At 66.5% G+C, this 53821-nt stretch carries 49 protein-coding genes and 1 tRNA gene (1 of these 50 running past the window's edge); 12 read left to right on the top strand and 38 right to left on the bottom strand.

Annotation, left to right across the window (positions count from 1 at the left end):
- A partial coding sequence (locus HWX22_RS11615; RefSeq protein WP_175915675.1) for an ATP-binding protein occupies window positions 1-404 on the top strand: 404 nt, incomplete at its 5' end.
- Window positions 405-734: 330 nt separating this feature from the next.
- Here the strand turns inward: HWX22_RS11615 and HWX22_RS11610 are convergent.
- The 7 genes from HWX22_RS11610 to fdnG all read right to left on the bottom strand — a co-directional run bounded on the left by HWX22_RS11610 (window position 735) and on the right by fdnG (window position 9963).
- Window positions 735-830: transfer RNA gene (locus HWX22_RS11610), tRNA-Sec, on the bottom strand.
- 30 nt (window positions 831-860) lie between these two features.
- The gene (gene selB / locus HWX22_RS11605) at window positions 861-2786 is read right to left on the bottom strand and encodes a selenocysteine-specific translation elongation factor (RefSeq protein ID WP_175915674.1); all 1926 of its coding nucleotides are present in this window, start codon (window positions 2784-2786) and stop codon (window positions 861-863) included.
- On the bottom strand, window positions 2783-4222 hold the full coding sequence (selA, locus tag HWX22_RS11600; RefSeq protein ID WP_175915673.1) for an L-seryl-tRNA(Sec) selenium transferase: 1440 nt from the start codon (window positions 4220-4222) through the stop codon (window positions 2783-2785). The genes selB and selA overlap by 4 nt, the downstream gene beginning before the upstream one ends.
- Before the next feature lie 76 nt (window positions 4223-4298).
- Entirely contained in the window at window positions 4299-5234 is a 936-nt protein-coding gene (fdhE, locus tag HWX22_RS11595) for a formate dehydrogenase accessory protein FdhE (RefSeq protein WP_175906405.1), read from the bottom strand.
- Window positions 5235-5343: 109 nt separating this feature from the next.
- Window positions 5344-5970 (bottom strand): formate dehydrogenase subunit gamma, encoded by a 627-nt coding sequence (locus HWX22_RS11590; RefSeq protein ID WP_059524797.1) that lies wholly within the window; start codon window positions 5968-5970, stop codon window positions 5344-5346.
- Window positions 5967-6881, bottom strand: a complete 915-nt coding sequence (fdxH, locus tag HWX22_RS11585; RefSeq protein ID WP_059524795.1) for a formate dehydrogenase subunit beta — start codon at window positions 6879-6881, stop codon at window positions 5967-5969. The genes HWX22_RS11590 and fdxH overlap by 4 nt, the downstream gene beginning before the upstream one ends.
- Window positions 6882-6891: 10 nt before the next feature.
- Window positions 6892-9963, bottom strand: a complete 3072-nt coding sequence (gene fdnG / locus HWX22_RS11580) for a formate dehydrogenase-N subunit alpha (protein ID WP_159085697.1) — start codon at window positions 9961-9963, stop codon at window positions 6892-6894.
- 141 nt (window positions 9964-10104) lie between these two features.
- On the opposite strand from fdnG, the gene HWX22_RS11575 reads away from it, so the two are divergent.
- Together HWX22_RS11575 and HWX22_RS11570 are read left to right on the top strand one after the other, a co-directional pair.
- On the top strand, window positions 10105-11025 hold the full coding sequence (locus tag HWX22_RS11575) for a YihY/virulence factor BrkB family protein (RefSeq protein ID WP_175915672.1): 921 nt from the start codon (window positions 10105-10107) through the stop codon (window positions 11023-11025).
- A 427-nt stretch (window positions 11026-11452) separates the two neighbouring features.
- On the top strand, window positions 11453-12610 hold the full coding sequence (locus HWX22_RS11570; RefSeq protein WP_059524787.1) for a porin: 1158 nt from the start codon (window positions 11453-11455) through the stop codon (window positions 12608-12610).
- Window positions 12611-12670: 60 nt separating this feature from the next.
- Here HWX22_RS11570 and HWX22_RS11565 read toward each other — a convergent pair whose 3' ends face one another.
- Complete coding sequence (locus HWX22_RS11565; protein WP_175915671.1) at window positions 12671-13012, bottom strand: hypothetical protein; 342 nt, start codon at window positions 13010-13012, stop codon at window positions 12671-12673.
- Window positions 13013-13077: 65 nt separating this feature from the next.
- Between HWX22_RS11565 and HWX22_RS11560 the strand changes: the two genes are divergently transcribed.
- Window positions 13078-13551 (top strand): VOC family protein, encoded by a 474-nt coding sequence (locus HWX22_RS11560; protein WP_059689716.1) that lies wholly within the window; start codon window positions 13078-13080, stop codon window positions 13549-13551.
- A 137-nt stretch (window positions 13552-13688) separates the two neighbouring features.
- On the opposite strand, the gene HWX22_RS11555 is transcribed toward HWX22_RS11560, so the two are convergent.
- Together HWX22_RS11555 and HWX22_RS11550 are read right to left on the bottom strand one after the other, a co-directional pair.
- A complete protein-coding gene (locus HWX22_RS11555; RefSeq protein ID WP_175915670.1) occupies window positions 13689-14489 on the bottom strand; it encodes an aminoglycoside adenylyltransferase family protein in 801 nt (266 codons plus the stop codon).
- A gap of 259 nt (window positions 14490-14748) precedes the next feature.
- Window positions 14749-15198: an HU family DNA-binding protein gene (locus HWX22_RS11550; RefSeq protein ID WP_011548077.1), complete on the bottom strand. Its 450-nt coding sequence runs from the start codon at window positions 15196-15198 to the stop codon at window positions 14749-14751.
- A 268-nt stretch (window positions 15199-15466) separates the two neighbouring features.
- Between HWX22_RS11550 and HWX22_RS11545 the strand changes: the two genes are divergently transcribed.
- Window positions 15467-16585: an acyltransferase gene (locus HWX22_RS11545; protein WP_175915669.1), complete on the top strand. Its 1119-nt coding sequence runs from the start codon at window positions 15467-15469 to the stop codon at window positions 16583-16585.
- Between the two features lie 325 nt (window positions 16586-16910).
- On the opposite strand, the gene galU is transcribed toward HWX22_RS11545, so the two are convergent.
- Together galU and HWX22_RS11535 are read right to left on the bottom strand one after the other, a co-directional pair.
- Window positions 16911-17798 carry a UTP--glucose-1-phosphate uridylyltransferase GalU gene (gene galU, locus HWX22_RS11540; RefSeq protein ID WP_034179975.1) on the bottom strand — a complete coding sequence of 296 codons (888 nt, stop codon included), beginning with the start codon at window positions 17796-17798 and terminating at the stop codon, window positions 16911-16913.
- Between the two features lie 228 nt (window positions 17799-18026).
- Entirely contained in the window at window positions 18027-18170 is a 144-nt protein-coding gene (locus HWX22_RS11535; protein ID WP_006479318.1) for a hypothetical protein, read from the bottom strand.
- Between the two features lie 213 nt (window positions 18171-18383).
- On the opposite strand from HWX22_RS11535, the gene HWX22_RS11530 reads away from it, so the two are divergent.
- The gene (locus HWX22_RS11530) at window positions 18384-19559 is read left to right on the top strand and encodes an acyltransferase (RefSeq protein WP_175915668.1); all 1176 of its coding nucleotides are present in this window, start codon (window positions 18384-18386) and stop codon (window positions 19557-19559) included.
- A gap of 206 nt (window positions 19560-19765) precedes the next feature.
- Here the strand turns inward: HWX22_RS11530 and HWX22_RS11525 are convergent, their stop codons facing one another.
- From HWX22_RS11525 to HWX22_RS11510, 4 genes are all read right to left on the bottom strand, one after another.
- The gene (locus HWX22_RS11525) at window positions 19766-22231 is read right to left on the bottom strand and encodes a glycosyltransferase family 4 protein (RefSeq protein WP_175915667.1); all 2466 of its coding nucleotides are present in this window, start codon (window positions 22229-22231) and stop codon (window positions 19766-19768) included.
- Window positions 22228-23694: a flippase gene (locus HWX22_RS11520; protein ID WP_175915666.1), complete on the bottom strand. Its 1467-nt coding sequence runs from the start codon at window positions 23692-23694 to the stop codon at window positions 22228-22230. Before HWX22_RS11520 ends, HWX22_RS11525 begins: the two co-directional genes overlap by 4 nt.
- A gap of 43 nt (window positions 23695-23737) precedes the next feature.
- On the bottom strand, window positions 23738-25930 hold the full coding sequence (locus tag HWX22_RS11515; RefSeq protein ID WP_059818807.1) for a hypothetical protein: 2193 nt from the start codon (window positions 25928-25930) through the stop codon (window positions 23738-23740).
- A 104-nt stretch (window positions 25931-26034) separates the two neighbouring features.
- Window positions 26035-26238 carry a hypothetical protein gene (locus HWX22_RS11510; RefSeq protein ID WP_175915665.1) on the bottom strand — a complete coding sequence of 68 codons (204 nt, stop codon included), beginning with the start codon at window positions 26236-26238 and terminating at the stop codon, window positions 26035-26037.
- Window positions 26239-26423: 185 nt separating this feature from the next.
- On the opposite strand from HWX22_RS11510, the gene HWX22_RS11505 reads away from it, so the two are divergent.
- The 3 genes from HWX22_RS11505 to HWX22_RS11495 are packed head-to-tail and all read left to right on the top strand — an operon-like array spanning window position 26424 to window position 29522.
- Window positions 26424-27488 (top strand): acyltransferase, encoded by a 1065-nt coding sequence (locus HWX22_RS11505; protein WP_175915664.1) that lies wholly within the window; start codon window positions 26424-26426, stop codon window positions 27486-27488.
- 35 nt (window positions 27489-27523) lie between these two features.
- The gene (gene gmd, locus HWX22_RS11500) at window positions 27524-28570 is read left to right on the top strand and encodes a GDP-mannose 4,6-dehydratase (RefSeq protein ID WP_059524769.1); all 1047 of its coding nucleotides are present in this window, start codon (window positions 27524-27526) and stop codon (window positions 28568-28570) included.
- Complete coding sequence (locus HWX22_RS11495) at window positions 28557-29522, top strand: NAD-dependent epimerase/dehydratase family protein (protein WP_175915663.1); 966 nt, start codon at window positions 28557-28559, stop codon at window positions 29520-29522. The genes gmd and HWX22_RS11495 overlap by 14 nt, the downstream gene beginning before the upstream one ends.
- Window positions 29523-29618: 96 nt before the next feature.
- On the opposite strand, the gene HWX22_RS11490 is transcribed toward HWX22_RS11495, so the two are convergent.
- The 12 genes from HWX22_RS11490 to HWX22_RS11435 all read right to left on the bottom strand — a co-directional run bounded on the left by HWX22_RS11490 (window position 29619) and on the right by HWX22_RS11435 (window position 42922).
- Window positions 29619-30809 (bottom strand): O-succinylhomoserine sulfhydrylase, encoded by a 1191-nt coding sequence (locus tag HWX22_RS11490; protein ID WP_059525647.1) that lies wholly within the window; start codon window positions 30807-30809, stop codon window positions 29619-29621.
- A gap of 258 nt (window positions 30810-31067) precedes the next feature.
- A complete protein-coding gene (gene purF / locus HWX22_RS11485) occupies window positions 31068-32600 on the bottom strand; it encodes an amidophosphoribosyltransferase (protein ID WP_059818804.1) in 1533 nt (510 codons plus the stop codon).
- A gap of 51 nt (window positions 32601-32651) precedes the next feature.
- Window positions 32652-33146, bottom strand: coding sequence for a CvpA family protein (locus HWX22_RS11480; RefSeq protein ID WP_059524763.1), 495 nt, complete (start codon window positions 33144-33146; stop codon window positions 32652-32654).
- A 6-nt stretch (window positions 33147-33152) separates the two neighbouring features.
- On the bottom strand, window positions 33153-34001 hold the full coding sequence (locus HWX22_RS11475; protein ID WP_175906425.1) for an SPOR domain-containing protein: 849 nt from the start codon (window positions 33999-34001) through the stop codon (window positions 33153-33155).
- Between the two features lie 29 nt (window positions 34002-34030).
- Complete coding sequence (gene folC / locus HWX22_RS11470; RefSeq protein ID WP_175915662.1) at window positions 34031-35341, bottom strand: bifunctional tetrahydrofolate synthase/dihydrofolate synthase; 1311 nt, start codon at window positions 35339-35341, stop codon at window positions 34031-34033.
- 100 nt (window positions 35342-35441) lie between these two features.
- Window positions 35442-36314: an acetyl-CoA carboxylase, carboxyltransferase subunit beta gene (accD, locus tag HWX22_RS11465; RefSeq protein ID WP_044843820.1), complete on the bottom strand. Its 873-nt coding sequence runs from the start codon at window positions 36312-36314 to the stop codon at window positions 35442-35444.
- A 64-nt stretch (window positions 36315-36378) separates the two neighbouring features.
- Entirely contained in the window at window positions 36379-37197 is an 819-nt protein-coding gene (gene trpA, locus HWX22_RS11460; protein ID WP_175906429.1) for a tryptophan synthase subunit alpha, read from the bottom strand.
- Between the two features lie 41 nt (window positions 37198-37238).
- Entirely contained in the window at window positions 37239-38090 is an 852-nt protein-coding gene (locus HWX22_RS11455; RefSeq protein WP_059524755.1) for a site-specific DNA-methyltransferase, read from the bottom strand.
- A gap of 9 nt (window positions 38091-38099) precedes the next feature.
- Window positions 38100-39293 (bottom strand): tryptophan synthase subunit beta, encoded by a 1194-nt coding sequence (trpB, locus tag HWX22_RS11450; RefSeq protein WP_059524753.1) that lies wholly within the window; start codon window positions 39291-39293, stop codon window positions 38100-38102.
- A gap of 55 nt (window positions 39294-39348) precedes the next feature.
- Window positions 39349-40050: a phosphoribosylanthranilate isomerase gene (locus HWX22_RS11445; RefSeq protein WP_175915684.1), complete on the bottom strand. Its 702-nt coding sequence runs from the start codon at window positions 40048-40050 to the stop codon at window positions 39349-39351.
- Complete coding sequence (gene truA, locus HWX22_RS11440) at window positions 40047-40859, bottom strand: tRNA pseudouridine(38-40) synthase TruA (RefSeq protein WP_059466417.1); 813 nt, start codon at window positions 40857-40859, stop codon at window positions 40047-40049. Before truA ends, HWX22_RS11445 begins: the two co-directional genes overlap by 4 nt.
- Complete coding sequence (locus HWX22_RS11435) at window positions 40859-42922, bottom strand: FimV/HubP family polar landmark protein (protein WP_175915661.1); 2064 nt, start codon at window positions 42920-42922, stop codon at window positions 40859-40861. Before HWX22_RS11435 ends, truA begins: the two co-directional genes overlap by 1 nt.
- 203 nt (window positions 42923-43125) lie before the next feature.
- Between HWX22_RS11435 and HWX22_RS11430 the strand changes: the two genes are divergently transcribed.
- The gene (locus HWX22_RS11430) at window positions 43126-43353 is read left to right on the top strand and encodes a hypothetical protein (RefSeq protein WP_175915660.1); all 228 of its coding nucleotides are present in this window, start codon (window positions 43126-43128) and stop codon (window positions 43351-43353) included.
- A gap of 79 nt (window positions 43354-43432) precedes the next feature.
- Here the strand turns inward: HWX22_RS11430 and asd are convergent, their stop codons facing one another.
- The 6 genes from asd to leuC all read right to left on the bottom strand — a co-directional run bounded on the left by asd (window position 43433) and on the right by leuC (window position 48283).
- Window positions 43433-44554: an aspartate-semialdehyde dehydrogenase gene (gene asd / locus HWX22_RS11425; RefSeq protein ID WP_059466419.1), complete on the bottom strand. Its 1122-nt coding sequence runs from the start codon at window positions 44552-44554 to the stop codon at window positions 43433-43435.
- Window positions 44555-44636: 82 nt separating this feature from the next.
- Window positions 44637-44756 carry a hypothetical protein gene (locus HWX22_RS31975; protein ID WP_039319027.1) on the bottom strand — a complete coding sequence of 40 codons (120 nt, stop codon included), beginning with the start codon at window positions 44754-44756 and terminating at the stop codon, window positions 44637-44639.
- Between the two features lie 108 nt (window positions 44757-44864).
- On the bottom strand, window positions 44865-45932 hold the full coding sequence (gene leuB / locus HWX22_RS11415) for a 3-isopropylmalate dehydrogenase (RefSeq protein ID WP_059524744.1): 1068 nt from the start codon (window positions 45930-45932) through the stop codon (window positions 44865-44867).
- 75 nt (window positions 45933-46007) lie between these two features.
- Window positions 46008-46658 carry a 3-isopropylmalate dehydratase small subunit gene (leuD, locus tag HWX22_RS11410; RefSeq protein WP_059524742.1) on the bottom strand — a complete coding sequence of 217 codons (651 nt, stop codon included), beginning with the start codon at window positions 46656-46658 and terminating at the stop codon, window positions 46008-46010.
- 65 nt (window positions 46659-46723) lie between these two features.
- Window positions 46724-46870 carry an entericidin A/B family lipoprotein gene (locus tag HWX22_RS11405; RefSeq protein WP_059450800.1) on the bottom strand — a complete coding sequence of 49 codons (147 nt, stop codon included), beginning with the start codon at window positions 46868-46870 and terminating at the stop codon, window positions 46724-46726.
- A 3-nt stretch (window positions 46871-46873) separates the two neighbouring features.
- Window positions 46874-48283, bottom strand: coding sequence for a 3-isopropylmalate dehydratase large subunit (gene leuC / locus HWX22_RS11400; protein ID WP_175915659.1), 1410 nt, complete (start codon window positions 48281-48283; stop codon window positions 46874-46876).
- A gap of 275 nt (window positions 48284-48558) precedes the next feature.
- Here leuC and HWX22_RS11395 point away from each other — a divergent pair, with 275 nt between their 5' ends.
- Both HWX22_RS11395 and HWX22_RS11390 read left to right on the top strand, forming a co-directional pair.
- Window positions 48559-48891, top strand: a complete 333-nt coding sequence (locus HWX22_RS11395) for a cupin domain-containing protein (RefSeq protein WP_059818797.1) — start codon at window positions 48559-48561, stop codon at window positions 48889-48891.
- Window positions 48892-49018: 127 nt separating this feature from the next.
- Complete coding sequence (locus HWX22_RS11390) at window positions 49019-49744, top strand: glutathione S-transferase (RefSeq protein WP_175906439.1); 726 nt, start codon at window positions 49019-49021, stop codon at window positions 49742-49744.
- A 14-nt stretch (window positions 49745-49758) separates the two neighbouring features.
- Here HWX22_RS11390 and HWX22_RS11385 read toward each other — a convergent pair whose 3' ends face one another.
- The 4 genes from HWX22_RS11385 to HWX22_RS11370 all read right to left on the bottom strand — a co-directional run.
- Window positions 49759-51456 carry an NAD(P)/FAD-dependent oxidoreductase gene (locus tag HWX22_RS11385; protein ID WP_175915658.1) on the bottom strand — a complete coding sequence of 566 codons (1698 nt, stop codon included), beginning with the start codon at window positions 51454-51456 and terminating at the stop codon, window positions 49759-49761.
- Window positions 51457-51495: 39 nt separating this feature from the next.
- Window positions 51496-51978 carry an aromatic-ring-hydroxylating dioxygenase subunit beta gene (locus HWX22_RS11380; protein WP_059524736.1) on the bottom strand — a complete coding sequence of 161 codons (483 nt, stop codon included), beginning with the start codon at window positions 51976-51978 and terminating at the stop codon, window positions 51496-51498.
- On the bottom strand, window positions 51956-53302 hold the full coding sequence (locus tag HWX22_RS11375) for an aromatic ring-hydroxylating dioxygenase subunit alpha (RefSeq protein ID WP_175915657.1): 1347 nt from the start codon (window positions 53300-53302) through the stop codon (window positions 51956-51958). The genes HWX22_RS11380 and HWX22_RS11375 overlap by 23 nt, the downstream gene beginning before the upstream one ends.
- 156 nt (window positions 53303-53458) lie before the next feature.
- Window positions 53459-53821: the 3' portion of a hypothetical protein gene (locus HWX22_RS11370; RefSeq protein WP_059818794.1), read on the bottom strand. Its footprint extends 36 nt past the window's final position; the window shows 363 of its 399 coding nt (coding positions 37-399); the start codon falls outside the window, past its right edge; it ends in the stop codon at window positions 53459-53461.

Genomic DNA, 53821 nt, shown 5'->3' with positions numbered 1-53821 from the left:
TCTCGACCGTCGAGCTGACCAACGCCCTGGAGCAGGAGAAGTCCATCGGCAAACAAGGCCAGATCGCCCACAAGCTGATGTACGTCGACCTGGTGATCCTCGACGAACTGGGCTATCTGCCGTTCAGCCAGACCGGCGGTGCATTGCTGTTCCATCTGCTCTCAAAGCTATACGAGCACACGAGCGTCGCGATCACGACCAATCTCAGCTTCGGCGAGTGGGCGAGCGTGTTCGGGGACGCAAAGATGACGACGGCGCTGCTGGACCGCGTCACCCATCACTGCCACATCGTCGAAACGGGCAATGAATCGTGGCGCTTCAGGACCAGTTCTGCCAAGGCAAAGACAACAAGAAAAAGAGCGGCAAAACCAGCAGGTAACGAAGAGTTATCCACACCGGAATAGATGTACTACGCTGTCTCGGGGTGGGTCAGATTTAGATGAAATCGGTGGGTTAAGACTCGGTGGAAATCAACACCAGGACTCAAAAAACGTTCAGCTACGATCTACTTAGTCGCGTAATAAAAAGGTCCAAGATTTGGCAAGCACAGGAAGTACAAAATGAAAGTACGGTTAGAAACAGAGTCGCAAATGATCGCAGTCTACATCGAGACTCCGTACCGGAGCAGTCCGTGAATGGACTGGCATCCTTAGCGCGTACAACCAATTCCTGTCGTAAACGACATCGGCAGGTTAATTCCACAGATGGAGCGCCTGGATCGCCGAAAACCCTTGTGGCGGAAGGCAGCCAGAGTCGAACTGACCCGGGAGTGTCTGACACCCCCAACCGGGTTTGAAGCCCGGCCGTACCACCGGATACGAATGCCTTCCGTGGGAAAAAACCAAAAGAACGACGAGCGCCTACGCCTGTACACCCACCCAACCGCTGTCAGGCCGCAGGAAGTGAAGATCGCGGTGGAAGCGAGTATACCCAACCCGATCGAAGAATTCGAGAATCTGGATCGCACGCTTGCGGCCGAGCCCGGTCGCGTCGCGGAACGTCGCCGCATCGAGCCCGCCGCCGCGCGTCGGCGCGAGATTGGCAACCAGCCCGGCCAGTTCGCGCACGACATCCGCGTGATAGAACAGGTCGCGCACGACCTGATGCACGTCGCCGCGCCGCGCGAGCTTGCGCAGCAGCGTGCGCACGGCATCCTCGGCCGCACCCGTGTCGCGCGCCAGATCGCGGACCCACGGCGGATCGAAGCGCCCCGCATGAATCAGCGGCAGCAGTTGCTGCGCCAGCGCTTCCTCGCGCGCATCGAAACTCACCGCATGCGACGGCAGATGCAACCACGGCCCGCTTCGCGCGACCTCCCCGCCATCCACCAGCGCATCGACCAACGCGCGCCACGGCACATCGCCGACGAGCGGCGCCGCCATCCGTCGCAGGCGTGCCGCATCGAGTCCCTGCTCGTCCGGCACGCGCTCGTGATACGCGCGCAGCGTGTCGATCGCCCGCGCTTGCAGCGCATGCCAGTGCGCTCGCGCGATCACCGTGCCGTCGTTCGACGCACGCTCGCGCTGGCCGATCGCCAGGGCGTCGTCCGGCAACGCGAGCGCGTCGGGCGCGAAGCCCGTCAGGTGCGTGAGCATCGTGCGTGCGATACCGAGCGGCGCCTGCGCAAGCAGCGCATCGAGCCGCCCTTCGTCGAGCCATGCCGCGAGTGCGTCGAGCCATGCGCGACGCGCGGGCGTGCGGCGCTTGCGCGCGGGACCGAACGGGTCGAGCACGCGGCCGCCGCCGACGGTGCGCGTCGCCTGCGGATTGCGGACGATGAAGCGATCGCCCGGCAGCGCGAACACGGGTTCGTCGAACACCAGTTGCACGCGCATCTTTTGGCCGGCCGCGAGCGTATCGCCGTCGAGCAGCGCGACGTGCGCGACGCGATGCAGCGTGCCGAGATGCACGTGCAGCGGCGCCCAGTGCGTCAGCGTGAGCCCCGCATCGGCCAGCAGTGTCAGGTCGACGTCGAGACGCGGCGACGTCGCGACGAGCCGCGCGTCCGCGACGGTATCGCCACGCTCGACGTCCGCCTTGTCGACGCCGGCCAGGTTCAGCGCGCAGCGCTCGCCCGCGCGGCCCGCGCCGACCGGCCGGTTCTGCGCATGGATGCTGCGCACGCGCGCGGCGGCGCCAGTGCGCACGACCGCGAGCGTGTCGCCGGTCGCCACGCGGCCGGCGAACGCGGTACCCGTCACGACGGTGCCCTGCCCGGCGAGCGTGAACACGCGATCGACAGCGAGCCGGAACAGGCCGTCGTCGCGACGTGCGCGCCACGCCAGCGCCGCATCGGCGAGATGACGCTTCAATGCGGCGACGCCCGGATCGTCCTCGCGCGTCGCGCAGGTTTCGAAGATCGGCGCGCCATCGAGCGTCGTGCCGTGCAGCCACGCGGCGATCTCGTCGCGCACCGCCGACAGGCGTGCGGTGTCGACGCGATCGCACTTCGTCAGCGCGACCGCGCCATGCGTGACGCCGAGCAGTTGCAGGATCGCGAGATGCTCACGGGTCTGCGGCATCACGCCGTCGTCGGCGGCGACCACGAGCAGCGCGAAGTCGATTCCGCACGCGCCGGCCGCCATCGTATGAATCAGCTTCTCGTGGCCCGGTACGTCGATCAGGCCGAGCACGTCGCCGTTCTCGAGCGGCGTATATGCATAGCCGAGTTCGATCGAAATACCGCGCGCCTTCTCTTCCTTCAAGCGGTCGGTATCGACGCCCGTCAGCGCGCGCACCAGCGTGGTCTTGCCGTGGTCGATGTGCCCCGCGGTACCGACGATCATGCAGCCGGCCCCGCGACCTGCACGCATTGCGCGACGAATGCCGCTTCGTCTGCCGCTTCGAGGCAACGCAGGTCGAGCCGCAGCGCGTTGTCGGCGATGCGGCCGATCACCGGACGCGGCCATTCGCGCAGTTTCTTCTCGAGTTGCGCGAGCGCGCGGCCGCCGCGCTTGCCGTCCGGCGTGCGCACGACGAGTCCGGCGCTCGGCAACTGATCGATCGGCAGCGCACCGCTGCCGATCTGGCTGAACATCGGCTCGACCGTCACGTCGAAACCGCTGCCGAGCGCGGCCTGCAACGCCGGGCGCACGCGCTCGGCGGCCTCGGCGATATCGCGCTGCGGCCGCGTCAGCAAGCGCAACGTGGTGAGCCGCTCGCGCAGGAATTCCGGCGCGCGGTAGAGCCGCAGCACGGGTTCGAGCGCGGCGAGCGTCAGCTTGCCGACGCGCAGCGCGCGCTTGAGCGGATGTTTCTTGATCTTCGCGACGAGCGCGCGATCGCCGACGATCAGGCCGGCCTGCGGCCCACCGAGCAGCTTGTCGCCGCTGAACGTGACCACGTTCGCGCCGGCGGCGACGGTTTCCTGCACGGTCGTTTCGTGCGGCAGGCCCCACTGCGTCAGGTCGGCGAGCGTGCCGCTGCCGAGATCGACGGCGACCGGCAGCCCGTGCTCGCGCGCGAGCGGCGCGAGTTCGGCCAGCGTCACTTCCTTCGTGAAGCCGCTGATCGCGTAGTTGCTGCAGTGCACCTTCATCAGAATCGCCGTGCGCGGGCCGATCGCATCCGCGTAGTCGCGCAGATGGGTGCGGTTGGTCGTGCCGACCTCGCGCAGCTTCGCGCCCGCGCGGCTCATGATGTCGGGAATGCGAAATGCACCGCCGATCTCGACCAGCTCGCCGCGCGACACGATCACTTCGCGTTTCGGCGCAAGCGCGGACAGCGTCAGCAACACGGCCGCGGCATTGTTGTTGACGACGGTCGCGGCTTCCGCGCCGGTCAGTTCGCACAGCAGATCGTCGATCAGGTCGTCGCGATCGCCGCGGCGGCCGGTGGCGAGATCGAATTCGAGGTTGACGGGCTGGGTGAGCGCGTCGACCACCGCACGCACCGCGTCGTCGGGCAACAACGCGCGCCCGAGATTGGTGTGCAGCACGGTGCCCGTCAGATTGAACACCGGGCGCACGGTGCCCGCATTCTGTGCGGCCAGCGTGCTGGCGACGGCCGCGGCGATGCGCGGCTCGTCGAGCGGCTCGGCCGCCGACGGATCTTGCTGAGCGGCGGTGCGCCAGCGTTCGAGTTCGGCACGCACCGCGTTCAGCACGCGGGTGCGGCCATAGTCGGCGAGCAGCGGTTGCAGCGGCGCCGACGACAGCACGCGCTCTACCGACGGCACGCGCGCGAGGACGGCATTCAATTCATTCAAACCCGGTTCGGTCACGTAATAGTGGCTCCATTTCCATGCGCGGCAGGGCAGCCGGCACCGGCGCTCGCGCGCCCGCCCCGGCTGCCTGCCGTCACTCCGCTTCGCGCGACATGTCCGGCCACAGCAGCGGGTTCGGCGAACTGCGCTGGTAGCCGGCTTCGTTCATCAGCAGATCGAGCGTGAGGCTCGCGAGATCGTCCGCCAGCGGCTCGAACTCGTAGTCCTTCTCCTGGTAGCCGATCTTGCGATAGGTCTTGCATTCGTCGCACGACTCGGCCTTGACGGCTTCGCTGCCGCCCTCGATCCCGTGGTAGGCGATGCCCTTGGTCGAGTCGCAGTGCGAACATTTCGTGCGCACCATGTGCCACTCGGTCGTGCACAGCCCACACTGAAGGAAACGGTAGCCCTGGAACTGGCCGCCGACGCGCACGACGCTCGCGACCGGATGCGAGCCGCACACGGGGCACAGCCCCGGCTGGTCGAGATACGGGATGTCGGCCGGTGCGACGCGGCTCGCGAGATCGGTCCAGACGACCTGCAACGCGGCCATCAGGAACGGCGCGGTGGCCGGATCGACTTCGGCGAAGCGCAGCGCGAGGATCGCGTCGGCCTGTGCGTCGAGTTCGGCGGGCGCCATCAGGCGCAGCCGGTCGAGCAGCTTCGCGAGCGACGGATTGACGAGCCCGGCGCTTTCGACGCGGTCGAGCAGTTCGTACAGCACGGCCCGCCACTGCGGGTTGCGCTCGCCGTCGAGCGCCGGCACGAGCGGCATCGAATGCTGCTGCGCACGCGCGATCGCTTCGGGCGACGGCATCGGCAGGTTCAGCGCCTGCAGCGTCGCGTGCTGCGCATCGGCGACGGTCGCCATCAGCCGCAGGTAGCCGCTGATCGGGTTCAGGTCGGCGAGCTTGCGCAGCCGTGCGGCACGCGCGGCAAACACGGTGTCGCGCTCCGGCAGGCGAAAGCGCGGAATGGCCGAATGATCGAGCGTCGAGATCTCGGTCGGTTCGAGAATGCGTTGTGTCACGAAAATGTCATCCAAAAAAACAAGCGCCGACGGATCGGCGCTCTTCAGGCAGTCCCGGCGGCAGGCGGGACGGCGCGCCGCAATCGGCGTACCGCCCCGCTCCCGTGCGTTATTTCACGCTTTCACGGAACCACTTCGGGTGATGCTTGCGGGCCCAGCCCAGCGTGACGGTGCCGCGCACCATCGCCCCGATCGAGCCCTTCACCCACAACGCCGCGTAAATGTGCACGATGATGCTCGCGATCAGCACGAAGGCCGCCACGGCATGCACGACGGCCGCCGCGCGGATCATCCCGATCGGGAAGTAGAACGAGAAGTAGCGTCGCCAGATCACGATCCCCGACAGCAGGAGCAACAGCAGGCACGCCACCAACGTGAAGAATAGCAGCTTCTGTCCGGCGTTATAGCGCCCGACGGGCGGCAGCTTGTCTTCCTGGTTGGTCAGCACGTCATCGATCTGCTTCAGCCATTGCCGGTCATCCGCGTCGAGCACGTTGTGGTGCCAGAAGCGCACCACGAGAATCGCGAACGACACGAACATCACGAGACCGACGAACGGATGCAGGATCCGAGTCCACTGGCCGCCGCCGAACAGCGCGGTGAGCCAGAACATCGACGGATGGAACAGCGCGAGCCCGGACAGCGCGAGCAACACGAACGTGATCGCGGTGATCCAGTGGTTCGTGCGCTCGTTCGGCGTGTAGCGGACGATCAGGTTGGGGTCGTCGTGCTTCATTTTGCGTCCTCCTTGATGCGTCGCGCCTCGTCGCGGGCGGCGGCTTCCTCGTCCTCGCTGACCTCGTTCGGACCGACCCGGGTGTAGTGGAAGAACCCGGCCAGCGCGGTCAGCGCGAGCCCGGCGACCGCGAGCGGCTTCGCGATGCCCTTCCACAGCTTCACCATCGGGCTGATCGACGGATTGTCGGGCAGCCCGTGGTACAGCGACGGCTTGTCCGCGTGGTGCAGCACGTACATCACGTGCGTGCCGCCGACGCCCTGCGGGTCGTACAGCCCCGCATGCTCGAAGCCGCGTTCCTTCAGGTCCTCGATCCGCTCGGCCGCGTGCTGCTTCATGTCCTCCTTGGTACCGAACACGATCGCGCCCGTCGGGCAGGTCTTCACGCAAGCCGGTTCCTGGCCGACCGCGACACGGTCGGAACAGAGCGTGCATTTGTATGCGCGATGATCCTTCTTCGAGATCCGCGGAACGTTGAACGGGCAGCCGGTCACGCAATAGCCGCAACCGATGCAGTTCTCCTCGTGGAAATCGACGATCCCGTTGTTGTACTGCACGATCGCACCCGGCGACGGACACGCCTTCAGGCAGCCCGGATCCTCGCAATGCATGCAGCCGTCCTTGCGGATCAGCCACTCGAGGTCGCCTGCCGGGTTCTCGTATTCGGAGAACCGCATCACCGTCCACGAGTGCTCGGACAGGTCGGACGGATTGTCGTACACGCCGACGTTGGTGCCGACTTCGTCGCGCAGGTCGTTCCACTCCATGCATGCCGTCTGGCATGCCTTGCAGCCGATGCACTTCGATACGTCGATCAGCTTCGCGACGCTCCCGGTCACCGGTTCGCGCACTGTGGGCGGTGGCGTCGTGGTGGCCGAGACGCGCTTGATATCCAGCGATTGCAATGCCATCTCTTCCCCCTTACGCCTTTTCGACCTTCACCAGGAACGACTTGAATTCCGGTGTGTACGAGTTGCCGTCGCCTACGGACGGAGTCAGGGTATTGGCGAGATAGCCGGGCTTCGTCAGACCCTTGAAGCCCCAGTGCAACGGGACGCCGACCGTCTGGACCTTCTTGCCCTCGATCGTCAGCGGCTTGATCCGCTTCGTGACGAGCGCCACCGCGACAATGTAGCCGCGCTTGGACGACACCTTCACGCGATCGCCGTGCGCGACGCCGACTTCCTTCGCGAGATCTTCGCCGATCTCGACGAATTGCTCGGGCTGGATGATCGCGTTCAGCCGTGCATGCTTGGTCCAGTAGTGGAAATGCTCAGTCAGCCGGTAAGTCGTCGCGACGTGCGGGAACTCCGACACCTTGCCGAACGACGCGCGGTCGTCCGGGAACACGCGGGCGGCCGGGTTATTCAGCGCCTGCGGGTTGTCGGGGTGCAGCGGATTCGCCGCGAGCGGCGTCTCGAACGGCTCGTAGTGCTCGGGGAACGGACCTTCGTTCATCCCCGCGCGGGCGAAAAAGCGCGCGACGCCTTCCGGGTTCATGATGAACGGACCCATCCCGTTCTCGGGCGATTCGTCGGCCTTGAAGTCCGGCACGTCGGCGCCCTTCCACGCGCTGCCGTTCCAGCCGATCAGCTTGCGGGTCGGGTCGAACGGCTTGCCGCTCACGTCGCACGACGCGCGGTTGTACAGGATCCGCCGGTTGGCCGGCCAGGCCCACGCCCAGTTCAGCGTCTGGCCGATGCCGGTCGGGTCCGAGTTGTCGCGCCGCCCCATCTGGTTGCCGGCCTGCGTCCAGGCACCGCAGAAGATCCAGCAGCCGCTCGCGGTCGTGCCGTCGTCCTTCAGCTGCGCGAACGCGGCGAGCTGCTCGCCCTTCTTCACGAGCGTCTTGGCCGGATCCTTCGGGTCGGGCAAGTCGGCAAGCGCACGGCCGTTGAACTCCATCGCGAGCTCTTCGGGCGTCGGGCTTTCCGGGTTCGCGTACGGCCAGGTCAGGTTCACGATCGGATCCGGATACTTGCCGCCGTCCGCCTGGTACATCTTGCGCATGCGCAGGAACAGCCCCGACATGATCTCGAGGTCGCTGCGCGCCTGGCCCGGCGGCTCCGCGCCCTTCCAGTGCCATTGCAGCACGCGGCTCGAACTGACGAGCGAACCGTTTTCCTCCGCGAAGCACGTGGTCGGCAGACGGAACACCTCGGTCTGGATCTTCGACGCATCGACGTCGTTGTAGTCGCCGTGATGCTTCCAGAACTCGGACGTCTCGGTTGCGAGCGGATCCATGATCACGAGCCACTTCAGCTTCGCGAGGCCTGCCGCCGTCTTCACCTTCGACGGCGCCGCCGCGAGCGGGTTGAAGCCCTGGCAGATGTAGCCGTTCATCTTGCCGGCATTCATCAGCTCGATCGCCTGCAGCAGGTCGTACTGCTTGTCCAGCTTCGGCAGGTAGTCGTAGGCCCAGTTGTTCTCGGCGGTCGCCGCATCGCCCCACCACGACTTCATGAAGCTGACGTGGAAGGCCTTGTAGTTCTTCCAGTAACTCAGCTGGTTCGGTCGCAGCGGCAGCTGTGTGCGCTTCTTGATGTAGCCGTCGAAATCCTGCTCGGCCTGCATCGGCAGCGTCATGTAGCCGGGCAGCAGGTTCGACATCAGCCCGAGGTCGGTCAACCCCTGGATGTTCGAGTGGCCGCGCAGCGCGTTCATGCCGCCGCCGGCGATGCCGATGTTGCCGAGCAGCAACTGCACCATCGCACCGGTGCGGATGATCTGCGCGCCGATCGAATGGTGGGTCCAGCCGAGCGCGTACAGCACCGTGCCGGCGCGGCCGGGAACGGCCGTCGTCGCGAGCATTTCGCACACCTTCAGGAATTTCTCCTTCGGCGTGCCGCACGTCTGCTGCACCATGTCCGGCGTATAGCGTGCGTAGTGCTGCTTCAGCAGGTTGTACACGCAGCGCGGATGTTGCAGCGTCGGGTCGACCTTCACGAAGCCGTCGTCGCCGCGTTCGTAGTCCCAGCTCGATTTGTCCGGGTACGCGTGCTTCTCCGCGTCGTAGCCGGAATAGATGCCGTCGTTGAACGCGAAATCCTCGCGCACGATGAACGAGAAGTCCGTGTAGTTCTTCACGTACTCATGCTGGATCTTGTCGTTCGTCAGCAGATAGTTGATCACACCGCCCAGGAAGACGATGTCGGTGCCGGTGCGGATCGGCGCGTAGTAGTCGGCCACCGAGGCCGTACGCGTGAAGCGCGGGTCGACGACGATCAGCCGCGCCTTGCGGTGCGCCTTCGCCTCCGTTACCCACTTGAAACCGCACGGATGGGCCTCGGCTGCATTGCCGCCCATCACGAGAATCACGTCCGCGTTCTTGATGTCGACCCAATGGTTCGTCATCGCTCCACGGCCAAACGTCGGGGCAAGACCTGCCACCGTCGGGCCATGTCAGACACGCGCCTGATTGTCGAATGCGAGCATCCCCAGACTACGGATAGTCTTGTGGGTCAGGTAGCCGACTTCGTTGCTGCCCGCCGACGCGGCCAACATGCCGGTGGTCAGCCAGCGGTTGACCTTCGCGCCGTCTTCGGCCGTCTCGACGAAGTTCGCGTCGCGGTCCGCTTTCATCAGCTTCGCGATCCGGTCGAGCGCGTCGTTCCACGAGATCGGTTCCCACTTGTCCGAGCCGGGCGCGCGGTATTCGGGATGCGTCAGTCGGTTCGGGCTGTGGATGAAATCGATCAGGCTCGCGCCCTTCGGGCACAGCGTGCCGCGATTGACGGGATGGTCGGGATCGCCTTCGATATGGATGATGCTCGGCTGTGCGTTCTTCGCGCCGTCACCGAGGCTATACATCAGGATGCCGCAACCCACCGAGCAATAAGGGCAGGTGTTGCGCGTTTCGACTGTGCGCGCCAGCTTGTACTGTCGGACCTCGGCGAGCGCTTCCGTCGGAGAAAAGCCCATCAGGGCAAGACTCGATCCGGCAAGCGACGTGGCCGTCACCTTCAGGAACTGGCGCCGGGACATTTGTAGCATGATGGTCTCGGCGTTTTTGTGGGGTGAGGTGAAACTGAAAGGAATTATAGACAGTTCAGGCAACTATGATCGAATCCTCGGATCAATACCAATTTGTCTGATCCGCCGATGTCCTTGCGTACAACGCCCAACCGAACCGTCATGAAACGACCGATCACGTCCGAAGCCACCCGTCTCGCGCAACAGCAGGCCAACTGGGCACTCAATGCGTTCAAGCGCTTCTCGTCCGACCGCTGCTCGGCGATGGCCGCGAGCATCGCGTTCTTCTCCGCGTTCTCGCTCGCGCCGACGCTCGTGATGGTGATCGCCGTGGCCGGCTGGTTCTACGGTGACGACGCCGCACGCGGCCAGGTGTTCGAGCAGGCGCATCAGTTGATCGGCGACGACGCGGCGGCCAGCATCCAGACGATCGTGCAGAACGCGCATCGCGCGGGCGAGCGCGGCGGAATCGCGACGCTGATCTCGTTCGCCGCGCTCGCGGTCGGCGCGTCGGCGACGTTCGCGTCGCTGAACACCGCACTGAGCGTGATCTGGCCCAGCACGGAAAGCCGCTGGTCGAGCATGCTCGGGCTCGTGCGCGTGCGGCTGGTTTCGTTCGGGCTCGTGCTCGGCGTCGCGTTCCTGTTGATCGTGTCGCTGGTGCTCGATACCGCGATCACGTTCGTCGGCACCTGGCTGCTCGGTGATTCGCCGTACGTCGTGATCACCAATCTGCTGCAGTTCTTCGTCGGCATCGCGGTGCTCGCGGGCGCGTTCGCCGCGCTGATGAAGTTCCTGCCCGATGCGCGCGTCGCATGGCGCGACGCGACGATCGGCGGAATCGTGTCCGCGATCCTGTTCTCGGGCGGCAAGAAGCTGTTCGCGCTGTACCTCGCGCGCGCGGGCACGGCCAGCGCGTTCGGCGCGGCCGGATCGTTCGCGGTCCTGCTGATGTGGCTGTACTTCTCGGCGGCCGTGCTGCTGCTCGGCGCGGAATTCGCGGCCGCGCGCGGCGATGCGCATCGCCGCACCGGCAACGCCGCGGCCGCGTCCGCGCCGACCGATCGCGCAAGCGGCGACTGATTCCCCACGTATTGCTTCCCGCGGTCGCGCCGCGCGCGTCGTATCGCCGCCCTACGCGACCGCCTCCCTTTCCGCAACCGCCCCGCCCGCCGCGCATTCGCGCACGTTGACGCGTTCTTTGCGTCGGCAGGCGATGCGTGCTGCAACGGCAAACGTTTGCATGCCTCGATTTCCGCGCACGAACCGGCGAAATCCGCCCTTCTCCTGCCGAACGCATCAACAGTTGCAACAATCGCAGCGCACCAAATGTCAACTATTTCAAAAAGAGGAACAGTCGTTGATGTCCTTGATATATATGGATTTTTTTCCGCTGTTACCTTTTCGAGACACTTTATTTTTTAAGCTTTCTTGCACGTATGGCACTGAGCTATTCTCCAATCCGCAACAAATAACGAATGACGATTCATTTGCGTGGAGATACTCAACGATGAAGAAACTCGCACTCTCGACCCTCTCGCTCGCCCTGCTGGGCGCCGCTGGCGCTGCTCACGCTCAGTCGAGCGTCACGCTGTACGGCGTGATCGATACGTCGATCGCATGGGTTCACGGCAACAACGGCCAAGCCAACAACTCGTGGCAAATGCTGTCGGGCAACCTGCAAGGCAGCCGTTGGGGCCTGAAAGGCGCTGAAGACCTCGGCGGTGGCCTGAAGGCGATCTTCCAGTTGGAAAACGGTTTTGATCCGGGCACCGGCCACCTGAACCAGGGCGGTCGCATGTTCGGTCGTCAGGCATACGTCGGCCTCGAGAGCGCCCAGTACGGTACGCTGACGCTCGGCCGCCAGTATGACCCGCTGGTCGATCTGGTCCAGGCAGTCACGGCTGACAACTACTTCGGCAGCGTGATGGCAACGCCGGGCGACGTCGACAACAACGACAACTCGCTGCGCGTCAGCAACGCAATCAAGTACACGTCGCCGGTCTGGGCAGGCTTCCAGGTCGAAGGCATGTACGCTCTCGGCGGCGTTGCAGGCAAGACGGGTTCGGGCCAGACGTGGTCGGTCGCGGCTGCCTACAACAACGGCCCGGTCGGCGTTGCAGCAGGCTACTTCTACGCAGCCAACCCGTCGCCGACGACGGCTGTCGGCCGCGCAGGCTGGGGTTCGACGACGTCCGACGCGATCTTCGACGGCCCGATCAACTCGGGTTACGCAACGGCGAAGTCGATCGCCATCGCGCAAGTCGCAGGCCAGTATGCCCTCGGCCCGGTGACGTTCGGCGTCGGCTACAGCAACGCACAGTACAAGCCGGATGCGTTCTCGGGCTTCGGCTCGACCGAGAAGTACAACACGATCCGCGGCTTCGCAACGTACCAGGTCACGCCGCCGCTGCTGCTGGGCCTCGGCTACTCGTACACGAAGGCTAGCGGCGACACGTCGGCTAAGTACCACCAAGTCGGTGTCGGCGCGGACTACTCGCTGTCGAAGCGCACGGACGTCTACCTGGTTGGCGCATACCAGCACGCAAGCGGCACGCAGCTCGTCGACGGCGTGCAGCAAAGCGCGCAAGCGTCGATCGCTTCGTACGGCTTCGCTGGCAAGAGCTCGGCCGAGCTGGTCGCGGTCGGCATTCGCCACAAGTTCTAAGAAGTACGTTTCCGGTGTGCATGGCGTCTCCGACGCCATGTCGCCGAACTGCAAAACCAGTCACCGGTTTCGGCCGTGGCTGGTTTTTTTTCGTCCGTTGCCGGCGGCGCCGTGGCGGGCGATGGCCGTGGTCGACACTTGGGTACGGCAACCGGCCGGGAGCGCCTCCTGGGCCGCCTGTCGCGCGCTGGAAGCCTGTCCTGAGGCATCCGGACACCCCTTGCTGTCCGACGGCCGCATACGGCCGGTCAGGCGCACGCCGCCGCGCGAACCTCGCCATATCCCCCTGACGCGCGACGACGGAACCGCCATCGCAACGGACGCTTGCGCGCCCACCCTGCCGATTTCGATACAGCGACGCGAAGCACTATGCTTCGACTTGTCGATTTCGACGGCCTTCATCCGTCGTATCGATGGCGGCACGCAGATTGCCCCATCCTTCACCGACATCCGACAGGAGACGCTCCATGACGATTCAGAAGATCACGCCGTTCCTCTGGTATGCGACGGAAGCCGAAGAAGCCGCGGCCTTCTACGCGGGCATTTTCCCGAACTCGCGCGTCGTGCGCGTCACGGCGATACCCGGCACCAGCGGCACCCGGATGGTCGAATTCGAGCTGTTCGGCCAGCCGTTCATCGCGATGAGCCACCCGCGCACCGAGACGTTCAACCACGCGATCTCGCTGATGATCAGTTGCGCCGACCAGGCGGAACTCGACCGCTACTGGAGCGCGTTGCTCGACAACGGCGGCACGGCCGACGGCTGCGGCTGGCTGCGTGACCGCTTCGGCGTCTCATGGCAGATCGTGCCCGACGCGCTGATCCCGATGATGGCCGACCGTGACGAGGTCAAGGCGGCGCGCGTGGCCGCGGCCATGATGCAGATGACGAAGTTCGACGTCGCCGCGCTGAAGGCCGCCTACGCCGGCACGGCGGGCTGACGAAGCACGGGCGCCGCGGCCTCCTTCGCGCGGGCATCGGCACGCCCGCAGCGCGCGCGATACGCGCCTGACCGCGGCCGTCGACGGGATTGCATCGCGCCGCGACGCAATCGCGGGCAGCGGCCGTTCGCGCGCGACTACGCCGACAACATGGCTTCGACGATCCGTCGCACGTAACGCACGAATGCGGCGACCGGTTGGCCCGACAACAGCGCGTCGGCACCGTCGCCGTCACCGCGCACATAGACGGTACGCGCGGCCGACAGAACGGGGCGGTACGTGTCGGGCAGGCGCTCCAGCGCCCACGCCGCGGCGACATCCTTCGGCGCGATCCTGCCGGTCGCGGCGCTGTACCAGATGCGTGCGAGCGCGAGCACGACGTTGCATTCGTCGCCGCGCCAGTCGGGCTCGGCATTCCACTGTGCAACCGTGGCGAGGAGCGCGCCGACGAAATCGCGTGCGGGCACCGCGTCGAACCACGCGGCCGCGCGCGGCCCGCGCAGCGCAACGTCGTGCTGCCGCACCTTCGTCAACAGAATCGCCAGATCGTGATCGACGCATGCCGGTTCGACGATACCCGCGCGCAGATCGCGGCGCAGCCATTCGCCGAACTGCAGTTCGCGCCGGGCGGGATGACGCCACGGCACCACGTCGCCGCGCACGACCACGGTTACTTCCAGCGCGCGCCTGAGCGACTCGCTCCGCGGCGGCGCAGACACGTCGAGCAAGTCGAGCATCAGTGCGCGCCGCACCGCTTCGCCCGGCGATGCGGCAACCGTCACCAGCAGGTCGATGTCGCTGCGCGGTTTCAGCCCGCCGTCGAGCGCCGAACCGAACAGATGCATCGCCTGCAGCGTCGCGCCGAGATGCCGTTCGATCGCGGCGCACGCGACCGTCACCTGCTCGGCGATCTCGGCGGGAACGATCGTCGCGTTCATCGCGCAAGCCCCGCGCGACGCACGCGCAACGCGCGGCGATGCACAGCCGCGCGCCGGCACGAACACGACGATCCGGCCATCCGCGCAAGCGGCCCGCCACACCGGATGCGCGTCACGTCATGCCGTATCCGCGCCGTGCGATACCGACACGGCCGTTCGATTTGCGCGGCGCAATAAAAATCCCCGTACGCTTTCGCGTACGGGGATCGTCGGACATCGCAACGGCCGCCGACATGCATTCGGCGACCGTTACGCGGCATTACGCAGCCGCGTCCTTCAGCTTCTTCAGCGCACGTGCCTTCACGCGCACGCTGGCCGGCTTTGCCGGGAACCAGCGCTCTTCGCCCGTGAACGGATCCTTGCCGAAGCGCTTCTTCTTCGCCGGCACGACTTGCGCCGTGATCTTCAGCAGACCCGGCAGCGTGAACTCGCCTGCGCCCTTCTTGTGAACCGAGCCCAGCACGACGTTCTCGAGTGCGACGAGCACTGCCTTGACCGCCTTCACTTCGACAGCTGCGCGCTCAGCGATGTGCGTTGCGAGCGATGCCTTCGTGAACTTGTCCTTCAGCGGCGTCGGAGCAGCCGGTGCTGCCTTCGCGACAGCCTTCTTGGCCACTACTTTCTTCGCGGGCGCAGCCTTTTTGGCAGCCACTTTCTTGGTGGCCGGTGCGGCAGCCTTCTTGGCCACCTTTTTTGCGGAAGTCGCCATGTTTCTCCTACCAGGTGTGGTCGTTGGATACACGAAGCGTGCAACGCGCGCGCTTCAACGCCGGATTCTACAAGCGCCTTGACGCTTCGTGGAGTACTTTTATGCGTTTTCGCGGGGTTTCCCGCAGGTTTTGTTGCGCGCGACCGACTTCGACGGCGCTCCAGCATCGAAAAACGCCTTCACGTATACGTCCAAACGCGTCCGATCGCGAATTACGTTCGATATTTGCGCACCTATACTGACCTCGCTCAGTGCCCCGGATGCCTTCATGCGCGAAGTCAGATACGTCAAAGGACTCGACGGCCTGCGAGCCATCGCCGTCATCCTCGTTTTCCTGTCCCACAAGGGCCACGTCCTCGCTGTCGACGTGGGCAAGCTCGGTGTGTGGACGTTCTTCTTCATCAGCGGATTCCTGATCGTCGGCGAACTGCATCGCAATCGTCAGGCGATCGAGTGCGGCGCGATGACGCGCCGCCATGCGCTGGCGCTGTTTCTCGCGAAGCGCGCGCTGCGGATCTTTCCCGTCTACTACCTGCTGCTCGCCGCGCTCGCGATCGCGCACGCGCTGTTCTACCAGCGCGGCGTCGATCTCGGACTCGTTTGGCACGCCACGTTCCTGTCGAATTACTGGATCGGCGTCGTCAAGGACGGCTGGCCGGGCTCCACGTCGCACTTCTGGAGCCTCGCGGTTGAGCAGCAGTTCTATCTGATTGCGCCGCTCACGCTGCTCGCGGTGCCGGCCGCGCGCCACGTCGTGCTCGGCGTCGCGGCCATCGCGCTGTGCGCGCTCGCGCATCTCGCGCTCTACGCGGTCGACGCATCGCCGGTGCTGATCTACGCGTTTTCCCCGTGGAATTTCGCGCTGATCGCGCTGGGCGGCGTCGGTGCGATGGCGCTCGCCGATCGCGGCCAGGACGTCGTCCGCCGCATTCCGCCCGGCTGGCTCGCCGCCGCCGGCGTCGTGTTCTTCCTCGCGCTGCCCGCGTTCACGATGCTGCCGGACGTCGTCACGGGGCTCGCGGATCTCGGCCTGTCCGCGTCGCTCGGCGCGCTGATGCTGTGGATCGTCACCGAACCCGACCATCCGGCCGTGGCACTGCTCGACTGGGCGCCGCTCGTCTATCTCGGCACGATCAGCTACGGCTTCTACCTGTTCCACAACCTGATCCCGGCACGTTTCGGGGAGATGCCCGCGCTGTTCGCGCGCGTGCCGATACCCGGAATCGTCCGGGACGTGCTGCCCGAACTGCTGCAGTTCGCGCTTGCCGTGCTGCTCGCACATCTGTCGTGGCGCTATCTGGAACGGCGCCTGCTCGACTTCAAGAAGCCGATCGCCGCGATGCTGGCCCGGTACTTCGTCGCGCGGCCGAGCACGTCGCCGCGCTGAGCGCGAGACCGGCGCGGACGCGACGCAGCCTGTACGCAACCGTCGTTCATCAGCGCGCAAGCGGCCGACGCGCCGGCACCGGTTTCAACGCCGCGGTGTCCGGCGCACGGCGCACCGCGCAACGCGCGCTCGAACCGGCATCACCGTCCGGCGGCATACCAGAATCGTCGCGTACGCACCCGCTCGAATCCGCCCGAAATCCGCATCGCCGGTCACCCGCCGCCGCACGCGCGCACTTCGTCCACACGCAAAAAAGCCCCGACGCACGAGGCAGCCGGGGCCAACGGAACAACCACCACCTGAAACAACGGAGCAGCGCAGCTGCTTATGCGACAGCAGCCAGCGCGGGCAGACAGGTACGCAGGTACGCCTCGAATTCGCGGCTCACTTCCGGATGCTGGAGCGCGAGCTCGACGGTCGCCTTGAGGTAGCCGATCTTGCTGCCGCAATCGAAACGCGTGCCGTAGTAGCGATACGCGAGCACCTGTTCGTTCGCGAGCAGCGTCTGGACCGCGTCGGTCAGCTGCAACTCGCCGCCGGCGCCCGGCTTGAGCTTGCGCAGATGATCGAAGATCGTCGGCATGAACACGTAGCGGCCGACCACGCCGAGGTTCGACGGCGCGTCTTCCGGCGCCGGCTTCTCGATGATGCCCGACAGCTTGATGATGTCCTCTTCCCACTCGCGGCCTTCGACGACGCCGTACGAGCGGCTGTCCTCGCGCGGAATCGTCTCGACGCCGATCACCGAGCTGTGATAGTGGTCGAACACGTCGACGAGCTGCTTGAGCACCGGCTGTTCGCCGTGCAGCAGGTCGTCGGCGAGAATCACCGCGAACGGCTCGCCGTGCACGAGCTTTTCCGCGCACAGCACCGCGTGGCCGAGACCGAGCGCTTCCGGCTGGCGCACGTAGAAGCAGTTCACGTGGCTCGGCTTGATGCCGCGCACGAGTTCGAGCAGCTTTTCCTTGCCGCGCGCCTCGAGTTCGGCCTCGATCTCGTACGACTTGTCGAAGTGATCCTCGATCGCGCGCTTGCTGCGCCCGGTCACGAAGATCATCTCGGTGATACCGGCGTTGATCGCTTCCTCGACCGCGTACTGGATCAGCGGCTTGTCGACGACGGGCAGCATTTCCTTCGGGCTCGCCTTCGTTGCCGGGAGGAACCGCGTGCCGAGACCGGCGACGGGGAACACGGCCTTGGTGACTTTCAACATGTTCGCATCCTGATTGCGTTGACAGCGCCGCGTCGCTGGGCGACCCGGCGCAATTGTTTTTCGAACGGCATATCGAGAACCGGCGGCACGGCCAATTCCACTCCGCTCATTTTCGATATGGACCTATTGCCCATGTTTCAAGAAAATAGATAATCCGCGAATCCGGTCGATATTGCCGAACCCGGCGCCGACACATAAACAAATTACCGATTTTCCGGATACAAATTCTTACGATTCGAATTCCTCGATATACGGGACGCCGCCCCGCTCGAGGCCCGGGCGAATCGGCTCGTTCTTCAGCGCTTCGCGGTACGCCGACAGCACGGCCATGACCAGCAGTACTGCCGCGCTCGCGATCCAATGCATGTCCATCTTGCCGCTCCTTGCATCAATCAACTGGAGCTTCAAGCTATCAGAAAAAAATCGGCAAATAATTGTGGCGGCGGCGAAACCGCTTTCAGACCGGAATAAAACCACCATCTGAAACATCATCATTTCCCGGCGAGATTTTTTTATTCATTCGATCGAATTCTTGCGCATTACGATTGGACCATCCCCTTCATCCGTCGCAAGGAATCGAATCGCATGCAAGCTTTCAGCGGATCGTCTTTGACCGCGCCGCCCGTCGCCGACCACAAGGAACACGTGATCGACGCGATGCGCGGGTTCGCGGCGCTGCTCGTCGCCTATTTCCACTGCCGCCAGGTCGTCTGGGTCGGCATGCAGAGCTTCCATCACGCTTACGGTCATGCGCTGAACCCGAGCGTGATCGCCGGCTACCTGACCTTCCCGTTCGCGTGGGGCTCCGCCGGCGTGCCGATCTTCTTCGTGATCAGCGGCTACTGCATCCACCGCAACGCGGCGCTCAAGCTCGCGGCCAACCCCGCATACCGGCTCGATGCGCCGAACTTCTGGGCGCGCCGCTTCGCGCGCATCTACCCGGTGCTGCTCGCCGCGCTGCTGTTCACGCTCGCGATGGACGCGGTCAGCCTGCAGATCGCGCCGGTCAGCCACAAGATCCGCGACGTCGGCCTCACCGCGTTCCTCGTGAACCTGTTCTCGCTGCAGGGCGTCGCCGGCTACACGTACGGGTCGAACGGCGCGCTGTGGACGCTGTCGCTCGAAGTGCAGTTCTATGCGATCTACCCACTGCTGTTCGCGCTGCGCCGGCGCATCGGCATGCCGGCCATCGTGGCGGCCGTCGCGCTCGTCAACGTCGCGTCGGCGTGGCTGCTCGAACGGCACGACCTGCAGTTCTTCACGTCGTACTGGCTGTCCTGGACGGTCGGCGCGTGGATCGCCGACGTGCGCGCTCAGCCGTCGCGCGGCACGGCCGCCGTGCCGTCGCGCACGTGGTATCTCGCGGCCGCCGCGCTGCTGGCCGCGGGCTGCGGCGCGTTCCATTTCGGCCAGTACGGCGCGTTCCAGCTGTGGGCGGCCGGCTTCGCGTGCTTCCTGTACCGCGCGCTCGCCTGCCCGCCGCGCCCGACGCCGCTGTTGCGCGTGCTCGGCTGGTTCGGCGACTTCAGCTACTCGCTGTACCTGATCCATCTGCCGCTGTTCGTCTGCCTTGGCTCGGTGCTGTTCCACTCCGAACTGCAACTGTCGATCTGGCCGTCGATCGCGTTCATGGCCGCCGCGATTCCGGTCGCCTACGTGTTCTACCGGCTGTTCGAACGCCCCGCGATGATGTGGTCGGCCAGCCTGAAGCCGACACGCACCGCCCGCGTCGTCGCACCGGCACCCGAACGGGCTGTCTGATTGCGCCGTTACGGCGCTCCCGGCCCCCGCGCGACCTCAAGTCGTGCGGGGGCATTTTCATGGGCGTGACGCGGCGTCACGCGCCGCGTGGGCTGCTGCACTACCGTCGCATCGCCCGCCCAAAAAGCAGAACCCTCATGCAGCACACCGCCGCATGAGGGCCCGTTTCCCGGCGCATGGCGTCGATTCGCGCCGGCGCGCCGCACCTACCGCTTCTTCGCCTTCGCGGCCTTCGCCGTATCCGCGAGGATCTTCTCGACCCGTTCCACATAGGTCGCGGTGCCGAACCGGCGCACCGCGGTCGCCCGCCCGCTCGCGACGAGCCGCTCGCGCAGCGCGGCGTCGTGCTGCAGCCTGCCCAGCGCATCGGCCAGTGCGGTCGCGTTGCCCGGCTCGCACAGCAGCCCGTTTTCGCCGTCCTCGATGATCTCGACGACTCCGCCCGCGCGGGCCGCGACAACCGGTCGCCGTGCGAGCATGCCCTCGACGATCACGCGCCCGAACGGCTCCGGCGTGATCGACGTATGCGCGACCACGTCGACCGCCTTCATGCACGCGGCCACGTCGCGCTGGAAGCCGAGGAAGTGCACGCGATCGTCCATCCCGTGACGCGCGACGATCTCGTGCAGCTGCGCCGCGTATTCGTCCTCGCCGAACAGCGGCGCGCCGACCAGCACCACGTGCATGTCCGGATGGCGAGCCGCGGCCTCCAGCAGCAGGTGCTGCCCCTTCCAGTGCGCGAGGCGGCTGAACGAGCCGACCAGCCATGCATGCTCGGGCAGCCCGAAGCGCGCGCGCAGCGCGGCCTGGCTGGCCGTGTCCAGCGCGTCGAACGGTTCCGCCGAAATGCCGTTGAACACGACGTCGACGTGCTGCGGCGTGAAGCCCGTCAGCGCACGGAACGCCTGCGCGGACGCGTCGGAGTTCGCGATCACGCGCGTGACGCCGAACCGCGCGCAGTACTTGATCGCCATCAGTTGCTTGCTGCCGAAATGGTCGCCGCTGACGATGTCGCGCAGGTGCCAGACCACCGGCTTGCGCGCGAGCCGCCCGGCCAGCGCCGCGACCACCATCGCGCGCTGCGTGTTCGCGTAGATCACCTCGGCGCGGCGTGCGCGCCGCGCGACGTCCCGCACGAGCGTGTAAAGCTGCTTCAACGCGCCGGCCGACACGCCGCCCTGCTTGCGCACCCCGGCGAGCGCGCCCTGGTCGAGCACGTCGACGCGCGCGCCGATCTCGTCGAGCGCCGCGCGGAACGGGCCATCATCGAACAGCACCACGTCGGCGTTCGCGCGCATGTGCTTCATGATCTCCAGCAGCGACAGCTCCGCGCCGCCGAGCACGCCGCTCTGGTCCAGCACGAGCGTCGCCGGGCCGCGCGCGGGCGGCATCGGCGCGACGGCCGTGCCGCGCTGCGCGGTCGAGCCGGGCAGCGCCGCCTCCACGTAGTCGAGGAAGCGCCGCCGGAACGTGTCGGCGGAGAAGCGCTCTGCATTCGCGCGGCACGCGTGCGGCGTGAAGCGCTGCGGCGCGCGCTCGAAATCGTCGACCGCCGCGACGATCGCGTGCGGCGTCTGTTCGTCGAAGAACAGCCCGGTCGGATTCGCGTGCGCGCGCGGTTCGAGCACGGTCTCGAGCGCACCGCCCTTGCCGTAAGCGATCACGGGCGTGCCGCACGCCTGCGCCTCGACCACCGAGATCCCGAAATCCTCCTCGGCCGCGAACACGAACGCCTTCGCGCGCCGCATCCGGTCGTGCAGCACCGCGAACGGTTGATAACCCATGATCTCGACGTTCGGGCCGGCCTTCGCGCGGATCTTCTGCATCTCGGGGCCGTCGCCGATCACCACGAGCTTGCGCTCCGGCGTGCGCGAGAACGCTTCGACGATCAGGTCGATCTTCTTGTACGGCACCATCCGCGACGCGGTCAGGTAGAAATCGTCCTTCGCCTCGTTCAGCGAGAAGCCGTCGACGTCGACCGGCGGGAAGATCACCGCCGCGTCGCGGTGATACACCTTGCGGATGCGTCGCGCGATGAACGCGGAGTTCGCGACGAAGCCGTCGACCGCATTCGCGGTGCGCGTGTCCCAGTTGCGGATGTAATGCAGGATCATCCGCGCGAGCAGCGACTTCGGCCCGTGCGTGAGGTTCGACTGTTCCAGATACTGGTGCTGCAGGTCCCACGCGTAGCGGATCGGCGAATGCACGTAGCTGATGTGCATCTGGTCCGGCCCGGTCAGCACGCCCTTCGCGACCGCATGGCTGCTGGAGATCACGAGATCGTAGTCCGACACGTCGAGCTGCTCGATCGCGAGCGGCATCAGCGGCAGATAGCTGCGGTACTTGGTGCGCGCGAACGGCAGTTTCTGGATGAACGAGGTCGTCACCCGCTTGCCGCGCACGAACGCGCGATCGTCGAGAAAATCGACGAGGCTGAACAGGTCGGCATCGGGGAAGCACGCGACGATCTGTTCGAGCACGCGCTCGGCGCCGGCGTACGTGACGAGCCAGTCGTGGACGATCGCCACGCGCAGCGGGCGCGACGCATCGCGTGCGCCCGCCTGCCCGGCCGGTTCGGTCCGGCGCAGCGCGGCGGCGTCGCCGGCTTCGGCCACGGCGGCATCGGCCGTGGCGAGGTTCAGGATGGCGTGTTCCGCCAGATCGCGATTCATACGGTTTTCCTCGCATTGAGACGGACGAACAGGTCGCGCACCAGCGCGCGCAGGGCCGGCGTCATCGTGAGCGACCACGCAAGGTTCAGCACCAGCACGACCGCGCAGAGGCCGATCGACTCGCCGAGCCCCGACCACGCCTGCGCCAGAAACAGGCTCGCGAGCAGGAAGGCGAGATGCGCGAGCATGTCGAGCACGATCGCGCGCATCCGGATCGCCGACAGGTAAAGCAGCACGCCGTAATCGACCAGCGCGCGGGTCGCGACGACCACCGCCGCGCCGATCAGCCCGAAGTGATGAATGCCGAACCACAGGCCGCCGACGAAGAACGGCATCTCGACGAGCCCGGCGAACGCCGCCCGGGCCGGATTGACCTGCGACTGGATCAGGATTCGCGTGACGCTCGCCTGGCCGACGAGCCAGACGCTGATCACCAGCACGCGCCCGACCGGCGCCGAATGCGCGGCGAGATCGGCGCCGACCCACAATGTGAGGAACGGTGCGAGCGCGAAGATCGCGACGATGCCGACCGGCGTGAACACGCCGTTCAGGAATTCGAGCGACTGGCGCGCGAGCGTGTCGGCATGCTCGCGACCGACCGCCGACAGGCGCGGAAACAGCGTGCGCACCAGCGCGTTCGGCAGCATGTTCAGCCGCGTGACGAGGTTCTGCGGAACCGTGTAATAGGTGACGAACTTCGCGCCCATGCCGGCGCCGAGCATCACGCGGTCGAGCGTGTCGGCGACCATGCTCGTCGTGCTCGCGATCAGCATCCAGCCGCCGAAGTTGAACAGTCCTTTCGCGGTGCCCCACTGCGGCGGGTCGATGCGCCGGATCCCGAGCACCTTGATGCTTGCGTGACCGAGCATCACCGCCGCGATCAGCCGCGCGAGGACGGCCGCGGCCAGCACCGTCTGCAGGTTCGGCGCGATCCACCATGCGGCGCCGAGCGGCAGCAGCTGGAACAGGAACGTGCCGATCGTCTGGTTCGTGTTGAACACGCCGAACCGTTCGGCCCCGTTGATCGCGCCGGCGAACACCCACGACACGTTCGCGAGCGGAATCGCGAGCGCGAGCCACGGCAACGCGAGATACACCTCATGCTGCATCGCCGCCGACACCTTCGTGAAATACGCGGTATAGACGAACGCGCCGAAATAGATCAGCAGGCCGCCGACGATGCCGGTGCCGAGGTTCAGCCAGAACGCGCTCCAGAAGACCCGCGCGCTTTCGTCCGCGTTGCCGCTCGCGAGCGCCTTCGAGATGTGGTTCTGCGCGGCCATGCTCATCCCGAGATCGAGGATCCCGAAATAACCGATCAGCGTCCACACGAGGCTGACGACGCCGTAGCGTTCGACGCCCAGCGCGTGGATGTACGCGGGCACCGTCACCAGCGACACGAAGGTCGGCAGGATCAGCCCGATGAAGTTGATCGAAACGTTCTTGAGTATGCCTTTGTCCATGCTTCTGCCTTGTGTGACGCCAACGACGACGGCGCGCCGCCCGTCACGGTTTCCAGCGATACATCAGCACCTTGCCGCGCGCGTCTTCCTCGACGAACACCAGGTATTCGCCGTTCTCGCGCCGGAACGCGCTGATGCCGAACGGCACGTCGACCCAGCCCGACGCCTTGCCGACCTCCGCGCCCGGGCTCATCACGCCGACTTCCTTGCCGGTTTCCTTGTCGTACACGTGGATCTTGCCGACCGGCTCCACCGTGAAGATGTAGCGGCCTTCGACCGTGATGCCGATCAGGTCGAGGATCGGCTTCGCGTCGAGCTGCCACGGCAGCGCGACCGTGTAGCGCACCACCGGCGAGCCGGTCGACCACTTGTCGAAGCGCACCAGCACGCGGCCGACTTCCTTGTTGATGCCCGGCTGCGGCGGCGCGTCGGCCGTGTAGCCCGTCACGTACAGCGTGTCCGTCTGCGGCTCGTAGATCGCGCGACGCAGCTGCGTGAACGGCTGCGGCATCGGATAGGTCGTGACCTTGTCGTACGAGTAGATCGGGTTGCCGGCCTTGTCGACGCCGCCGTAGGCGAAGCGATGAATTCCGCGCACGTCGCTCGTGCGCCAGATGTCGCCCTTCGTGTCGACCCACCAGCCCCAGCCGCCCGCCTTTGCCTTGCCGGTCGTGTTGGTCGTGAATTCGTCCTCGTCGAGCCGGCCGTTGCCGTTCGCGTCGCGCCAGATCCAGTCGCCGCCCGGCGGCTTGTTCGGCACCTTGTCGACCGGCCGCGCGCGGCCCGCGATCAAGCCCGACGGAATCGCGACCTCGCCGTCGCGCTTCGCGTCGAAGCGGTAGATCTTCAGGTGGTCGGCGTACATGTCGGTCAGGTACAGGAACGTGCGGCCGTCGACGCGCCGCGCGAACGGCATGCCGGGATACTGGTCCGTGTGGAACACGGGGTCGTCGGGATACTTGAAGCGGTTCGACAGGAAGCCGGCGTATTTCCAGTCCTGGCCGGGCGGCTTCGACAAATCGAGCTCGAAGCGCTTGTTGCCCGTATACACACTGTTCGGCCGCGCCGGGTCGAGCCACGCGCCGTCGACGAACAGCAGCCCCTGCACCTGCCAGCGCAGCTTGCCGTCCGGCGTATAGCTCTCGAGCACCGCGCCGAGCCCCGCGCCGATCGTGTCGTGACGCGGCCCGATGCCGTTCATCGACACATACACGTTGCCCGCGCGATCGACGCCCACGCCCGTCAGCCCGTTGAAGCGCTGCGGCCCCGGACGGCCCGGCACCGGGCCAGCGAAGATTCCGCCTCGCTCGCCGAGCGTGCCCGACGGTGCATAGCCCTTGCCGCCTTTCGAGAAGATCAGCACCTGCTGCCGAGGCCCGTTGTCCGCGACCAGTACGCGCCCTTTCGCGTCGACCGCCACGTCCACCGCCTCGGTGCCGTCGGGCAGCGCTGGCGCGTCGTCGAGCTTGCGGCCGTCCGCGCGCACGTGCACGAGGCGCGCGGGCCCGCCGATCGTATCGGTGAGCAGCCACAGCGTGCCGTCGCCGGCGAGCGCGATGCGGCCCGGCTCATGCGCGCTCCAGGTGGCCTTCTTCTGCATCGTCTCGGCGTCGTACACGTCCACCGCGTCATGCGACGGATTCGTCGAGAACAGCGTCTTGTCGTCGGCCGCGAGGCCGCCGACTTCCGCCTTCGCCTCGCCCACTTCCGACCGGGCCGGGGCCGGCACCTCGTTGACCATCATGAAGCTGGCGGCCATGCGCGCGCGGCCGGCATCGGCGCGCCCGCCCGGCGCGACCTGCGGCGCGGCGCGGAACGGCGCCGGCTGCTTCATGTCGCCGATCGTGCGGCGCGAAATGCCGAACCACTGCTTGCCCTTGTCCGGCCAGATGCCGGGCGACTGCAGATGGCCGCGCTCGTTGCCGACGCCGATCGCGACGTACGCATACTTGCCGTTCACTGCGACCGCGTTGCCGCCGAGGTTGCCCCAGCCGTGCGTGCCGCCGGCGAAGCCGAGCATCTTCCCGTCCTGGTAGACGCTCGCCTCGGCGCCGCTCTCGTCCCACGGCGCGTTCGTATACACCTTGCCGTCGGGCGTTACCGCGATCGCGCGAATGTCGATCTGCGTCCAGCTGCCGTCGCCATAGCCGAACGTGTTGCCGATCCACGACGTGGTCGCGGGCAACACGGTTTCAGCCGATGCGGCGCTCGCGGACAGCGCCGCGCATACCGTCATGCCAACCAGAATCAGACGTCGCAATGCGCTCTCCAGACTCGATGCGGAAGCGACCGGCGGCGCGGCATGCTGCCTGCACTCGATGCCCTGTCGCTAAATAGGTTTCAAACGTCGCGATGCAGGTTACAAGCAAAAATAATCACAAGAAATTTGGAAATATTTGGGGATGTTTCCACCTGAAATATCGAGCCGGAACAGCGATAAATTGGCCCGGCAAAGCGGAAATATCGACCGCCTTTCATGCGGCAATCCGTAGAAAATGCCGTTCCGGCCCGCCCGCCGGGGCGCGTAGCCTGCAAACCTTTCATGTCGCGATTGAAACGATCGGCATTCGAATCTTTTCAGCCGGATAAATGACATGCGTTTTTTTGCCGATTTCTTTTCCCTAGAATCGATTTCGATTCAATATTTCATTTAAACGCATGCATTACGTTCACGCATCGGATGCGCGGCGCGCCACGGCATCGGCCGCGCGTCGCGAAGGAGCGGCGCGATGACGGGCATCTCGCGCACCGCCGACCTCGCCCCGCCGCAACACGGCCGCATCGTGCAGCTCGACGGGCTGCGCGCGATCGCCGTCGGCGCCGTGTTCCTGCAACATGCGCTGAAGGCGCCGCTATGGATGGGCGTCGACCTGTTCTTCGTGCTGAGCGGCCTGCTGATCACCGGCATCCTGCTCGATCGCAAGGCGCGCGGACAGTCGTACTTCAGCCACTTCTACGCGCGCCGCGTGCGCCGGATCCTGCCGCCGTACGTGCTGCTGCTGGTCGTGTCGACGCTGCTGTTCGGCGCAAGCTGGCTGCCGCACTGGCCGTGGTTCGCGTTCTTCTCGACCAACATCGGGCTGTCGCTCGGCAGCATCGGTCACGACAGCCTGAACGTGCTGTGGTCGCTCGCCGTCGAGGAGCAGTTCTACATCTTCTGGCCGTTCGTCGTGCTGTGGTGTTCGGAACGCGCGCTGCTGTGGATCGCCGCCGCGCTGATCGTCGCGGCGCCCGTGCTGCGCGCGATCGCGACGCCGTGGTTCGATTCGTTCTGGCCGATCTACTACCTGACGCCGTTCCGGATGGACCTGCTCGCCGCCGGTGCGCTGCTCGCGATCGTGCTGCGCCGCGACCGGCGCGCGCTGGAGCCGTTCTATCCGCTCGCGATCGTCGGCGCGCTCGTGGCGCTCGCGATCCTCGGCTGGCTGCACCTGTCGTTCCCGCGTTTCCGCGCGGCGAACACGCCGCTGTCGAACGCCGCGCTCTACAGCGTCTCGCTGCTGCTGTGCACGTCGATCGTCGTGATCGCGCTGCGCGGACGCGGCTTCGTCCAGCGCGTGCTGACGAACCCGCTGCTCGTGTACGTCGGCACCGTCAGCTACACCGTCTACCTGATTCACCTGAGCGTGCTGTACGCGCTGTGGCCGCTGCACCTGAACCGCTTCGTCACGGCCGCGCTCGCCCTCGCCATCACGCTCGCGTACGCCACCGTGAGCTGGTACGGCTTCGAGCGGCGCCTGACGCGCGGCCCCGCACGCGCCACGGTGCCCGCCGCCGCGCGCACGACCGCCTGAATTTCTCAATCCATCGATTCGACCAGGACATTGCCATGAGCCAAACTCGCAAGAAGGCCATCATCACGGGGATCACCGGGCAGGACGGCGCCTACCTGACCAAGCTGCTGCTCGACAAGGGCTACGAGGTCACGGGCACCTACCGCCGCACCAGCTCGGTGAACTTCTGGCGCATCGCCGAACTCGGCGTCGACACGCACCCGAACCTGTCGCTCGTCGAGCACGACCTGACGGATGCCGGCTCCAGCCTGCGGCTGCTCGAACGCACGCAGCCCGACGAGCTGTACAACCTGGCCGCGCAGAGCTTCGTCGGTGTGTCGTTCGATCAGCCGGCGACGACCGCCGAGGTCACCGGCATCGGCCCGCTGAACCTGCTCGAGGCGATCCGCGTGGTGAGCCCGAAGACGCGCTTCTACCAGGCATCGACGTCCGAGATGTTCGGCAAGGTGCAGGCGATTCCGCAAACGGAAACGACCGCGTTCTACCCGCGCAGCCCGTACGGCGTCGCGAAGCTGTACGCGCACTGGATGACCGTGAACTACCGCGAGTCCTACGACCTGTTCGGCTGCAGCGGCATCCTGTTCAACCACGAATCGCCGCTGCGCGGCCGCGAGTTCGTCACGCGCAAGATCACCGACACCGTCGCGAAGATCAAGCTCGGCAAGGCGACCAAACTCGAACTCGGCAACCTCGACGCCAAGCGCGACTGGGGCTTCGCGCTCGAATACGTCGAAGGGATGTGGCGGATGCTGCAGGTCGACGAGCCCGACACCTACGTGCTCGCGACCAACCGCACCGAGACCGTGCGCGACTTCGTGCAGATGGCGTTCGCGGCCGCCGGCTATCAGATCGAATGGACCGGCAAGGGCGAACAGGAACGCGGCCTCGACGCATCGAACGGCAACGTGCTCGTCGAAGTGAATCCGAAGTTCTACCGCCCTGCCGAAGTCGACCTGCTGATCGGCTGCGCGGACAAGGCCAAATCCAAGCTCGGCTGGGCGCCGGAAACGACGCTCGAGCAGCTTTGCCAGATGATGGTGGAAGCGGACCTGACGCGGAATCGTCACCATGACACGTACTGATGCCGGACGCTCGTCGCGCCGTGCGTTCGTCACGGGCCTGACGGGCTTCACCGGCCGCTACATGGCGCAGCGCCTCGAGGCGGCCGGCTACGACGTGTGGGGCACCGTGGCGCCCGGCGCGGCGCGGCCGGACGATCCGGCGTTCGCGAACTGCACGCTGCTGCCGGTCGACCTGCTCGACGCGCACGCGATGCGCGCGGCGGCCGCCGATGCGCGCCCCGATGCGGTCGTGCATCTGGCTGCGCGTGCGCACGTCGCGCAGGACGAGCCGTCGCAGACTTACGCGGTCAACATCGTCGGCACGCGCAACCTGCTGGCCGCGCTCGCGGGCCTCGACCGTCGTCCGTCGGCGGTGCTGCTCGCCAGCAGCGCGAACATCTATGGCAATTCGACGGCCGGCGTGCTCGACGAAACCGTCGCACCCGCCCCTGCAAACGACTATGCGGTCAGCAAGCTCGCGATGGAATACGCGGCGAAGCTATGGGCCGACCGCCTGCCGATCGTGATCGCGCGGCCGTTCAACTACACCGGCGTCGGCCAGGACGATGCGTATCTGCTGCCGAAACTCGTGTCGCACTATGCGCGCAATGCGCCGCGCATCTCGCTCGGCAATCTCGACGTGAGCCGCGATTTCTCCGACGTGCGCGACGTGACGGCCGCCTATCTGAAGCTGCTCGAAGCCGCGCCGGCCGGCGAGACGTTCAACGTCTGCTCGGAGCGCGCGTATTCGCTGAAGGAAGTGCTGGCGATGCTGTCGCGGATCGCCGGTTACGTGATCGACGTGACGATCGATCCGCGTTTCGTGCGGCACAACGAGGTGAAGCGACTGAGCGGGTCGCGCGACAAGCTGCGGCGCGCGGTGGGCGAGCTGCCGGTGACGCCGCTCGACGACACCCTGCGCTGGATGATGGAAGCGATGCGCGACGTGCCGCAGCCCGCGCAGGTCGGCTGATTCCGTCAACGCGCGCGACGCAGGCCAAAAGAAAACGGGCCGCTCGATCTGATCGAGCGGCCCGTCTCATGTCGGCCCTGAAACCTGTCGCCGCGCTCAGCCCTCGAGGCCGCGCGCGAGATCGTTGCGCAGGTCGCCCGCGTTTTCCAGACCGACCGCGAGGCGGATCAGCCCTTCGGTGATCCCCGCGGCCGCACGCGCTTCAGGCGTGACGCGAGCATGCGTCGTCGTCGCCGGATGCGTGATCGTCGTGCGCGTGTCGCCGAGGTTGCCGGTGATCGAGATCAGCTTGGTGCCGTCGATCACGCGCCACGCATTCGCGCGCTGCTGCTCCGGCGTGTCACCCTTCAGCTCGAACGACACGATCGCGCCGCCCGCCTTCTGCTGGCGCTTCGCGAGTTCGTGCTGCGGATGCGATTCGAGCCCCGGATAGAACACGCGCGCGACGGCCGGATGCGAATCGAGCCAGCGCGCGATTTCGAGCGCGTTCGCCGACTGCTTCTCGACGCGCAGCGACAGCGTCTCCATCCCCTTCAGCAGAACCCACGCATTGAACGCCGACAGCGTCGGCCCCGCGCTGCGCACGAACGGGAACACCTTGCCCATGATGAATTCCTTCGAGCCGACCAGCGCGCCGCCGAGCACGCGGCCCTGCCCGTCGAGGAACTTCGTCGCCGAGTGCATCACGACGTCCGCGCCGAGCTTCAGCGGCTGCTGCAGCACCGGGCTGCAGAAACAGTTGTCGACGACGAACAGCGCGTTCGCGGCCTTCGCGATCTTGCCGATCGCCTCGATGTCGGCGAGTTCGGTCAGCGGGTTCGACGGCGTTTCGAGGAAGAACATCTTCGTCTCGGGCCGCACCGCTTCCTGCCATGCGTTCAGGTCGGTCGGATCGACGAAGGTCGTCGTGATGCCGAACTTGCTGAAGATCTGCGAGAACATCCCGAGCGTCGAGCCAAACAGGCTGCGCGAGCTGACGAGGTGATCGCCCGCCTGCAGCGCGGACATCACGACCGACATGATCGCCGCCATGCCCGACGCTGTCGCGATGCAGGCCTCGCCGCCTTCGAGCGCGGCGAGACGATCCTGGAACATGGTAACGGTCGGGTTCGTGAAGCGCGAATAGGTGAAATAGTCTTCCGAATTCGCGAAGCGCTCGGCCGCCTCGGCCGCGCTCGTGAAGCAGAAGCTCGACGTGAGGAACAGCGCTTCCGAATGCTCGTTGAAGTTGCTGCGCAGCGTGCCCGCGCGCACGGCGAGCGTGTCGAAGTTGAGGGAGTCGTCCATGTTCCGTTTTCCGTATTCGAGGGTCGCGCCGCGGGTCATGCATCGGGCGCGCACCCAGCCACAAAATCAGGCCAAAACAAAAAGCCCGCTATGCGTCGGCATCAGCGGGCTTCGGTGCGGTACGACAGCGATCGACTCGGGCCGGCTGCCGCCGGCCTTCGCTTTAGCTGTTTTGGGAAGTCGCCCCGCGTCCGCAAGCTGAATCAAATCGACGCAAGGCGACATCCTATCACGCTTCGTCGGAAGCGTGCGCCGGCATCACTCGACCGACAGTTGCAGGTTCATCTGCGAACGCGCGGCATCGCCGGCCGTGTCGCGATCGGCCTGCGACGCCGGTGCGAGACGCGCGCGCTCGATCGCATCGAGGTACTCGGGCGTCACGGCGCCGGTGATGTAGTTGCCGTCGAAGCACGACGCCTCGAAGCGCTCGAGCTTCGGGTTGATGTCGCGCACCGCGCGGCGCAGGTCGTCGACGTCCTGATAGATCAGGTAATCGGCGCCGATGATCTTCGCGACTTCATCGTCGGTGCGGCCGTGGGCAACCAGCTCGCCGCGCGTCGGCATGTCAATGCCGTACACGTTCGGGAACTTCACGGGCGGTGCCGCCGACGCGAAGATCACCGACTTCGCGCCCGCATCGCGCGCCATCTGCACGATCTCGTGCGAGGTCGTGCCGCGCACGATCGAGTCGTCGACGATCAGCACGTTCTTGTCCTTGAACTCGATGCTCATCGCATTGAGCTTCTGGCGCACCGACTTCTTGCGCACGGCCTGGCCCGGCATGATGAAGGTGCGGCCGACGTAGCGGTTCTTGAAGAAGCCTTCGCGATACTCGACGCCGAGCTTCGCGGCGACCTGCATCGCGGCCGGACGCGACGAATCGGGAATCGGCATCACGACGTCGATCGGCACGTTCGGCAGCTCGCGCTTGATCTTCTCGGCGAGGTAATCGCCCATGCGCAGGCGCACGTTGTAGACGGGCACGCCGTCGAGGCACGAATCCGGACGCGCGAGATACACGTATTCGAACATGCACGGATTCAGCGTCGGGTGCTCCGCGCACTGCTGGCTGTGGAAGTTGCCGGCCTTGTCGATGAAGATCGCTTCGCCCGGCTGCACGTCGCGCACGAATTCGAACCCGATGCCTTCGACCGCCACCGACTCCGACGCGACCATCCACTCGGTGCCGTGTTCGGTCTCGAGCTTGCCGATGCAGAGCGGGCGGATGCCGAACGGATCGCGGAACGCGAGCAGGCCGTAGCCGGCGATCAGCGACACGATCGCGTACGAGCCCTGCAGGCGGCGATGCACGCCCGCGACCGCCTTGAACACCGCGGCCGGATCGAGCTCGAGGCCCGTCGTCGACAGCTGCAGCTCGTGCGCGAACACGTTGAGCAGCACTTCGCTGTCGGAATTGGTGTTGATGTGCCGGCGGTCGATCCGGAACATCTCGTCCTTCAGCTGTTCCCAGTTCGTCAGGTTGCCGTTGTGCGCGAGGATGATCCCGAACGGCGCGTTCACGTAGAACGGCTGCGCCTCGGCTTCGCTCGACGCCGAGCCGGCCGTCGGATAACGGACCTGGCCGATGCCGAAGGTGCCGGGCAGGCTGCGCATGTTGCGCGTGCGGAACACGTCGCGCACCATGCCGTTCGCCTTGTACATGTGGAAATTGCTGCCGTCCGCCGTCGCGATGCCCGCTGCGTCCTGACCGCGATGCTGCAGCAGCAGCAGGCTGTCATAGATCAGCTGATTGACCGGGGATTGGGAGATAACACCTACGATGCCGCACATGGCATGTCCTTCAAGATGACAAAATCGGTTCCGTCCTGCCCGGCCGCGTCGTCACACGCGCACATACTGGGCCATGCCGTCGGGCAGGAGCTGCTTCAGCTCGTGCACGCCCTGTTCGGCGAAAGGACGCAATAGCGCATTGCGCCAGAAATCCTGTTTGGGCAATTCGGTCAGCCCGGCCGCCGCGACCAGCAGCACCACCAGCACGCAGCCGCGGACGAGCCCGAACATCATGCCCAGCGAGCGATCGACTCCGCCGAGGCCCGTCGCCTGCGCGATTCGCGACAACAGCGCGTTCGCGACACCCGCGACGAACACCACGCCGATCACGATCAGCGCGAACGCCAGCACCCACTGTGTCAGCGCACCGCCCGGCCAGTTCGCCGGGATATACGGCACGACCAGTCCGACATAGCGGGCCGCGATCGCAATCGCCGCGATCCAGCCGATCAACCCGAAAATCTCCGAGACGAAACCGCGCCATGCGCCACGCAGCGCAGACAACGCGATCACCGCCAATACAGCGTAGTCGAAAGCCGTCAGCATCGCACGTTACTGCGTGAGTCCGGCTTCGCGCACCTTCGCGATCGCGGCGGACGCCGCCGCGCGATCCGCGAACGGGCCGGCACGCAGCAGTGTAGCCGTGCTGCCATCCGCCTGCTTGCGATGCTCGACATATGCGGGCACCCCCGCCGATTTCAACTTGGTGGCCCACGAACGGGCCGTTGCGTCATCCTTGAACGAACCGAGCTGCACCGCGAAGCGCGCACCGGCCGGCGACGCCGGCGACGATGCGTCGCCGCTGTCGGCCGCGGCATCGGCGTTCGCGACCGTCGCGGGCGCCGGTTTCGGCGCGGCCGGCTTCGGTGCGGGTGCGGCCGTGGCCGGCTTCGCAGCGGGCTTCGGCGGCGTCACGCTCGCCGTGGTCGTCGGGGTCGTGGTATCGGGCTTCGCGGCCGGCTTGGCTGCATCCTTGGCCGTGGGCGCGGGCACGGCCGCCACGGCGACATCGGATGCCGGCGGTTCGTCGTGCGCGACGCCCGCCTGCACGTCGGACGCATCGTCGTCGCGTGGTGCCACCGCCTGATGCGCGGGCCGGTTCGGGATGTCGATCGCGATGTCGTCCGTCACCGGCTTCGGGTGCGAATCGAGCACCATCGGCAGCACGATCACCGCGGCGACGACGAGCGCGATCGCGCCGACGAGACGCCGGCGGGCGCGTTGCTTTTCTGGAAGGGTCGGATCGAGGAGCAGTGCGTCCGATTCCGGACGCTCGGTGCGGCGCGTGCGTCGCTCGACGCGTTCAGTGCGCTCCGTGCGCACGTTCCGGGAGGCCCCGGTACGACCGCCGCGCCGCGGGGGCGCGTCGTCGTCTTTCTTGCCGAACGAGAAAATTCCCATGAATGGCTGAGTCCGAAACTGCCCGTCAGTCAGTGTTGCTGCGATTTCCGGTAGGCCATCACACCTGCCACCGTATGGAAACTGCCGAAAACCACGATTCTATCATTCTCGGATGCTCTTTTTAGTGCATCGCGAAACGCTTCGGCGGGCGACGCGAACCGCGTCACGCTCGAATCGGCCCCCTCCTCCACGCCGGCCTTGCGCAGCGCGGCTTCAAGCTGCTCCGCGCTCGCCGCGCGCGGCAGCGGCAGGTCGGTCACGCACCAGTGGTCGATCTCGCCCTTCAGATGCTGCAACACGCCATCGATGTCCTTGTCGTGCATCGCGCCGAACACCGCGTACGTGTACGGGAAGAAGCCCATGTTGCCGAGATTCTGCTCGAGCACGGCCGCCGCATGCGGGTTGTGCGCGACGTCCAGCACGATCGCCGGCTTGCCGGGCAGCACCTGGAAGCGCCCCGGCAGTTCGACGTTGGCGAGCCCGAGCCGGATGTCCTGCGCGGAAACCGGCAGCACCGGGCGCAGCGCCTCGAGCGCGGCCAGCGCGGCCGATGCATTGATCAGCTGATTCGCACCGCGCAGCGCCGGATACGCGAGCGCCGGATAGCGCTTCTCGCGGCCGAGGTAGCTCCATTGCTGGCGCTCGGCGCCCGGCTGCGCTTCGTAGCGGAAATCGCGACCGACCAGCCACAGGTCGGCGCCGATCGCTTCGGCATGCTCGACCAGCGTGTTCGGCACCGCGGGATCGCCGCAGATCGCCGGCTTGCCCGCGCGGAAGATCCCTGCCTTCTCGAATGCGATCTTCTCGCGCGTGTCGCCGAGGTATTCGGTGTGGTCGATGTCGATGCTCGTGACGATCGCGCAATCGGTATCGATGATGTTGACCGCATCGAGCCGGCCGCCGAGGCCGACTTCGAGGATCACCGCGTCGAGCCCGCGCGACGCGAACAGGTGCAGGATCGCGAGCGTCGTGAATTCGAAGTACGTGAGCGACACCGGCTCGGGCAGCGACGTGCGCGCCGCCTCGACGGCTTCGAAGTGCGGCAATAGTTCGGCGTCGCTGACCTGCTGCCCGTTCACGCGCGCGCGCTCGCCGAATTCGAGCAGGTGCGGCGACGTATGGCAGCCGACCTTGTAGCCCGCATGAACGAGGATCGCCTCGAGGAACGCGCAGGTCGAACCCTTGCCGTTCGTGCCGCCGACCGTGATCACGGGGCACGCGAATTCGAGCTGCAACGCCGCCTTGACCTGCCCGATGCGGGTGAGGCCCATGTCGATGCCGACGGGGTGCGCGCGTTCGAGATGCGAAAGCCACGCGTCGAGAGTGGGAAAAGTGCTCATCGGATCAAATCTGAATCGGTACCGCCACTACGCCAAAAAACGAAACGCGCCGCCCGGCGGTTCAGCCGGGCGACGCGCGCAGTTCACAACGCCGCGCCAATCAGGCCAGCGCGTCGGCCGGCTGTCGCTGCAGCAGCGCGAGCAATTGCGCGATCTCGTCGCGCATCTTGCGGCGGTCGACGATCATGTCGATCGCGCCCGTCTTCAGCAGGAATTCCGCGCGCTGGAAGCCTTCCGGAAGTTTCTCGCGAACCGTCTGCTCGATCACGCGCGGGCCGGCGAAGCCGATCAGCGCCTTCGGCTCGGCGATCACGACGTCGCCGAGGAACGCGAAGCTCGCCGACACGCCGCCCATCGTCGGGTCGGTCAGCACCGAGATGAACGGCAGCTTGGCTTCGGCCAGCTTGGTCAGCATCGCGGTGGTCTTGGCCATCTGCATCAGCGACAGCAGGCTTTCCTGCATCCGCGCACCGCCCGACGCCGTGAAGCAGATGAACGGCACCTGCTGCTCCAGCGCATTCTGCGCGCCGCGCGCGAAGCGCTCGCCCACGACCGAGCCCATCGAGCCGCCCATGAACGAGAATTCGAAGCAGGCCGCGACGACGGGCAGCGTGTGGATCGCGCCACCCATCACGACCATCGCGTCGGTCTCGCCCGTTTCGTCCATCGCTTCCTTCAGACGATCGGGATACTTGCGGCTGTCTTTGAACTTCAGCGAGTCGACCGGCACGATTTCCTGGCCGATTTCATAGCGGCCTTCCGGATCGAGCAGCCCGTCGAGACGCTCGCGCGCACCGATGCGCATGTGGTGATCGCACTTCGGGCATACGTGCAGGTTCGCGTCCACGTCGTTGCGGTACAGCACGGCCTCGCAGGACGGGCACTTGACCCACAGGCCTTCCGGAATGCCCTTGCGGCTTTTCGGGTCGGTCTGCTTGATCTTCGGCGGCAACAGTTTGTCGAGCCAGCTCATCGTATGGTTTCCTGTTCCGTGGCGGGGCGGGCCGACCGGCCCGTTCCCGCTTCCTGTGTTGTGTTTATCGCGCCGTCTTGCCGGCGCCGTCCAGGGCGGCGCGCAGCTCGGCGATGAAAGTCTTCAGCGCGGCGGCGGCGCTTTCCGGCGCGGCGCTCTCGAGCAACTGCACCAGGCGGCTGCCGATCACGACGGCGTCCGACACTTCGGCCACCGCGCGCGCCGTTTCGGCGTCGCGGATGCCGAAGCCGACGCCCACCGGAACCGGCACGCGCGACTTGATGGCCGGGATTTTACCCGCAATGCTCGAAACATCCAGATTTCCGGCGCCGGTCACACCCTTGAGCGACACGTAGTACACGTAGCCGCTCGCGATCTTGCCCACGTCGGCGATGCGTTCGTCGGTCGACGTCGGCGCGAGCAGGAAGATCGGATCGATCTGCACGGCACGCATTTTCTCGGCGAACACGCCCGCTTCCTCGGGCGGATAGTCGACGACGAGCACGCCGTCGACGCCCGCCGCCTGCGCTTCGGTCGCGAACGTGTCGACGCCCATCCGCTCGATCGGGTTCGCATAACCCATCAGCACGACGGGGGTTTTCTGGTCGGTCTCGCGGAAGCGCTTCACGTCGGCGAGCACGCTCTTCAGCGTGACGCCGCGCGCGAGCGCACGCTCCGACGAGCGCTGGATCACCGGGCCGTCGGCCATCGGGTCCGAGAACGGCACGCCGAGCTCGATGACGTCGGCGCCGCCTTCGGCGAGCGCGTGCATAAACTCGACGGTCTTCGCAGGGTCGGGATCGCCGGCCGTGATGAACGGGATCAGGCCCTTGCGGCCTTGTTCGGCGAGTGCGGCGAAGGTCTGCTGGATACGGGAGGACATGGCAATTTTCCTTGATGCGATCGGCACTGCGGCGGCGCGACTCACGCGCACGCCGGCGTGGCGAGCGCGTTCACGCGCTCGTGCGCGATCGCGCAATAACTTTCGTTGATCTCGTAGCCGACGAAGTCGCGCCCCTGCCGTGCGCAGGCCACCGCGGTCGTGCCGCTGCCCATGAACGGATCGAGCACGCGGCCGCCCGGCGGGCAGCTTGCGAGCACCATCCGCTCGATGATTTCCAGCGGCTTCTGGGTCGGATGATCGACGCGCTCCGCGTGCTGCCGGTGCAGGCGCGAGACCGACCAGACGTCCTTCGGGTTGTAGCCCATCTCCAGCCACTTGCTGCCTTCGAACAGCTTGCGCGAGCGGGCCTTCTTCGTGTCGGCGTCGTACGGGATGCGGACCGGATCGAGATCGAAGTAATACGCCTTGGAAACCGCGAAAAAGCCGATGTTGTCGTGCACCGACGTGAAACGGCGCGTCGTGCCGCCCATGCTCGGCACGCGCCGGTCCCAGATGATCTCGTTGACCATCGTGAGCTTCGTCTTCAGGAAGCTGAAGATTTCCGGCGCGTACTGCCACGTGCAGAAGATGTACATCGACCCGCTCGGCTTGAGCTTCGGGATCGCGAGTTCGAGCCACTCGCGCGTCCACGCGAGAAAGTCGTCGCCCGAGCGCTTGTCCGAGTCGTTGCCGTAGTCCTTGCCGAGCCCGTACGGCGGATCGGCGACGATCAAGTCGATCGACGCATCCGGCAGGCGCGCGGCTTCGGACATGAAATCGCGGTTGTGCAGCTCGATCCCGGACGGCAGCGCGCACGGCACGGCGACGGCGGACTGCACCGCCTCCGCTTCGCTCGCGGCACCGCCGCCCGGTTGTTCGATCAGGTCACGCATCGGTCGGGGTCAGAGCGCGATGCCCGATCGCTCGGCGACCGTGTGCATGTCCTTGTCGCCGCGGCCCGACAGGTTGACGAGCAGGATCTTGTCCTTCGGCAACGTCGGCGCGAGCTTCACGCCATACGCGATCGCGTGGCTCGACTCGAGCGCGGGAATGATCCCCTCGATCCGGCAGCAGTCGTGGAACGCCTTCAGCGCCTCTTCGTCGGTGATCGGCACGTACTGCGCGCGGCCGCTGTCCTTCAGCCATGCGTGCTCGGGACCGACGCCCGGATAGTCGAGCCCGGCCGACACCGAATGCGTCTCGATGATCTGGCCGTTGTCGTCCTGCAGCAGGTACGTGCGGTTGCCGTGCAGCACGCCGGGGCTGCCGGCGATCAGCGACGCCGCGTGACGGCCGGTGTCGAGGCCGTCGCCGGCCGCTTCGACGCCGATCAGCTGCACCGACGTGTCGTCGATGTACGGATAGAAGATGCCCATCGCGTTCGAGCCGCCGCCGACGCACGCAATCACCGCGTCCGGCTGCCGGCCGGCGAGTTCCGGCATCTGCACCTTGCACTCGTCGCCGATCACGCGCTGGAAGTCGCGCACCATCGCCGGATACGGGTGCGGGCCCGCGACCGTGCCGATGATGTAGAACGTGCTTTCGATGTTCGTGACCCAGTCGCGCATCGCTTCGTTCAGCGCGTCCTTCAACGTGCGCGAACCGGATTCGACCGGCACGACCGTCGCGCCGAGCAACTTCATCCGGTAGACGTTCGCGGCCTGGCGGCGCACGTCCTCGGCGCCCATGTAGACGATGCACTCCATCCCGAAGCGCGCGCAGATCGTCGCGGTCGCGACGCCGTGCTGGCCGGCGCCGGTTTCGGCGATCACGCGCTTCTTGCCCATCCGCTTCGCGAGCAGCGCCTGGCCGATGACGTTGTTGATCTTGTGCGCGCCGGTGTGGTTCAGGTCCTCGCGCTTCAGGTAGATCTGCGCGCCGCCGAGCATCTCGCTCCAGCGCTGCGCGTGATAGATCGGCGACGGACGACCGACGAAATACTTGAGTTCGCGCTCGTATTCGGCGACGAAATCGGGGTCATTGCGGAATTTTTCGTACGCCGTGCGCAGTTCGTCCAGCGCGTGAATCAGCGTTTCGGCGACGAACACGCCGCCATACGGGCCGAAGTGGCCGTGATCATCAGGAAGGTTGTACATGGTGTCACTCTCGATCGGTCGGCGCGCCCCGCTGTCGGGGCCGCACCGGCTTGCATCACCCGGCGTCCGCTTCGCGCACCGCGCGTACGAACGCCGCCATCCGGGCGTGATCCTTCACGCCCTTCGCGCCCTCCACTTCGATGCCGCTCGAGACATCGACAGCAAACGGGCGCAACTGGCGGATCGCATCACCGACGTTTTGCGCGTTCAAGCCACCACTCAAAACGGCCCGATGCGCGAGCTCTGCGGGAATAAGTGACCAATCGAAGACCTTGCCGCTACCGCCGTAATCCGGCACCAGGGTGTCGAACAGGAGGCCGCGCGCTTTCGAATAATGAAGAGCCGATTCTACCAAATCGGCCGGCTGCGTCGAGGGGCCGACGCGCACCGCGCGCAACCACGGCAGACGTGCCGCGCGGCCGAGGGCGTCGCACTGCTCGGGCGTCTCGTCGCCGTGGAATTGCAGCACCGTGAGCGGCACGTCGCGCACGACCGCCTCGATCTCGGCTTCGGTCGCGTTCACGAACAGCCCGACCACCGACACGAACGGCGGCGCGAGGCGTGCAAACTCGGCCGCCTGCGCGATCGACACCGCGCGCGGGCTCTTCGGATAGAACACGAGGCCGATCGCGTCGGCGCCGAGCGCGGCGGCGTGCAGCACGTCCTCGGGGCGCGACAGGCCGCACAGCTTGATGCGCGTGCGCGGCGCGAGGCCGGCCGCGGCGGGAGTCGGAGAAGACACGGCGTGATCCGTCATGGTTGTGGGTCCAGGTCGGCCCAGACGCTGCTCCACGGCACGCTGCCGAGCTGCGCGGGCGGGACGGCGAATTCCGCCGGGTAGCCGACATGGGCGAGGTACAGCCCGTCGGCCATGAACGTGGGCGCGGCGAGATTGCGGTCGCGCCCGGCCAGCACGTCGGCGAGCCAGTCCGCCGGGTAGCGGCCGCGTCCGACCGCGACGAGGCAGCCCATCAGGTTGCGCACCATGTGGTGAAGGAACGCGTTCGCGCGGAAGCGGAAATGAATGAAGTGGCCCGCACGCCGCACGTCGATCTGGTACAGGTGTTTGACCGGCGTCTTCGACTGGCATTCCGACGACCGGAACGACGAGAAGTCGTGCTCGCCGATCAGGTGCGCGGCGGCGACGCGCATTGCGTCGTCGTCGAGCGGTGTGTGGATCCAGCCGGCCCGGCCGGCCAGCATCGGCGAGCGCACGGGGTGCACGTACAGCGCGTAGTAGTAGGTGCGTTCGAACGCCGAGAAACGCGCATGGAACGTGTCCGGCATCGGCTTCGCCCACTGCACGGAAACGGTCGGCGGCAGAAACGCGTTGGTGCCGCGCACCCACGAGAAATCCGCGCGGTCGAGGTCCGTGTCGAAGTGCACGACCTGCCCGAGCCCGTGCACGCCCGTGTCGGTCCGTCCCGCGACCGTCGTGTGCAGCGGCACGCACGCGAATTCGCCGAGCGCGCGCTCGAGCGCGTCCTGCACGGTCTTGCCGTGCGGCTGCGCCTGCCAGCCGCAGAACGCGGCGCCGTCGTACTGAATCCCCAGCGCGATCCGCATCACGCCTCTTCCGCCAGTTTCGCGAGCAGCGCGCGCGCATCGTCGCGCGTCGCGGCGTCGTTCGCATCGACGACTTCCTGCAGCAGCGTGCGCGCGCCGGACAGGTCGCCCAGCTCGACGTACTCGGACGCGAGATCCAGCTTGTTGCGTGCGATGCGCGCGAGCTCTTCCGGTGTCAGCGCGGGCAGCACGGCGCCCGGCGCGGACGGCAGGTCGAGATCGAAATCCAGCTTCAACGCGCCGAACTGCGCGCCGCCGAGCGGCGGCAGCGACGACGGCGCAGACGCACCGCCCGCGTGCGGCGCGGGCGTTGCCGCATCCGGATCCCAGTCGAACTCGTCGTCCTGGTCGGCCGGGTGCTCCGGCAACGGATCGTTCGCACCAACGGGCGGGTGCGACGCGGACTGACCGTTAGTTGCGATTTGCTCGCGTTCGGCTTGCCCTTCCCGAACGGCCGGCTCTTCCGCCGTACGCGGCGGCAGCGGCATGTCGAGGCTGTTCAGCGCGCTGATCGCGTTCTGCATCAGTGCTGCGTGCTGATCGTCGTTCGTCGCCGGCGCGGCGGGTGCTTCGATCGACTGACCGGGCGTTGCCTCCGCGACGGGCTTCGCGTCGTGCGGTGCCGGCTCTGCGGCGGGCGTCAACGCGGCGGGCGCGGCCGGCGCTTCCTTTTGATCGTCTTGCGGCGTTGCCGCTTCCGGCGACGAAGGCACGTCGAGATCGCGCGTTTCGGCCACCTCCGCCGCTACCGCAGCGGCCGAAACAAGATTCACATCGGCGGCTGCGTCGCGTGCGACCGGCGTCTCGGGAAGAATCGGCGGCACGGGTTCGACCGGCGACGATGATGCGCCGGCATCCGAAGCAGCCGCCTCGCCGGATTCCGAGGCGACGGTCTCGGCGCGCCGCGCTTTCCGGCGCTTGCGCCATGCGAAGCCGGCTGCGAGAACGACCACCGCCGCGCCAGCCGCCGCGGCCGGGCGCCAGTCGATCTGTTCGGAAACACGCGCGGACGGCGTCGCCGTCACGGGCACGGCCGGCTGCACGGGGGCCGATGCCGGCTGCGCCGCACTGGCGGCCACGCCGGACGCCGCCTCGCTCGCGGCGGGCGACGACGCGGCAGCAGATGCGCCGTCATTCGCGGCGGGACGCGGGGCAGCAGGCGCCGGCGCGGGCGCAACGTTGTTCGTCGCGGCTGGCTTGCCGATTCCGTGTTTCTGCAGCTCCATCAGCACGCGATTCTTCAGCGCGAGCAGTTGCTGCAGGCTCGACGGCCGCGGCTGCGACGCGCCCGCGACGGGTGCCGCCGCGGATGGTTCGTGCATGCCTTGAGCCTGGCCGCCTTGCGCGGGCTGGATGGCGGCTTCGCTCGCGGACGACGGAGTCGCGGACTGAATCGCGCCGCTCCACACATGCGGCCCGCTTGCACCGGCCGCAGGCGCGGCCGGCTGAACGGGCTCGACCGTCGACGCGCCATGCGTGGCGGACGCGCCGGTCGAAGCCGATGCCCCTGCCACGACTGCCGCCGCAGCGACACTTGCGCCGCTGACGGGTGCCGCATGAGCAGCCGGCGCCGTTTGCACGGCCGACCCCGGATGCGGCGCGGACGCGCCATGCTGCGTAGCCACAGCCGCAGCCGCGGCCGTACCCGACGCGGCGGCCACCGCGGACGCGACCGATGCACCTGACGCACCTGACGCACCGATCGCCGCGAGCGCCGCGCCCGTCGCGTCGAGCGCCGGCACCGTCAGCGTCGCGCCGACTTTCAGGCGGCTCGGATCGCGCTTCATGAATGCCTGCGGGTTGGCGTCGAACAGCGCACGTCCGGCACGCGCGAGCACGCCCGGATCGTGCGACTGCGTGGCCGCCTTCGCGAGATCGTTCAGCGACTGGCCGGGCTGGACCGTCACGGTGAGCGGCGCGGGGCCACCTGCGGCGGAAGCCGGCAGTTCGACGGTGCCGGCCGCCCAGGCCGACGCGGCCGCGCCGAGTGCCAGGATCGCCAGCGCGCCGCGCACGGCGCGCGACAGACGTGACTGACGCGGAAACAAGGAAATTCGGGACATCGTAGGCTCTATCGCCGCGCGCGGGCGCGGCTCGGATTCGCGTAGGGAAGCGTCAATAAAGTCGCCGCAGAAATGCAAAAGCGTCGCGCAGAACGCGACGCTTTCGGCGACTCTGCGCGTCGTAACCGCATAGTTTACTTCACGCGATCAGGTTCCGGCCGAATTCGTCGCCGGCGGATGCGGCTGTCCATGCCGATACATCGGTGCAACCGCTATTCGCACCGCGCCGCCGGCGCGCGGATCGCGCGACTGCCGTGCTGATCCTCATCATCAATCGCGCACGGCAGTTTTATCAAAAAGGGATCATCAATCGACGACAATTGTTGCGGCGGCATCGCCCCGGGAATGAATTCATGCCCGTATCGTTCGCGTCGCGCCCCTCTCGCAAGCGTCTCGGGGTTTTCGCGCGTATGCCGCGCGCCAACCAATAAAAAAACGCCTGCCGCCCCGCGAAGGGTAGACAGGCGTTTCGCGTCGCGCGCCGACGGGGCGCGCAGCGCAGCCCGATCCTTACTTGTCGAGCAGGATGCGCAGCATGCGGCGCAGCGGCTCGGCCGCGCCCCACAGCAGCTGGTCGCCGACCGTGAACGCCGACAGGTATTCGCCGCCCATCGCGAGCTTGCGCAGGCGACCGACCGGCACCGTCAGCGTGCCGGTGATCTTCGCCGGCGACAGGTCACGCATCGACGCTTCGCGCTCGTTCGGCACGACCTTCACCCAGTCGTTCGCCGACGCGAGGATGCCGTTGATTTCGTCCAGCGGGACGTCCTTCTTCAGCTTGATCGTCAGCGCCTGCGAATGGCAGCGCATCGCGCCGATCCGCACGCACAGCCCGTCGACCGGGATCGAACCCGGCTCGCCCATGGCCGGCTTGCCGAGGATCTTGTTGGTTTCCGCGCCGCCCTTCCACTCTTCCTTCGACATCCCGTTGCCGAGATCCTTGTCGATCCACGGAATCAGCGAACCCGCGAGCGGCACGCCGAACTGGCTCGTCGGCATTGCATCGCTGTTCATCGTCGCGAGCACGCGGCGGTCGATGTCGAGAATCGCGGAAGCCGGATCGGCGAGCTGTTCCTGCACCGAACCGTGCAGCGCACCCATCTGCGACAGCAGTTCACGCATGTTCTGCGCGCCCGCGCCCGATGCGGCCTGGTAGGTCATCGCCGTCATCCAGTCGACGAGGTTCTCGCGGAACAGGCCGCCGAGCGCCATCAGCATCAGGCTGACCGTGCAGTTGCCGCCGACGAAGTTCTTCGTGCCCTTGACGAGCGCGTCCTTGATCACGTCGAGGTTGACCGGATCGAGGATGATGACCGCGTCGTCCTGCATCCGCAGCGACGAGGCCGCGTCGATCCAGTAGCCGTTCCAGCCGGCCGCGCGCAGCTTCGGAAACACGTCGTTCGTGTAGTCGCCGCCTTGGCACGTGATGATCACGTCGCACTTCTTCAGCTCGTCGACGTTGGTCGCGTCCTTGAGCGTAGTCTCGTTTTTCGCGAACGACGGCGCCTTGCCGCCCGTGTTGCTGGTGCTGAAAAACACCGGTTCGATCAGGTCGAAATCACCTTCTTCCTGCATGCGTTGCATCAGCACGCTGCCGACCATGCCACGCCAACCTACGAGACCTACGTTCATGACTAACCCTTTGAATGGAGCTTCCCCGCCATTTCCGCCCCCGGCGTGACCGCGCGGGGAAACAGGCGGGCACGACGGACGATCAGCGTTTAATGATCGTTTTCGTGGTAATGGTTTTCGTGATGACGATGGCGCGCGTACCCGCACGGGCAGTGTTGCCGTGGAGTTTCAGGACCGGGGAGATCAGGGAAATCAGCGCCATCGTTCGAGTCTACACAAAGCCGGTTGGCCGCACAACGGCCAACCACGCGCGAACCGGCCGATTTCGCGGCCCGTTCGCGCCCTTTCTACAATTCACTGCGTTACCGCATTACAGCGCGGCGACCACCGCGTCGCCCATCGCCGCCGTACCGACCTGCTTGCAACCCGGCGTCGCGATGTCGCCCGTGCGATAGCCTTGTTCGAGCACCGTTTTCACCGCGCGCTCGATGCGATCGGCCTGCTCCGCGCGATTCAGCGAGTAGCGCAGCAGCATCGCGGCCGACAGGATCGTCGCCAGCGGGTTCGCGATGCCCTTGCCCGCGATGTCCGGCGCCGAACCGTGCGACGGCTCGTACAGGCCCTTGTTGTTCTTGTCGAGCGACGCCGACGGCAGCATGCCGATCGAACCCGTCAGCATCGACGCTTCATCCGACAGGATGTCGCCGAACATGTTGCCGGTCACGATCACGTCGAACTGCTTCGGCGCCTTCGCGAGCTGCATCGCCGCGTTGTCGACGTACATGTGCGACAACTCGACGTCCGCGTATTCCTTCGACACGTCGATCATGATGTCGCGCCAGAATTGCGACGTTTCGAGCACGTTCGACTTGTCGACCGACAGCAGCTTCTTCGCACGCTTGCGCGCGGCCTGGAACGCGACGTGCGCGATGCGGCGCACTTCCGGTTCCGAATAGCGCATCGTGTCGAAACCTTCGCGCTCGCCGGCGAACGGGCCGTCGGGAGCGGCACGCACGCCGCGCGGCTGGCCGAAGTAGATGTCGCCGTTCAGCTCGCGCACGATCAGGATGTCGAGGCCCGCGACCAGCTCCGGCTTCAGCGGCGACGCGTCGACGAGTTGCGGATAGCAGATCGCCGGGCGGAAGTTCGCGAACAGCTCGAGATGCTTGCGCAGCCCGAGGATCGCCTGCTCGGGGCGCAGCGCGCGCTCGAGCGAGTCGTACTTCCAGTCACCGACCGCGCCGAACAGGATCGCGTCGGCTTCCTTCGCGAGTTTCAGCGTCGCGTCCGGCAGCGGATGACCGCTCGCCTCGTAGCCCGCGCCGCCGACCGGCGCCTGTTCGAGTTCGAACTTCTCGTCGAGGGCGTTCAGCACCTTGACCGCTTCGTTGACGATTTCCGGACCGATGCCGTCGCCGGGCAGCACTGCAATCTTCATGCGTTATTCCTGACTGGGTAGGTATGAGTGGCAGGTCGGCGAGCGCGCGTCATGCGCGCCCGCCCGGAGGCAATCTCAGCCGACCAGCTTGTTGTTGAGCCACGGCTGCTTCGCGAGCCGCTCGGCTTCGAACTGGCGGATCTTGTCCGCGTGACGCAGCGTCAGGCCGATGTCGTCGAAACCGTTCAGCAGGCAGTACTTGCGGAACGCGGTGATGTCGAACGCATACTCGCGGCCGTCGCCCGTGCGCACGACCTGCGCGTCGAGGTCGATCGTCAGCTGATAGCCGTTGAACGCGTACGTGTCATTGAACAGGTGATCGACCTGCTGCTCGGTCAGCACGATCGGCAGCAGCCCGTTCTTGTAGCAGTTGTTGAAGAAGATGTCGGCGAAGCTCGGCGCGATGATCGCGCGGAAGCCGTACTGCTGCAGCGCCCACGGCGCGTGCTCGCGCGAGCTGCCGCAGCCGAAGTTCTTGCGTGCGAGCAGCACCGATGCGCCCTGATAGCGCGGCTGGTTCAGCACGAAGTCCGGGTTCAGCGGGCGCTTCGAGTTGTCCTGGCCCGGCTCGCCGTGATCGAGGTAACGCCATTCGTCGAACGCGTTCGGACCGAAGCCCGTGCGCTTGATCGACTTCAGGAACTGCTTCGGGATGATCGCGTCGGTGTCGACGTTCTCGCGATCGAGCGGCGCCACGACGCCGGTATGCACATTGAATTTTTCCATGATCCGTCTATCCGGTTGAAGGGCCGGCATTCAGCCGGCGCACATCGACAAATTCTCGGCGGATGTCACTCCGCGGCGCGCTGCAGCGCGTTGCCGGCGGCATTGACGTCCTGGCCGAAGCCTCGGACGGTATTGCAGCCCGCAAGGCCGAAGCCCAGCCCCGCGAGCGCCAGCGCGGCAACCAGCCGCGCGATGAGCTTCGATGCCGTCACGCGTTACCCCAGCTTGCGAATGTCGACGAAATGGCCTTCGATCGCCGCCGCCGCCGCCATCGCGGGGCTCACCAGGTGCGTGCGACCGCCCGCGCCCTGCCGGCCTTCGAAGTTGCGGTTCGACGTCGATGCGCAGCGCTCGCCCGGATCGAGCCGGTCGGCGTTCATCGCGAGGCACATCGAGCAGCCCGGCTCGCGCCATTCGAAGCCCGCGTCCGTGAATACCTTGTCGAGGCCTTCGCGCTCGGCCTGCGCCTTCACGAGGCCCGAGCCCGGCACGACCATCGCGAGGCGCACGTTCGATGCGATGCGGCGATTCAGCTTCTTCACGACGTACGCGGCCGCGCGGATGTCCTCGATGCGCGCGTTCGTGCACGAACCGATGAAGATCTTGTCGACCTTGATCGACTCGATCGGCGTGTTCGGCTCGAGCGCCATGTAGGCCAGCGCGCGTTCCATCGCGTCGCGCTTGACCGGATCCTTCTCGCGCTCGGGATCGGGCACGCGACCGTCGATCGACGTGACCATTTCCGGCGACGTGCCCCACGTGACCTGCGGGACGATCTCGGCCGCGTTCAGCTCGACGACGCGGTCGAACTGCGCGCCTTCGTCGGACCTGAATTCGCGCCAGTACTCGACGGCCTGGTCCCATTCCGCGCCGGTCGGCACGAACGGACGGCCCTTCAGGTAATCGATCGTCGTGTCGTCGACGGCGACCATGCCCGCGCGCGCGCCGGCTTCGATCGCCATGTTGCAGACGGTCATCCGGCCTTCCATCGTCAGCGCGCGGATCGTCGAGCCGCCGAATTCGATCGCGTAGCCCGTGCCGCCGGCCGTGCCGATCTTGCCGATGATCGCGAGCACGATGTCCTTCGCGGTACAGCCGCGCGGCAGGGCGCCCTCGACCTTCACGAGCATGTTCTTGCTCTTTTTCTGCAGCAAGGTTTGCGTCGCGAGCACGTGCTCGACTTCCGACGTGCCGATGCCGTGCGCGAGCGCGCCGAACGCGCCGTGCGTGGACGTATGCGAATCGCCGCAGACGATCGTCATGCCCGGCAGCGTTGCGCCCTGCTCCGGCCCGATGATGTGCACGATGCCCTGGCGCACGTCGTTCATCTTGAACTGCGTGATGCCGAACGCGTCGCAGTTCGCGTCGAGCGTGTCGACCTGCAGCTTCGAGACCGGATCGGCAATGCCGTGGCTGCGATCCGTGGTCGGGACGTTGTGGTCCGACACGGCCAGGTTCGCGCTGATGCGCCACACCGGGCGGTGCGCGACGTTCAGCCCTTCGAATGCCTGCGGGCTCGTGACTTCGTGCAGCAGCTGACGGTCGATGTAGAGCAATGCCGTGCCGTCGTCCTCGGTGTGGACGACGTGGGTATTCCACAGTTTGTCGTAGAGAGTCTGTGCCATGGGTATGCGGGGTCGTTGTGACTACAAGCCTTGCGGATGCGGTCGATTATGCCACGCAGAACGCGCCACGGCGCAGGCCCGGCGCGAAAAAACCCATTAAAAACAGTGGTTTGGCTGGTAGTGCCAATACCTGTATCGGCATTACCAGCCAAACGGCAGCATCGGGACACCGCGACGCCCCGTGCTCGCGATGTTCGCCTCGAGGCGGATTCCGGCATACGATGGGACGACGTACGTCTGCCTGTCCCCACGGTCCGGAACCGGAGCCCACGACGATGAAGCTCGGCATCAACGAATCGCTCGCACGCCTCGACGATGAAGGCACGCCGTTCACGACACTGTTTCGCCACGGCACGCTCGACGTCGAGCTGTACCGGCCGCGCGGCGAGGACCGGCAGACGCCGCATACGCGCGACGAGGTCTACGTGATCGCCACCGGCACGTCCCGTTTCGTCGTCGACGGACGCGAATGCGGCGTCGCGGCGGGCGACGTGGTGTTCGTCCCCGCATTCGCGTCGCACCGTTTCGTCGGCTTCTCCGACGACTTCTCGACCTGGGTGTTCTTCTACGGCCCCGAAGGCGGCGAGCGCGACGCGCGCGGTGCATGACGCGCGCCAAGCACCGCGCTTCCCGCATGATCTCCTAGACTGTCTATTCGCAACGGGCGGCGCGGCCGCCCTCCCCGCCATCACGATGCGCGCATCGCCCGGCGCATCGACCGGACAGGAGCACGGCATGCGTTACGAACTCTATTACTGGCCCGAGATCCAGGGTCGCGGCGAATACGTGCGGCTCGCGCTCGAGGCGGCCGAGGCCGACTATGTCGACGTCGCGCGCGAATCGGGGCGCGGCATGGGTGTACAGGCAATGATGCGGCTGATGGACAGCACGAAGACCGAATGCGTGCCGTTCGCACCGCCGTTCCTGAAGGCCGGCGACGTGCTCGTCGGACAGACCGCGAACATCCTGCTGTTTCTCGGCGCACGGCTCGGTCTCGCGCCCGCCGACGAAGCCGGACGGCTGTGGGTGCATCAGCTCCAGCTGACCGTCGCCGATTTCGTCACCGAGATCCACGACACGCATCACCCGATCGGCAGCGGCCTGTACTACGAGGACCAGAAGGCCGAGGCCGCCGAGCGCGCGGCCGATTTCCTCGCGCACCGCCTGCCGAAGTTCCTCGGCTACTTCGATCGCGTGCTGGAGCAGAATCCGCACAAAGGCGGCTATATCGCCGGCGGCGCGCTCAGTTATGCGGACCTGTCGATGTTTCAGCTGATCGAAGGGCTGCGCTACGCGTTCCCGAAGGCGATGAAGCGCGCGGAGCGCAAGGTCGCGGGGCTCGTCGGCCTGCACGACCGCGTTGCACGGCATCCGCCCGTCGCGCGCTATCTGGAGTCGGCGCGCCGCATCCCGTTCAACGACATGGGGATCTTCCGGCACTATCCGGAGCTGGACAAGTAGCGCCGCACGCCGCGTCAGTCGCCGTAGCGATAGCGGCTGCGCATCGCGTCGAGCGGATTGCCGTCGGCGAGCGTCCCGCCGAGACTGCGGATCACCGCGCTCGCTGCGTTAATTGCCGTCTGCACCGCGCCCTCGATCCAGCCGCCCGTGAACGAACAGCAGCAGCCGGCCAGGTAGATGCCACGGTCCGACGACGGATCGGCGGCCGTCTGGAACTGATAGAACAACGCCTGCGAGTGAATGTCCTCGCCCGGATAGTTCAGTTTGAATGCACCGAGCGCGTAGCGGTCCGACAACCAGTCGTGGCTCGTGACGTTGCGCGCGTAATCGTCGTCGAGCGGACGCAGGTGCGCGGCGAACGCCGGCGAAACAATGCCGATCTCGGCCACGAGACGCTTGAACCGCTCGACCTTGTCGGTGAGCGACAGGATCTTGTGCGAATCGTCCTCCCACGTGTAGCTGATCAGCACGACGCCGTGTGCGTCGGGATCGTCGGGCGCGTAGTCGAGACAGTAGATGCCGCGCGCCAGCGTGTCCGTCTGAATGTTGTGCGGCAGCCCGTGCTTGAGCCAGAACTTGTCGCGGGTCAGCACGAACAGCTTCGACGAGCTGACCATGTGCGTCTCGTTGATCGCGCGAACGACGTTCGGCGCGAACAGGTTCGCGATGCCGGTGATGCCCATGCCGACCTGCATCGCGCGCGTCGTGGTCGCGACGATCACGCGGTCGAATATCTGCGTCGATCCGTCGTCGAGCGTGAGCGCAAAGGTCTCGTCCGGCTGCTTCGCCACGTGCCGCACGGCCGCGTGGACGATGCAATCGCGCACTCGCGCACCGTCCCCGCCATCGTCGAGCAGCCCCTGCGCGAGCGCGAAGATGCCGGCCGGGATCAACCGCTGGTCGACTTCGAGCTCGTTGACCACGATCCGCAGGATTTCGAGGAACGATGCGCGATAGACCGGCTGGAAGCCGCCCGAGCCGATGCCGAGCGTGCCGAACAGGCGCAGGTCCTCGCCCTTGCGCCAGCGCGCGCCGCCCGGCGGCGTCGCGCCCGTGAAGAACTTGACGATCGCCGAGTAGAACGACTCGTCGCCGAAGCGGTCGATGTACTGCTGCCAGCCATGCCGCGCATCGTCGTAGCGGTGCGCGCGCAGCAGCGCCGTCAGTTCGGCCGGTGCGGGCAGCTGCGTGCCGTCGTCGAGCCGCACGCCGTCGCGAATGAACGCGCGCCAGCCGCGGTCGACGCGGTCGAACAGCGCGGGTGGCGCATCGCCCGCGCGCCAGTGGTACGCATGGCCCTGGTAGTGGATCTCGGTGTCGACGATGCCCGGATCGGGAAACGCGGATGTGCTGTCGACGCCGAACCGCTCGAGATAGTGGTAAAGCGCGGCCTGCGACGGCGGGAAACGCATCGCGCCCATTTCGGCGAGCAGGTGCGGATGGTCCGGATTGATCGACTGCGACAGCAGGCGCCCGCCCACGCGCGCGCGGTTCGCCTCGAACACGACGACCTGCCGTGCCCCCGCGCGCAGCAGCTCGCAGGCGGCGACCAGGCCGCTGACGCCCGCGCCGACGATCGCGATCCGCGCGTCGCGTGCGCGCTGCGCCGGCAGCGTGCCGAGATGCCCGCCGGTGCGGGACAGGAAGGCGCCGTAGTCGTACAGCGTGTCGATGTACGGCAACGTGCGCGGCAGGAATTCAGGAGCGTTCATGTGGTCGGGAACGAAAAGGGACGTGCTGGCCGCACGCGATCAGACAGGCAGATGGATGCTGCCGAGCGGCGCGTCGGCGTTGACGAGATCGACACGCTTCACGCGGATGCGCAACGTGTCGTCGCATACCGCGAGTTCATGCGTGTACCAGCCGGCGAACAGCGTCTGCTCGTCGCGTCGCGTTTCGACGTAATGAAACGGCGTGCGCAGCACATAGGCGCCGCGTTCGTGGTCGGCCCGATCGACGTGCGGCTGCTGGAGCAGATGATGACCGCGACTCGCCGGCTGCTGCGAGAACGTCCGGCGCCCGGCCAGCCGCTCGATGCGGATGCGCAGCAGGAGCCGGTCCTCGTCCATCAGCGCGCCGTGCAGCCCGGTGTCGGGCTGGTCCGGCGACAGCGGCATCCAGTAGCGCGCGTCGTCCGCATAAAGTGCGAGCCATTCCTCGTAGCGCCGCTCGTCAAGCAGGCGTGCCTCGCGATACACGAACGCGACGAGCTCATCGTGCGGAAATACGCGCATCGGCGGCCTCCTGCGTCGATACCGGCGCGATGAACTGCAGCCATGCCCGGAACTGGTTGCGGATCTGCTGTTCGCTGGTGCCGTTCGTCTCCGACGTCGGCTGCGCGAACTCCTCGGGCTCGAACAGCCGCCCGACATGCACCCAGTCGCGCGCCTGCGTGGCGAGGCCGCGCTGGGCGCGTTCGTACATTTCGAGATCGTCGTGCGCGACGATCGACGTCGGCGCGTTGATGAGGCGGTTGTAGGCGAGCGTGCGCTCGAACAGCGAATCGGGCGCACCGACGAGACGAAACGACCACGACTCCACCAGCGTGCGGTCGACCGCCAGCGGCTTGAACACGCGCAGGATCTGGATCGGCCCTTTCACCATCGCATTCGGAAACAGCACCGTGTTGTGACGCACCTCGCCGAGAATCCGCGCGGCGCGCGCTTCGCCGTAAGCCGCGGTCATCTTCTCGTGATAGCCGGGAATGGGCGTGTAGCGCGCGTGAATCGAATCGGCGGTGCCGGTGTGACCATGTCCGTTGGGCCACACGCGCAACCCCATCTGCTCGAAGAACGCGTGCGGCTGGATGAACGGCTCCAGCAGCTCGACCGCCATCGGCTTCGCCTGCTGCGTGCCGTCGCGCTCCCACACGCGCACGGCCGTGCCGGCCGACGACTCGTGCGCGACCATCGGATGGCAGGTGTCGGTCTGATTCTCGACCAGCATCTTCCAGTTACAGCCGTGCACGTAGCGGAACACGCCGCCCGCGACTTCCACGCGCCCTTCCGGCGAACGATCGACGAGGTTGTCGAGCGACGACAGCGCATCGCCGAAGTACGCATGGAAATCGACACCGGACTGACTCAGGCGGCAGAACACGAAACCGCGATGCTCATGGGTCGCGCCGACCGCCTGCATGCCCTTGCTCGCCTCGCACGTCTCGAAGCCCGTGTTTTCGTAGCCGCGCCGCAGCGGAATCGCGTAGAGGCTGCCGTCGGTCCGGTACGACCAGGCGTGGTACGGGCAGCGGAAGAATGTGCCCGTATTGCCGGAGGCATCCGTCACCAGCTGCGTGCCCTTGTGCGAACAGCGGTTGTGCAGCACCCGCACCGAACCGTCGACGTGGCGCACCATCACGACCGGCTCGGCGCCGATCGTCGTCGTCACATAGTCGCCCGTGGCCGGAATCTGGCTGACATGGCCGACATAGACCCACGTGTTCCAGAACAGATGGCGCATCTCCAGCTCGAAGATGCGCGGCGACAGATAGAGGTCCTTGTGCACCTCGGTATCGCGCACGAGCGAAGCCACCGCATCGGTGAACGATGGTGCCGTCATGCGCGCCCCCGACTGCGGACGCGATGCGGCCGCGCGTCCTCGCGACGCGCGATGTCGATTGCTTTTATTGTCATCTCTCAGGTTTCTGGTTGGTATGCCGCTCGGAGGAGCATGTGCCTGCCGCCGCGCGGCGGCGTCAGGCGTTGCGGGTAACGGTCAGCCCGTCACCGGCGTCTCGTGCAAGCGCAGCCAGCCGATGCGGCCATCCGCGTCGCGCTCGAACACGACGGTCGAACGGCGCACCGTTCGCCGCCCTGCCGCGTCGGTCTGCGTCTCGCGATAGGCGATCGTCGAGCCGCCCTGCCACGTGCTCACTTCGTGCAGTTCGTCGATCGCGATCCGCAGGCCGGGCCGCGCGCCGAAGCCGCGCGAGAACAGGACGTCGATATCCGCGTAATCGAGCGCATGCCCATGCAGCGAGATCATCGAGAAGTCCCGCGAAAAGCGCGCGAGCAGCGGCGCGAGCCCGTCGCGCGCCGCGCTGCCGGACAACCATTGCTCGATGTCGACGTGCGCGTC

The sequence above is a fragment of the Burkholderia sp. BCC1638 genome (assembly GCF_902833195.1).
GTDB classification, from domain to species: Bacteria; Pseudomonadota; Gammaproteobacteria; order Burkholderiales; family Burkholderiaceae; genus Burkholderia; species Burkholderia diffusa.
This window is presented reverse-complemented; position numbering and strand designations above follow the sequence as displayed.

Bases quoted from the DNA above. Each gene is read 5' to 3' on its own strand.
- selB (WP_175915674.1), bottom strand. From the start codon at position 2,786: ATGATCGTCGGTACCGCGGGGCACATCGACCACGGCAAGACCACGCTG.
- HWX22_RS11590 (WP_059524797.1), bottom strand. From the start codon at position 5,970: ATGAAGCACGACGACCCCAACCTGATCGTCCGCTACACGCCGAACGAG.
- fdxH (WP_059524795.1), bottom strand. From the start codon at position 6,881: ATGGCATTGCAATCGCTGGATATCAAGCGCGTCTCGGCCACCACGACG.
- HWX22_RS11575 (WP_175915672.1), top strand. From the start codon at position 10,105: ATGAAACGACCGATCACGTCCGAAGCCACCCGTCTCGCGCAACAGCAG.
- HWX22_RS11570 (WP_059524787.1), top strand. From the start codon at position 11,453: ATGAAGAAACTCGCACTCTCGACCCTCTCGCTCGCCCTGCTGGGCGCC.
- HWX22_RS11565 (WP_175915671.1), bottom strand. From the start codon at position 13,012: ATGAAGGCCGTCGAAATCGACAAGTCGAAGCATAGTGCTTCGCGTCGC.
- HWX22_RS11560 (WP_059689716.1), top strand. From the start codon at position 13,078: ATGACGATTCAGAAGATCACGCCGTTCCTCTGGTATGCGACGGAAGCC.
- HWX22_RS11555 (WP_175915670.1), bottom strand. From the start codon at position 14,489: ATGAACGCGACGATCGTTCCCGCCGAGATCGCCGAGCAGGTGACGGTC.
- HWX22_RS11550 (WP_011548077.1), bottom strand. From the start codon at position 15,198: ATGGCGACTTCCGCAAAAAAGGTGGCCAAGAAGGCTGCCGCACCGGCC.
- HWX22_RS11545 (WP_175915669.1), top strand. From the start codon at position 15,467: ATGCGCGAAGTCAGATACGTCAAAGGACTCGACGGCCTGCGAGCCATC.
- galU (WP_034179975.1), bottom strand. From the start codon at position 17,798: ATGTTGAAAGTCACCAAGGCCGTGTTCCCCGTCGCCGGTCTCGGCACG.
- HWX22_RS11535 (WP_006479318.1), bottom strand. From the start codon at position 18,170: ATGGACATGCATTGGATCGCGAGCGCGGCAGTACTGCTGGTCATGGCC.
- HWX22_RS11530 (WP_175915668.1), top strand. From the start codon at position 18,384: ATGCAAGCTTTCAGCGGATCGTCTTTGACCGCGCCGCCCGTCGCCGAC.
- HWX22_RS11525 (WP_175915667.1), bottom strand. From the start codon at position 22,231: ATGAATCGCGATCTGGCGGAACACGCCATCCTGAACCTCGCCACGGCC.
- HWX22_RS11520 (WP_175915666.1), bottom strand. From the start codon at position 23,694: ATGGACAAAGGCATACTCAAGAACGTTTCGATCAACTTCATCGGGCTG.
- HWX22_RS11515 (WP_059818807.1), bottom strand. From the start codon at position 25,930: ATGACGGTATGCGCGGCGCTGTCCGCGAGCGCCGCATCGGCTGAAACC.
- HWX22_RS11510 (WP_175915665.1), bottom strand. From the start codon at position 26,238: ATGAAAGGTTTGCAGGCTACGCGCCCCGGCGGGCGGGCCGGAACGGCA.
- HWX22_RS11505 (WP_175915664.1), top strand. From the start codon at position 26,424: ATGACGGGCATCTCGCGCACCGCCGACCTCGCCCCGCCGCAACACGGC.
- gmd (WP_059524769.1), top strand. From the start codon at position 27,524: ATGAGCCAAACTCGCAAGAAGGCCATCATCACGGGGATCACCGGGCAG.
- HWX22_RS11495 (WP_175915663.1), top strand. From the start codon at position 28,557: ATGACACGTACTGATGCCGGACGCTCGTCGCGCCGTGCGTTCGTCACG.
- HWX22_RS11490 (WP_059525647.1), bottom strand. From the start codon at position 30,809: ATGGACGACTCCCTCAACTTCGACACGCTCGCCGTGCGCGCGGGCACG.
- purF (WP_059818804.1), bottom strand. From the start codon at position 32,600: ATGTGCGGCATCGTAGGTGTTATCTCCCAATCCCCGGTCAATCAGCTG.
- HWX22_RS11480 (WP_059524763.1), bottom strand. From the start codon at position 33,146: ATGCTGACGGCTTTCGACTACGCTGTATTGGCGGTGATCGCGTTGTCT.
- HWX22_RS11475 (WP_175906425.1), bottom strand. From the start codon at position 34,001: ATGGGAATTTTCTCGTTCGGCAAGAAAGACGACGACGCGCCCCCGCGG.
- folC (WP_175915662.1), bottom strand. From the start codon at position 35,341: ATGAGCACTTTTCCCACTCTCGACGCGTGGCTTTCGCATCTCGAACGC.
- accD (WP_044843820.1), bottom strand. From the start codon at position 36,314: ATGAGCTGGCTCGACAAACTGTTGCCGCCGAAGATCAAGCAGACCGAC.
- trpA (WP_175906429.1), bottom strand. From the start codon at position 37,197: ATGTCCTCCCGTATCCAGCAGACCTTCGCCGCACTCGCCGAACAAGGC.
- HWX22_RS11455 (WP_059524755.1), bottom strand. From the start codon at position 38,090: ATGCGTGACCTGATCGAACAACCGGGCGGCGGTGCCGCGAGCGAAGCG.
- trpB (WP_059524753.1), bottom strand. From the start codon at position 39,293: ATGTACAACCTTCCTGATGATCACGGCCACTTCGGCCCGTATGGCGGC.
- HWX22_RS11445 (WP_175915684.1), bottom strand. From the start codon at position 40,050: ATGACGGATCACGCCGTGTCTTCTCCGACTCCCGCCGCGGCCGGCCTC.
- truA (WP_059466417.1), bottom strand. From the start codon at position 40,859: ATGCGGATCGCGCTGGGGATTCAGTACGACGGCGCCGCGTTCTGCGGC.
- HWX22_RS11435 (WP_175915661.1), bottom strand. From the start codon at position 42,922: ATGTCCCGAATTTCCTTGTTTCCGCGTCAGTCACGTCTGTCGCGCGCC.
- asd (WP_059466419.1), bottom strand. From the start codon at position 44,554: ATGAACGTAGGTCTCGTAGGTTGGCGTGGCATGGTCGGCAGCGTGCTG.
- HWX22_RS31975 (WP_039319027.1), bottom strand. From the start codon at position 44,756: ATGGCGCTGATTTCCCTGATCTCCCCGGTCCTGAAACTCCACGGCAAC.
- leuB (WP_059524744.1), bottom strand. From the start codon at position 45,932: ATGAAGATTGCAGTGCTGCCCGGCGACGGCATCGGTCCGGAAATCGTC.
- leuD (WP_059524742.1), bottom strand. From the start codon at position 46,658: ATGGAAAAATTCAATGTGCATACCGGCGTCGTGGCGCCGCTCGATCGC.
- leuC (WP_175915659.1), bottom strand. From the start codon at position 48,283: ATGGCACAGACTCTCTACGACAAACTGTGGAATACCCACGTCGTCCAC.
- HWX22_RS11395 (WP_059818797.1), top strand. From the start codon at position 48,559: ATGAAGCTCGGCATCAACGAATCGCTCGCACGCCTCGACGATGAAGGC.
- HWX22_RS11390 (WP_175906439.1), top strand. From the start codon at position 49,019: ATGCGTTACGAACTCTATTACTGGCCCGAGATCCAGGGTCGCGGCGAA.
- HWX22_RS11385 (WP_175915658.1), bottom strand. From the start codon at position 51,456: ATGAACGCTCCTGAATTCCTGCCGCGCACGTTGCCGTACATCGACACG.
- HWX22_RS11380 (WP_059524736.1), bottom strand. From the start codon at position 51,978: ATGCGCGTATTTCCGCACGATGAGCTCGTCGCGTTCGTGTATCGCGAG.
- HWX22_RS11375 (WP_175915657.1), bottom strand. From the start codon at position 53,302: ATGACGGCACCATCGTTCACCGATGCGGTGGCTTCGCTCGTGCGCGAT.